Source organism: Enterobacter cloacae complex sp. ECC445, assembly GCF_021892025.1.
Classification (GTDB): Bacteria; Pseudomonadota; Gammaproteobacteria; order Enterobacterales; family Enterobacteriaceae; genus Enterobacter; species Enterobacter chengduensis.
In genome coordinates, this window is the sequence record NZ_JAKLRZ010000026.1 from 1 (window position 1) to 56,968 (window position 56,968).

Consider the following 56,968-nt stretch of genomic DNA (forward strand, 5'->3'; position numbering starts at 1 on the left):
ATCAGGTCAAACTCAGTGACAGTTTACCCGTCTGTTGACGGGTAACTGAAGTGACTTTAAACATACAAGGGCATCAGCGCGCACGCATTTTCCACCACAGCAACCCCATCACCACCACACCCGGCAGCCACACCCACATCAGTTCAGAGAGAATGACCTGATGTCCGTACGGCGTGGCGTAGCGTGAGAGCGCAAACGGCGCGACCTTTATCACCTGCCACGGCGCAAAGAAGCGTTCATCAGACCACGGCCACAGCCAGCCGACGCCTTTCCCGCCGGTCGTCACGGAATCCAGCAGGCTGTGCGAGAGCAGTGACACGGTTAAAAACAGCCAGCAGCGCGTCAGGCTGGCCCTGAACCATCGTCGTCCAGTCAGCACGCACAGTATCGGCACCACAAAGGCAAACAGCAGGGAGTGGGTAAACCCGCGATGGCCAAAAACGTTGCCGTACGCCACGCCGAACTTAAAGGCCAGCACGTCGGCGTCCGGCAGCATGGCGAGGACAATCCCGGCAAACAGCAGGCGGGGAGGAATGGCTTTGGTTCCCAGGCCTAAGCCCAGGCAAAGCGGAACGGCAGCGTGCGTAATTACGGTAGGCATTGTCATTATCCATGGCAAATCATGGAAATATAGCAGTAATCCCGCGCCAGCAGACGGGTGCTAAATTCTGATTTTACGCCGACTCGCGTGCGATAAGCTGCCCGGAAAGGGTAATGCGCTGGGTTTGCAGATCCGGCTCTTTCAGCTTGCGGATAATCAGCCCCGCCGCCTGGCGCCCGGTTTCATCGCTCGCTGAGGAGACGTAGGTAAACGACGGGGAGGTGAGGTTAACGTGGAGCATATCTTCAAAACCGACCAGCGCGACCTGCTGGGTCAGAAACACATCCTTTCCCACCGTACGCCCCACCTGGTGAATACCGGAGATCGAACCGATCATGGCATCCGGCGAGTGGCAGAGCAGGGCGGTGATGGTGTTGTTTTTCTCAAGCAGCTGCCGCGTTGCCATCGCCGCCGCCTGCGTATCGTCGGTGCAGGCGGGAGACGATTCGTCACGCCAGACCAGCCCGCTTTGCGTCATGGCGCTGCGAAAACCGAGCAGGCGTTGCTCGCGGATAAGACAGCCGTCACGCCCGCCAATATAGGCGATATTGCGGTGTCCGCGCTCAATAAGATAGCGCGCGGCCAGGTTAGCGGCCTGGCGGTTATCGCGCATCACCAGATTACATTTTTCATCCAGCAGCGACTGGGAAACCACCACCATCGGCAGCGGGCAGCGGCGAATGTGCTCCGGCAGCGTTGAGGTGCGGGTGTCTGACGCCAGATAGATGACCCCCGCCACGCCCTGCTGCTTAAACGAGAGCAGGGTGCGTTCGAGATGGTCACGGTCGTTCAGGGGCTGACCGAGAAACACCATATAACCCTGCTTCTCCAGCTCCTGAACAATGCTCGCCATCACTTTGATAGAGAAGCTGTCGCTGAAGTCCCGCAGGATCAGGCCGATTAAATTAGAGGTGTTGGCGCGAAGGTTGGCAGCGGCGACGTTATGAACATAGCCCAGCGTATTGATGGCAGCGTTGACCTTCCCGATCGTTGCCTCTGAGATTTTCCCTTTCTGGCGCAGCACCAGCGAGACGGTGGAAACCGACACGCCCGCGTGCTTTGCGACATCAATAATGCTGACTTTCTTCAAAACCGCTCCCTGAAATTTGCCGATTATCAGCCAGATAAAACACGTCTCCCAGCGTACAGGAGACGTGTCGTTCAGGCATCTTATTATTTGCCGATCATGGTGGACATGGTCTGGGCGATAAACTGTGCTCTGGCACCGAAAATCACCTGAATACCGTTGTCGCCGACGAAGACCACGCCGCGCGCGCCGAGCCCGTTCAGACCGTCTTTATCGACCGCCTCGCTTTTTGACACTTCCAGGCGAAGGCGGGTGATGCAGGCACCAACGGAGTCGATGTTATGCGCCCCGCCCAGCAGGGTGATGATCTCGGTCGCGAGTTCGGAGTCCGATTTCTCATCCGCGTTGGCGGTCACTTCCGTGCGGCCCGGCGTCTTCACGTCGAAGCGACGGATCACGAAGCGGAACGTAAAGTAGTAGATCAGCCCCATCGGGATGCCGATGATAATGGCGTTCAGGAAGTTGGTCTGGTAACCGTTAAAGGACGGCAGGATCCCGAACGACAGGTAGTCGATAAAGCCCGCCGAGAACGACTTGGCGATATGCGCATGCATCAGATACATGGTCATGTAGGCCAGACCCGCCATGATGGCGTTAAAGACGTACAGAATCGGCGCCACGAAGATAAAGGTGAACTCAACCGGTTCGGTGATCCCCGTCAGGAAGCAGGTGAGCGCCGCGGAGAAGAGGATGCCGGCCGCGATTTTCTTATTCTTCGTGTGGGCTTCGTGATACATCGCCAGGCACGCGGCGGGCAGCGCGAACAGCATCAGCGGGAATTCACCCTGCATGAACTTACCGGCGTTCTGGTAGGTATCGCTGCTGAAGGATTTCACCCCTTCTTCCAGCATCTTGAACCAGATGGTCTGGTCGCCGTGGATCACCTGGCCCGCCTGGGTGGTGTAATCCCCGAACGAATACCAGAACGACGGATACCAGATATGGTGCAGACCGAGCGGAATCAGCGCGCGCTCCACCAGGCCAAAGATAAAGGTCGACGCCGCCTGATTATCGCCGTTAACCACCACGGAGAGCGCGTCGATACCGGCCTGAATATGCTGCCAGACGTACGGCAGCAGCAGCCCCATCAGGAACGACAGAAACGCCGTTGCAATCGCCACGAAGCGCTTTCCGGAGAAGAAGCCGAGGAACTCCGGCAGCTGCATGGTGTGGAAGCGGTTATAGCACCAGGCCGCGAGGATACCGCAGATCAGGCCGCCGAAGACGCCCATCTGCAGCGTCGGGATGCCGACCACCATGGCGTATTTTCCGCCCTGAGAGGCCATTTCCGGCGTGATGCTCAGCACGGTGCTGATGGTGATATTGGTGACAAAGACCGAGACCGCTGCAGAGAGCGCAGCAATGCCGGACTCTGACGCCAGGCCTACGGCAGAGCCAATAGCAAACAGCATCGGCAGGTTATCAAAGATCACCCCGCCCGCGTTCATCATCAGCGGCAGATGAAACTTATCGCCGAAGGCCAGCAGCAGGCCCGCAGCGGGAAGCAGTGAAATTGGCAGCATTAAGGCGCGACCAATCATCGATAACTTAGACAGCGATTTAACAAACCCTGATATCAGACTCATGCTGATTTCCCCCGAGTAGCGCTTTTTTTGGCACTGTTATTGTAAGTAGAACGTTTTAGTAGAACGTTCTACTTATCGTGGGCAAAGAGTGAAAAACGCGCAACAGAATTTTCAGTTTTGAACAGACGAAATAATGATTATTTGAAGTGGATCGATAAATAACCGTGATAGATGTGAGGGGATAGTAAGAGAAATTGCCGGGTGGCGGCTTCGCCTTACCCGGCCTACAAACGGCGTTCGGACTGTTCCCTCTCCCCTTTGGGGAGAGGGTTAGGGTGAGGGGGCTCAGGCCGTAACCGTTACGCTCTGTCCTTCAAAGCTCACGGTCTGGCCCGCGACAATCTTGCAGCGCTTGCGGGTTTCTACCGCACCGTCCACTTTGACCAACCCGTCGGCAATGGCGATTTTCGCCTGCGCGCCGCTTTCGCTCCAGCCTTCCAGCTTGAGCAGATCGCACAGCTCAACGTGCGGGTGTTTTCCTAATGAAAAAGTCGCCATCTTACGCGTCCTCTACGTCGTGATATTCTTCGCACGCCTGCAGGGTATTCTGAATCAGCGTGGCTACGGTCATCGGGCCTACGCCGCCCGGTACAGGGGTAATGTAAGACGCGCGCGCGGCGGCATCGTCATACACCACGTCGCCAACCACTTTGCCGCTTTCCAGACGGTTAATGCCGACGTCAACGACAATCGCACCCTCTTTAATCCATTCACCTGGGATAAAGCCCGGCTTACCGACCGCCACGATCAGCAGATCGGCGTTCTCAACGTGATGGCGCAGGTTTTTGGTGAAGCGGTGGGTCACGGTGGTGGTGCAGCCGGCCAGCAGCAGCTCCATGCTCATCGGGCGACCCACGATGTTGGACGCGCCGATAACCACGGCGTTCAGGCCGTAGGTGTCGATGTTATAGCGCTCCAGCAGCGTCACGATACCGCGCGGCGTGCACGGACGCAGGCGCGGCGCGCGCTGGCACAGGCGGCCAACGTTGTACGGGTGGAACCCGTCCACGTCTTTATCCGGCGCGATACGCTCCAGCACCTTCACGTTGTCGATGCCTGCTGGCAGCGGCAGCTGAACCAGAATGCCGTCGATCGCTTTATCGGCATTCAGGGTGTCAATCAGTTCCAGCAGTTCTGCTTCGCTGGTGGTTTCCGGCAAATCGTAAGAGCGGGAGACGAAGCCGACCTCTTCACACGCTTTGCGCTTGCTGCCGACATAAATCTGCGATGCCGGGTTGCTGCCAACCAGCACAACGGCGAGCCCGGGGGCGCGAAATCCTGCCGCTTTACGCGCCTTCACTTTTTCCGCGACCTCAGAGCGCACCTGCTGCGCAATCGTTTTACCGTCAATAATCTTTGCTGCCATCAGAGAGAAGATTCCGTCTGTAACGTTTGAAAGGGGGGATGGCCTGTATTTTGTCAGAAGCGAGCGTCGCTGTCAGTCACCCTTTACGCGTTTTTATCAGCGAGGCGCAAAAACCCTTCTTAGGGGATGGTCAATTTCTTAGGCGGTATTAGGATGTGACCTGGCGAAATGGCAGCGTTTTGACATATTTAAAAGTTTATTCCTGAGCTACTTTGTCTCCTCCGAAATAAGCTTTCAATTTTTCAATTGAACGTATTTCTTATTCCCGATTATTGGCGGGAAGGGTTATTTACATTTTAAAGGAATAGACATGAAACTCAGCAACATTGCTTCTACTGTTATTGCAACTTTGGCCCTGGTCGCGGGTGCCGCTCATGCAGATGCGGTTTCCGTCAATGGCGGTACCGTACATTTTAAAGGGGAGCTGGTTAATGCTGCTTGTTCAGTAAATACTGATTCTTCCGAGCAGACCGTTAATCTGGGTCAATATCGTACCGCGAAATTTACCAAAGTGGGCGACACCACCTCGAATATTCCATTCAACATTGAACTGAATGACTGCGATCCGCAGGTTGCTCAAACGGCAGCGGTTGCGTTCACCGGTCAGATCGACCCAACGGACAAAACCCTGCTGGCCGTCACTTCCGGTAACAACGACAACACCGCGAAAGGCGTGGGCATTGAGATCCTCGACAGCAAATCCAGCGTGCTGACCCCAGACGGTGCAACCTTCTCTGCTGCGCAGACGCTGATCGAAGGGACAAACACCCTGAAGTTCACCGCGCGTTATAAATCAACGGCTGCCACTACCGAGCCAGGCCAGGCGAACGCTGACGCCACCTTCGTAATGAAATACGAATAATTCCTCCGCACAGGGATGTTCAGGCCTCAGGGACGAGGCCCGTCATACGCTATTGCCAGGAACGAAGGATGACAAGGACTGGAACACTACTGCTGTTAACCCTTGCGATGGCTTGCCCGGCATCGGCGCATACCGTGGTGATCGAGGGCGGCAAGGTTCATCTCAGAGGTGAACTGGTGAACGGCGGCTGCGCCGTGGCGCCCGACAGCCAGAATATGCGCATCGACATGGGGCAGTACCGAACCAACTCATTTTCCGGCGTGGGCAGCTTTTCCACGGTGAATGTGCCTTTTACCCTACGTCTGCTGGACTGCAGCGTTGATGTGTCGCGCACCGTGGGGATCCAGTTTCAGGGCGTCACGCCCGCAGAAGATCCGCAGGTTTTTCTGGCGACATCGCGCCCGGGTGAAGCACCCGTCAGCAGCGGCGTAGGGCTGGCGCTCTTTGACGAACAGCAACGTCAGATTATCCCAAACGCCACGGCCGTCAGCTGGCTGCCGATCGATACCCGCGAGCTCGCGTTCCATTTTAGCGCCCGCTATCGGGCTATTTCCGAACACCTCGAGCCAGGCAAAATTCAGTCGGATGTCTGGTTTACGTTGATTTATCCATAACACCTGCGAACACATTATTAAAGGTACGGTAGTGATGAATACCCTAATTAAACCAGGATTGTTTTTATCGTTTATTTTGATGATGGTTTCTGCCTGCGCCAATGCATCCGGCGGTATTGCGCTGGGGGCCACGCGCGTTATTTATCCCGCAGAGGCAAAGCAAACGTCGCTGGCGATCACCAACAGCAACAAGCAGGAACGCTATTTAATTAACGCGTGGATTGAAAATGCGAGCGGGCAAAAAGAAAAGACCTTTGCCGTCACCCCGCCCCTGTTTGTTAGCGAACCAAACAGTGAAAACACGCTGCGTATTATTTACGCCGGGCCCGCGCTGCCTGCCGATCGCGAATCGCTGTTTTACATGAACGTGAAGGCCATCCCGTCGGTGAACAAAGCGAAAACGGAAAACAATAACGTGCTGCAGCTGGCGATCCTGTCCCGCATCAAGCTGTTTGTGCGCCCAAACAACCTGGCGATGCAGCCAGAAGAGGCGCTTTCCCAGCTGCGGTTTGAACGCGCGGGTAACCATCTCAAAGTCAGCAACGCGTCGCCGTATTACATCACTCTCGTCAATCTGACGCTGGGCGGCCAGAAGCTGGAAAACCTGATGGTGGCGCCGAAAAGCTCTGCACAGCAGGTGTTGCCCGCCGGTGCCGGCGGTTCGCTTTCCTGGCAGAGCGTGAATGACTACGGCGCCATCACCCCGGCGCGTAGCGTCAACCTGTGAGCAGAGTCAGGGCGATGAAAAACCACCAGAGACGTTACTGCCCGGTTGCGCTGGCGCTGATGGCTGCGCTCTGGCCGCAGGCTGGCTGGAGCGAAAGCTATTTCAACCCGGCCTTCTTGTCCGACGACACCGCCAGCGTGGCGGATTTGTCGCGTTTTGAACAAGGACACCAGCAGGCGCCCGGCGTTTATCGCGTGGATATCTGGCGTAACGATGAGTTTATCGGTACCCAGGACGTGCGTTTTGAGCAGGCCGAAAACACGCCGCCGGTAGCGGGCGGGCTATCGCCGTGCGTTACGCGCGCGATGCTCGATCGCTTTGGCGTCAACGTGGCGGCGTTTCCCGAGCTGGCTAAGGTGCAGGGCGAGACCTGCGTGCCGTTGACCACGGCCATACCCGGCAGCGAAACGGTATTCAACTTTGCCTCACAGCGTCTGGACGTCAGCCTGCCGCAGGTGGCGTTGCAAAACAGCGCCCGGGGCTATATTCCGCCTGAACAGTGGGATGAAGGCATCCCCGCCGCGCTGGTGAACTACAGCTTCACCGGTAACCGGGGAAGCGAAGACGACAGCTATTACCTCAACCTGCAAAGCGGGCTAAACTATGGCGCCTGGCGCTTGCGTAACAACGGCGCATGGCGCTACACGCAGACGAACGGGCAGCGGCACAGCGAGTGGCAGAATATTGGCACCTGGGCGCAGCGCACCGTCATCCCGCTGAAAAGCGAGCTGGTGCTGGGCGACAGCAACACCGGGAATGACGTCTTCGACAGCATGGGGTTCCGCGGCGGGCGGCTCTTCTCGGCGGACAGCATGTACCCGGACAGCCTGCAGGGCTACGCGCCGACCGTGCGCGGGATCGCCCGGACGCCCGCCAAAGTGGTGGTGCGGCAGAATGGCTACGTTATCTATCAAAGCTACGTTCAGCCCGGCGCCTTTGCGATTACCGATCTCAACCCGACCTCATCAAGCGGTGACCTGGACGTCACGGTGGAAGAGAAAGACGGCAGCCAGCAGCGCTATACCGTGCCGTACTCCACCGTGCCGCTGCTGCAGCGTGAGGGGCGCTGGAAGTATGACCTCGTCGCGGGAGATTACCGCAGCGGCAACAGCGACCAGGATACGCCGTTCTTCACCCAGGGCACCCTGGTGACCGGGCTTGCCAACGGCTTTACCCTGTACGGCGGCACGCAGCTGGCGTCACGCTACACCGCGGTGGCCGTCGGGGCCGGGAAAAACCTGGGCGACTGGGGGGCGGTCTCGCTCGATATTACCCACGCCCGCAGCCAGCTCGCGGACGACAGCAGGCACGAAGGGCAGTCGCTGCGCTTCCTCTATGCGAAATCCCTTAACGGCTTCGGCACCAACTTCCAGCTGCTGGGCTACCGCTACTCGACAAAAGGGTTTTACACCCTCGACGACGTGGCCTGGCGCACAATGGAAGGCTATCAGTATGCCGATAGCCAGAACGATAACGATGTGCCGGACGTGCAGAGTTATCACAACCTGACGTGGAATAAAAAAGGCCGCTTCCAGCTCAACGTGTCGCAGTCGCTGGGGGATTACGGCTCGGTCTACATCTCCGGTAGCGAGCAGACCTACTGGGGAACCGACGAGACGAACCTCTGGTACCAGCTGGGCTACGCGGGTGGCGTGAAGGGAATTAACTACTCCGTATCGTGGTCGTGGAACAAATCCGTTGGGATCGACGGCACCGACCGGATCGCCTCGTTTAACGTCTCCGTGCCGTTCAGTATCTTTACCCGTCAGGGGTATCGCCGTGATAGCGCGATTGACCGCGCCTACGCCACGGCATCCGCCAGCCGAAACAGCGATGGCGACACCAGCTGGCAAACCGGCGTCAGCGGCACGCTGCTGGAGGATCGCAACCTCAACTACAGCGTGACCCAGGGACACGCCAGCACCAACGGCTCAAGCGGAAGCGCCAGCGCCAACTGGCAGGCGACCTACGGCACGCTGGGCGTGGGCTACAACTATAGCCGCGACCAGCACGACCTCAACTGGCAGCTCTCCGGCGGCGTGGTTGGCCACGCTGACGGCGTGACCTTCAGCCAGCCGCTGGGCGACACCAACGTGCTGATCAAAGCCCCGGGGGCATCGGGCGTCAGCATTGAAAACCAGACCGGCGTGAAGACCGACTGGCGCGGCTACGCGGTGATGCCGTATGCCACCGTCTATCGCTACAACCGCGTGGCGCTGGATACCAACACCATGAGCAACAACACCGATATCGAAAACAACGTGAGCAGCGTGGTGCCGACCAAAGGCGCGCTGGTGCGCGCCAGCTTTGATACCCGCATTGGCGTACGCGCTCTGCTGACGGTGACGCGCGGCAGCCAGCCCGTGCCGTTCGGCGCGGTAGTTCGGGAGATCAAAAGCGGCGTCACCAGCATGGTGGGGGATGACGGGCGAATTTACCTGAGCGGGCTGCCGCTGGAAGGCGAGCTGCTGATCCAGTGGGGCGACGGGGCGCAGTCCCAGTGCCGTGCGCCATACAGCTTGTCTGAACAGAGCCTGCAGCAGGCAATCACACTGAAGGGGATTCGCTGTGAATAAAATCCACATTCTTGCCTTGTCGCTTCTGGCACTACTGCCCGCGACAAACGCATTAGCGACCGTGTGCGTCAATGAAAAAGGCGTGCCGACCGAGGTGCATTACGACCTGACGGATAAATTTAATAGCTCGAACAACCAGGTCGGGCAGGTCGTGACGCTCAGCGAGAAGTCGCAGTGGGTAGGGGTGAATGCCGTCTGCCCGAAGGGCACAACCGGGAATACCACCAGGCGTAGCTATGTGACCGATTACCCGGTGACGGGAACGAGCGACGGCTATCAGTACCTGAAGCTCAACGACTATCTGGACGGGGCCATGAAAATCACGGACAGCTATGCTGGCGTGTTTTACCCGCCCAAAAACTATATCCAGATGGGGAACCATCCCAACGTTTCCAAAAACAAACCGTTTGGCGTGCAGGATTCCAGCCTCGTCTTCCGCCTGAAGGTAACCCGGCGCTTTATCAACATGGTGGTGATCCCGCGCGCCACGATGTTCCGCGTTTACGTGACCACCACCGCCTCTGACCCGTTAACCACGCCGGTCTACACCATCAGCTACAGCGGAACCATCCAGGTGCCGCAAAGCTGCGCCATTAACGCCGGTAACGTGGTGGAGTTTGATTTCGGGGACATTGGCGCCTCCCTGTTCAGCAAGGCGGGCGCGGGCAACAAGCCGGAAGGGGTCTCATCGCAGAGTAAAACCATCGCGATCAAATGCACCAACGTAGAGGCGAACGCCATGTTGACGATGCGCGTTGAGGCTGAAAAGGTCTCCAGTAATGCGCTGGTGTCGGATAACCCGGACGTAGGGTTCATCATTGCCAACGAGAGCGGTGCGCCGCTCACGCCCAACAACCTGACGAGCAAAATTCCGTTCCGCCTCGACGACAGCGCGCAGGCGCAGGTGGGGATCCGGGTCTGGCCGGTGAGCGTAACGGGCAATAAGCCCGCGGAAGGGCGCTTTACCTCGCGCGGGTATCTGCGCGTGGATTACGACTAAGGAGCCATTATGCGAAACGGGATCCGTTTTATCACCGTGGCGCTTTTTGCGCTTTGCACTCAGGCCCGGGCGGACACCGCGCTGGGCGAAATTAACATTCAGCTCTACGGCAACATAGTTGATTTTACCTGCGTTGCCGAGGGCAGCGACAGCGACAAGACCGTCACGCTGGGCACCTGGCCCACGAAACAGCTCGGCACCACCGGGAGCCGCACGCAGCCTATGCCGTTTACGCTAAAGCTGACCGGCTGTCCGCCGGGCGCGGCGTCCATTACGTTTTCGGGAAAAGCAGACGGGAGCAATAGCGGCTTGCTGGCGCTGAATGACGCCAGTACAGCAACGCATGTCGCCGTTGAGATCAGGGATGCGGATAAAACGCGTCTGGCTCTCCAGCAGGCCAGCCAGCCGGTTCCGGTGGATGCGCAGGGGAATGCGATACTGTCGTTTTATGCCAATTATATTGCCACTGCCGATAACCCTCAGCCCGGACGGGCCGATGCGGATGCCACCTTCATGATTAACTATAATTAGCACTGACCGCACTCCCTGCAGCTCAGATAAGCTGCAGGGAGTGAATTCAGGTTAAAGCAGTTCGTGCGCTTTGGCGTAATCAATTAATTCCACGATGCTTTGCACACCCAGCTTGGAATAAATATTGGATTTATGTGCGCTAATGGTTTTGTTGCTTAATAGCAGCTGTTCAGCAATTTCCTTATTGGATAATCCATTCGCCAGGTAACGTAATACCGTGACCTCGCGGTTCGATAATGGCATATCGACTGCCATCCCTTTTCCTGAACCCAAATGGTTTATAAAGTTCAGCGTTTCAGATGGGAAAAAGGAATAGCCCATCAGGATCATTTCTACGGCGTTGTAGATCTCACCCAAATCTTTTCGTTTACTGACGAAGCCATTTGCCCCGGCGCGAATGGCGCGACCCGCGTAAAACAACTCTGATTTAGACGAGAGGAACAGAACCTTAATCTCTTTGTTTAAGTTTCTGATTCTCTTGAGTAAAGAGAATGCATCCGTGCCCGTGAGTTCAATGTCAAGGATCACCAGATCGATAGGGTGATTGCGGATACAGTCAAGGACTTCATGGCTATCGCCAGACTTGAGCTTGACTGTGATATTCTTATTTTTCTGTAGCAGGACTTCTATCGACATTCTGACGATAGGATGTTCGTCCATAATGATAACGGATGCCGGTTTCATTTTTAATGCCTCAGATTGTTAAAAGCGTTATGCAGAGTTTGTAAAACTCTCGAAGTGCCGGAAGGATATAAAGTGCAGATCCCTATACCGTAGTATTTCCCTGGAAAGAGCGAAAGCATCCTTGTTTACGTAATGAAAAGAACTGTGCCTCAGCGCGGTCATCTCATTTGGCTGGTGTTGGCAAAAAGATTTTTCTTATTCAGATTTGGTACGCTTCTTATTATACAGGGTAAGTTTTTTCCGAAAACCCTGTAAATTAATATCCGCTTATGGGTTTGTATTATCTTCTGGATCTGAATCGCTATTTTTTTAAATTTAGCGGAAATATCCTGTTATCCCATTTACCGCATATTTTCATCTTTATGTAATAACAAAAAATAACAGATATCTCTGTATGTTGATCAATTGTTAACAAAAATACGCATCATTTAGCGGGATAAACCGGGGCTGATGAGGTTAACAATTGCCCTCGCAGGCCGTCAGACCTTCATCCGAAAGCGCATGAGCTGACCCGGAGGTTCGGGTCTCCTGTACAGGAGAAGATGCTATCCGCTTCGTTTTTTCCTCCCGGGTGATGTCGCTGAGCTGCTTGTTTTTACATCATTATCATCTTATTAACGCTCTCTGCATTCACTTAACGGATGGAGGAAAGTGCTGCCGTTCGTTCAATTTGCGGCATTTCACAAGGTTCGCGCCCATAAATTAGGAATAGTTATAATTTCGACGTTATTGTTAATAATTAACATTTTTGCAACACGAATGGTAAGTAAATTCCTAAAGCGCTTTAGGAAATAAGGGGTTAGGGCGTGAGTGAAAAGGTGCAGTCTGAGAGGTTGTTGAGAAGGTGGAGCAATTCCTGCCGATGGCTCAACCCGAGCTTCACCAGGATGCAGCTGAGACGATAGATAATGCGGCTATAGGGACGATTCTGCATAAGCGCAATCTGGCGTAACGTTTTGCCGCGGGAAAGTTCCTGCAGGATCGGCCATTCATTGCGCGAGAACCAGTCTTTATCGGATCCCTGTGGGGGCGGCGTATCCAGCAGGCTGTGCTGGAGCGCCGCGGCGTTCAGCTGGCGCTCGAGCACGTGAAAGGGACCTGCCGCTTTGCAGAAGAGGCGGGTGTCATAGTTATCGGCGCGGACTAACAGCCAGGGCGTAAGGAAAGGAGGAAACAGGCTATGCCTTCTCAACTGATCCAGTTTATCAAGAAGCCCCGTTGAGCGGCTTTCAATATCCACGACCAGACGGGCGGAGGGCCATTGCGCCTGCGCGATAAGGGCGTCGTCCAGCGTGGCGTAGTCGCAGCAGCTGCTCAGGGGAAACTGCCCGTTGAGAAAACCGGTGCGCAGGTAATGATCTTCCGTCACCAGAAGGATAAACGGGGCGTCTGTTTTGCGGGGCTGGCTGATGGACTGGCTCAAAAATTCGAGCCGGTCGAAAAAGGGGGGAGCAAAAGGTGAGCGCGTGAATCCCAGTGCATCACTTCCTGTACGCCGCCGCCGGTAACGGCGCACTGTCATTCGCATGGCCTCCCTCCTGGAAATGGCGTTTTAATCCTCCGGCCATGTCCAGGACGGCCAGTAATATCCCTGGCCGAGGTCTGCGCCTGCCTGCAGTGCCCAGGTACGATCGCGTTCAGTCTCAATACCTTCGATAAGCACTTTCCCGGCCAGCTGAAAGCAAAGGGAAACCAGTTGTCTCAGGGCAGGGGTATCGCGTAAACGCCAGAATGCTTCCTTATCTATCTTGATGCCGCTTAACGGGAGTCGGCAGGATAAAAACGACGTGATTAAGTCCTCATCTACGTCATCCAGCCAGACAGCGTGCCCCTGTCTGCTGAGCTGCTGCAGGTTTCGAACGACCCGCTCCTTCTGCGCGCAGGGCAGCGCCACAAAAGAGGCGAGGTCGACCAACTCAATATTGAGCGGCGCGCCTTTCATCCGGATAAGCCGCTGAAAAGACGCAGGCTCTGTCAGGACGGTTATCGGCAGATTAATAAAAAGGTTATGAGCGTGCGGCCTATTTTTTAACGCGGCCAGCTGTGCCTCAAGCAGCGTTAACGACCAGTCTGCTGACCGATCGCCAAAAAAGTCCTCGCTGCGCCGCGTATCTGACAGAACGCTCAGCACCTCCACGCCAGCCCGGCGCAAGGAGGTGAGGGCGACGATGGGCTCAAGCTTAATGCCGACGATGTCCTGAGAAATGTACTGTAACCGGGGGGGCGTATCGATCGGGTTTTGCGCTGTCACTCCATTGTCCTGTTGTCTGTCAGCCTCCAGGCGGCTGGGATACCTGACTCTAGTGTGACGAGCAGTCGTTCAGGAAAACAGCAGGCGTTACTTAAATGCAACTAAGCCTTTTCGCAGCGCTAAATTTTACGGTGAAACAGGAGGAAATGTTGAGAAAATAGCCGTATTTACAATCGGCTAGCGGTAATTGCCCCTGAAAACGGAAAAGGCATTGACTCACCTGCCATTGACCGTATAATTCTTCGCGTTTCACACCGCGAAGTTCACTCTTCTCAGTGCGCCCTTAGCTCAGTTGGATAGAGCAACGGCCTTCTAAGCCGTAGGTCGTAGGTTCGAATCCTACAGGGCGTGCCATTAAGAAACAGGCACTTACGCCAGTTTCAAACCAGCCTGATTTTCTCCCTGTGTCGTATTTGTGTCATGGTTGTCAAAAATGGCATCTATTTTCCGCGCGTGTTCGCTTAAATGGTTCGGCGCCAGGTGAGCGTAACGACGGACCATTTCGATCGACTCCCTGCCGCCCATTTCCTGCAGAACGGATATCTGGATGTGCCGATTACCCACCAGAGCAGCGCAGAAGGGAAAATGATGCTGCAAATGTTTTCGGCGTTCGGGAGTTTGAGCTCAACGCATTGCAGAACGCAACAAGGAAAGGCAGAACCGCACCAGAGCGCAGGGTAAGAAGATTGGACGCCAGGAAGCCACATAGCGCCGCGCCGCCGTTCATAGCTGCAAAGTCGAAGGGCTGAACCAGACCCAGACCGCAAAACGGCTGGGTTGTGCGATCCGTACTGTGGCAAATCACTGGAATGTATAGACAGACCGTTGTGGACTGATAAGCGGGAAAGGCATGATTGTCATCTTTCCCGTGTGGTTATGTTGAATTAGCTCTACTGCAATCATTCTGGCGGGATGTAATCCGTTACTTGCTCAGGTAAAAGATCTGGCATTGCAATAGTTCGCCCTTCATCATCTACAAATTCAACCATGTAGGCCAGATATGGTTTTTCATGTATGAATACTATGGCACCGACCATGCCTTTAGTTAACCCTTTATCCGGCAAATCTTCCGCTAATACAACGACTTCAAACTCTTCTCTTCTCATGTCCTGCGTCTCACTTAACAAAAATTGTCGTCATGCGAGGAACGACGGCATCAGGTTCATATATCCAACCGCTACGTACTATCACTGTCTCACCGTTGGCGCCTAATATCGGCATATCTACGGCCATTCGCTGCCCGTGCTGGTTTGCCTCCAAAACTTTAGCGGGGGCGGTTAATATACCCTCTTGGACTCGACTCCCTAGCACGTCTGAATTTGTCGGGTTATAACCCAGCGCAGACTCGAATACTCTGGCCTTATGCCCTCCGACTGGGTGGTTAACATCTAAAGAGTAAGTCGCTAGTTTTCTGTAATCCACAACGGCGTGTTCGGCATTTAGCAATGCTCCTGACTCCGAGGTAAACCCCTTTAGTGCAGGAGATTCAAAAGTTGGAATTTTGCTTAACGACGATAATTCTTCTAGTTCGCCAGCAACGTTTATTTTTCCTATCGTTAGCCCAGCGGCTACAGATGCAGCGGTAATCAGTAATCCTTTGTTATCCATGACTTGATCGTAGCCCGCTGGCGCATCGCCTCCCAACTGTTCGGCTGTCTGCCTGAATCCCTCAATGTTGCCGTTGTAAACACCGCCAGCCGCAAGCAGTCGCCCGGCAGCTTTGGTGTTGATGGTTTTCGCCACCTGTGCGTACTGCACTGGCTCTCCGGAAGGTTGAAACTTTTCAGTTGCAGCGGGTTTCCTGCCGTTCTGGTTGCTGATGGCGAGCCGGAATGCACGCTGAAAATCACTGACAATCCAGCAGAACGGATCTGCGTTATCAAAAATCAGTTCACCATCAGCGCTGATATGGAACGGGTTTACTGTTTCGTCCCAGTGTACATCGGTATCAAGGCCGATAATCCAACCCTCCATCAGGTTTATTTCCAGATCATCATAAATTGGATCGTAGTCCGTTCGCTGATAGGGTTTGTTGTTAAGTCCATCTAGCGGTCTGGGAGCTTCGTTTACTGGTGCTGACGTGTATTTCCTGTAGTCCAGGTCATAGCAGTATGCCGCCTTTTCCATTGCAGCTTCAGGAGTCAGGATATGTTGGAACTTATGGGGCGACACTTCCCGTTCAAGTTCCCACAGTGTGTAGAGTCTGAGCATCAAACGTCCTGTTAGTCCATGGTATTTGTATGGATTTTCCAGGCGGCAAGTCTATAAATCAATCATTTTGTTACCCAGTCAGTCATTGACATTACTTGCCTAAAGTATCCCCAGCTAAATGTTTTTATGGTGTTTTTCGTTGTAACTGATTGTTTTTTTGCTATTCGTTTGCGGTGATATGTGCCACATTAAAATAATTGTTAATCGGTGTTATCACTATTTCTTGATTGTTGGAAAGTCAGCCAACATTGAAAGGAGGCACTGTTTGGGGGGCAAATATTATATTATTGTAACCTGAAGGGCTGGCCCTGTGCGCATTTACAACTATTCTTAATATTCGTAAGTTATTTCATGCAATGGGTTGTTATAAAAAAATCTCCTTAACATGTGGAATTTCCTGAAATTCTCTACCTTGCTCAATACACCTCGTCATCGTTGGGAGGATTTTCGTCGTTGCTGATTAAAAGGTTATGAAAAAGACGACTGCTATTTTGTTGAGAGCCGCGTTTCTGTTTACAACCAATGCCTTTGCTGCTGAGCTGCTGACGAAAAATGAATTCGAGAAAATAGCATCGCAGTATGAAAAAACCGGTACTGTTAACACTTTCAATGAAGTGTCGATTGATGATGCAAGACAAGTACTGATTGAGAAAGCAGACAAACAGAGCGCTGATGTCCTGGTGCTGTGATCTTACCCAGTAATAGTGGACAAGCGACTAAGTGAGTAAACTCTCAGCCAGAGGTGACTCACATGACAAAACCAGCATCAACCACCAAAAAGCCACGCAAGCAGCACTCGCCTGAATTCCGTCAGGAAGCCCTTAAACTCGCTGAGCGCATTGGTGTTGCCGCTGCAGCCCGCGAGCCCGGCCTGTATGAATCGCTGCTCTATAACTGGCGCAGTAAACAGCAGCAACAGCTCTCATCCTCTGACCGCGAAAACGAACTCGCCGCTGAAAATGCCCGTCTCAAACGCCATCGGCCCGAACCAGAAGCGGGCAGGAGACATCAATTATCTTCGCACTGATGAAGGCTGGCAGTATCTGGCTGTCGTCATCGACCTGTGGTCGCGTGCCGTTATCGGCTGGTCAATGTCATCTCGGATGACGCCACAGCTGGCCTGCGACGCGTTACAGATGGCGTTGTGGCAACGTAAACGCCCGGACGATGTCATCGTCCACACAGATCGTGGCGGGCAGTACTGCTCAGCGGATTATCAGGCGCTACTGCAACGGCATAACCTGCGCGGCAGCGTGAGCGCAAAGGGTTGCTGTTACGATAATGCGTGTGTGGAGAGCTTCTTCCACTCGCTGAAAGTCGAATGTATCCACGGTGAACGCTTTATCAGCAGGGAAATAATGCGGACGACGGTATTTAATTATATCGAGTGCGATTACAATCGGTGGCGCCGTCACAGTGCCTGTGTCGGACTCAGCATGGAACAGCTTGAAAACCAGAACCTCGCTTAGGGCTGTGTTCACATTACGTGGGTAGGATCACTTCTCTCACTATTCCCTTTCGAACGGCCACGGGCACTCTTATTTTCTCATTCCAGATAAATAACCGCGTAATCAATAGACGCCTAATTAATATTCCTTAGCTCTGCTCTTAATGTTTTCTTAATCTTTATTTAATCCGTTTTTTAAATCTGGATTTTTATCATTTAAACCCCAGCCATAAAGAAATTTTACACTTTTACGCGTAAAGTGGATTGATACTAATTATCATTAGCGTTGTTGTATGCTTTAATCCTGTCCCACAAAGCTATGCGTCATTATTTCCGTTGCTCTATTAAGGATATGTTCATGAATTCTCGCCTGCTGTCCTGCTTCTCGCTTGCCTTGTTGTCTTCATCCCTTTTCCTTTCTACACAATCGGTTGCCGCCGACAACAGCGAAGGTATCGTTGTTTATAACGCGCAGCACGAAAACCTGGTGAAGTCGTGGGTGGACGGTTTTACCAAAGAGACCGGGATTAAAGTTACGCTGCGTAATGGTGATGACAGCGAGCTGGGTAACCAGCTGGTTCAGGAAGGCAGCGCATCGCCTGCAGACGTGTTCCTGACGGAAAACTCGCCGTCGATGGTGCTGGTGGATAACGCCAACCTGTTTGCCCCGCTGGATGCAGGCACCCTGAATCAGGTACCGGCAGAGTTCCGCCCGGCGCACGGCCGCTGGATCGGCATTGCCGCCCGCAGCACCGTATTCGTCTATAACCCGGCAAAACTGAGTGAACAGCAGTTGCCTAAGTCGCTGATGGATCTGGCCAAACCCGAGTGGAAAGGGCGCTGGGCGGCATCGCCGTCAGGCGCGGATTTCCAGGCCATCGTGAGCGCAATGCTGGAGCTGAAGGGCGAAAAGGCTACCCTGGAATGGCTCAAGGCGATGAAAGCCAACTTCGTTGCCTATAAAGGCAACAGCACCGTGATGAAAGCGGTCAATGCCGGTCAGATTGATGGCGGCGTGATCTATCACTACTACCGCTTTGTCGACCAGTCCAAAACCGGCGAAAACAGCAAAAACACCCAGCTCTACTACTTCAAACACCAGGATCCGGGCGCGTTTGTGAGCCTCTCTGGCGGCGGCGTGCTGGCGTCGAGCAAACACAAAGCGCAGGCGCAGGCCTTCATTAAATACATTACCGGCAAAGAAGGTCAGGAAAGCCTGCGCACCAACAATGCCTTTGAATATGCGGTGGGCGTGAACGCGGCCTCCAACCCGAAGCTGGTCCCGCTGAAAGATCTGGATGCGCCGAAAGTTGAACCTTCAACGCTCAACGGTAAAAAAGTTATCGAGCTGATGACACAAGCCGGTCTGCTGTGATCCTGAGAGTGAAGTGAAGGTCTTATGTCTGGTCTGAGTCTCGACATCGGAAAAAACAGCGTGCAGGCGCCTGCCCGCAGGCGCCCTGCGCTGCCGATGGTTGCGTTAGCCGTATTGTTTTCATTAATGGCGCTTCTGCCTTTGGGTTTTATCATTGCCATTGGCATTGAGACCGGCTGGGAAACCATTAAGACGCTGGTGTTCCGCCCCCGCGTGGCGGAGCTGCTCAGCAACACGCTGTGGCTGACGGCCTTAGCGGTTCCGCTGTGTATCGTGACGGGCGTGGCAATCGCCTGGCTCACCGAGCGCACGCAGCTTGCCGGGCGACGCCTCTGGTCCGCGCTGGCGGTTGCGCCGCTGGCGATCCCGGCGTTTGTGCAAAGCTACGCCTGGGTGAGCGTGGTGCCGTCCATGCATGGCCTTTCCGCGGGCGTGTTCCTCTCCGTTCTGGCCTACTATCCGTTTATCACTATGCCGGTTGCGGCGGTGCTGCGTCGCCTTGACCCGACGCTGGAAGATGTCGCCGCGTCGCTCGGCACGCCGCCGTGGCGGGTCTTTTTCCGCGTGGTGCTGCCCCAGCTCAAGCTGGCTATCTGCGGCGGCGCGCTGCTGGTGGCGCTGCACCTGCTGGCGGAGTACGGCCTGTACGTGATGATCCGCTTCGATACCTTCACCACGGCCATTTACGATCAGTTTCAGTCTACCTTCAGCGGCCCGGCGGCGAACATGCTGGCGGGCGTGCTGGCCTTGTGCTGTCTGGCGATCTTAGTGCTGGAAGGGGTGACGCGCGGGAAAGCACGCTACGCGCGCATTGGCGCCGGGGCCGCGCGCGAGCAGAAACGCTGGCCGCTGAAGCCAGCGGCTGCCGCGCTGGGCCAGCTGTTTTTCATTGTGCTGATCGTTCTGGCGCTGGGCGTGCCGTTAATCGTCCTGTGCCGCTGGATTTGGCTCGGCGGCGTGCAAAACTGGATGAGTGCCGATCTCTGGCACTCGCTGCGCCAGACGCTGATGCTCGGCGTGGGCGGCGCACTCCTGACGACGGCGTGCGTAATCCCCATCGCGTGGCTTGGGATCCGCTATCCCCGCCGTATCTTCCGGATGCTGGAGGGGTGCATCTATATCACCAGCTCGCTGCCGGGGATTGTCACCGCGCTGGCGCTGGTCACCGTCACCATTCACTACGCCCGTCCTGTTTATCAGACGGAAATCACCCTGTTCCTGGCCTATCTGCTGATGTTTATGCCCCGTGCGCTCATCAACCTGCGGGCGGGCATTGCGCAGGCGCCGGTTGAGCTTGAAAACGTGGCGCGCAGCCTGGGCAGCACGCCTGCAAAGGCGCTCTGGAGCGTCACGATGCGGCTGGCCGCGCCGGGTGCGGCTGCGGGTGCGGCGCTGGTTTTCCTCGGCGTCAGCAACGAGTTGACCGCCACGCTGCTGCTCTCGCCCCTGGGCACGCGCACGCTCTCCACCGGATTCTGGGCGCTGACCAGTGAAATTGACTATGTGGCCGCCGCGCCTTACGCGATGCTGATGATCCTGATTTCACTCCCGCTGACCGCCATTCTCTATATGCAGTCGAAAAAAATTGCAGGGCTATGACATGCTTGAATTAACCGCCATTTCTAAATCGTTTTCTGATGTGCAGGTGCTCGACAGCTTAAACCTGAGCGTTGCGCCGGGGAGCAGGACGGCGATTGTCGGGCCGTCCGGGTCGGGGAAAACCACGCTGCTGCGCATTCTTGCCGGGTTCGAAACGCCTGACACGGGGCGTATTGTGATGCAGGGGAGCACGCTGTTTGATGAAAACCGTTTTGTTCCCGCCCACCTGCGCCGGATTGGCTTTGTGCCTCAGGAGGGGGCGCTGTTTCCGCATCTCAACGTGGCAGACAACATTGCCTGGGGGCTGGACGGCACCCGTCACGAGAAGCGTCAGCGCGTTGAGGCGCTGATGGAGATGGTCTCTTTGGACCGGCAGCTCGCAACACACTGGCCCCATGAGATTTCCGGCGGACAGCAGCAGCGCGTGGCGCTTGCCCGTGCGCTGGCCCAGCGTCCTTCGCTGATGCTGCTTGATGAACCGTTCTCGGCGCTGGATACCGGCCTGCGCGCCATGACGCGTAAGGCAACGGCAGACCTGCTCGCCGAAGCGGGCGTAGCCTCGATTCTGGTCACCCACGATCAGAACGAAGCGCTGTCTTTTGCCACGCAGGTGGCCGTCATGCGCGCCGGACGCTTCACGCAGGTCGGTACGCCTTATGACGTGTACACGCGTCCCGTTGATGAAGAGACGGCGCTATTTCTTGGCGATGCCGTGATCCTGCCTGCCCAGCTGGGTGCCGGGTATGCCGTATGCGCGCTGGGTAACGTGCCAACGGATAGCGCCCATGCGTCTGGAGAGGGCAAGGTGATGATGCGCCCTGAGCAACTACGCGTGACGGCATGTGCATCGCACGAAAGCCCGATCTCGATTCTTGATGTGGATTTTACCGGCCAGCTGTCGACGCTCACCCTGGGGCTACCCGGGCAGCAGCAGCCCGTGATCCTGAAGACCGTCAGCCAGCCAGGGTGGAACCCGGGCACGGCGGTACGTATTGATATTACGGGCACCGCGCGCGTTTTATGATTTTACCCACCCCGAAACGGGGTGGTTGTTCCCCTGACTTTCTCTCCACGCCTCCCTCATGAGCGCGGTGACGCTTGCCAATGCATAGATAATGCGTATAGTTCTCATTTGCATTGCAGTCAACATACTCTAAGGCCCGATAACGGGTCGTTTTTTGCGCGCACTTTCAAATGAGTTAACGATGAACAACACCAACATACACAAAACGCTGCTGGCGCTCGCCGTTGGCGCGGTGACGCATTCCGCCTTCGCGGCGGAGGATCAAAAAGAGGACACCCTCGTTGTGCAATCTGCCCCTGCCGGCGATTTCAAACCCGGTGGTGACCAACTGGTACCGGCCTTCCTTGACGGACAGGTGGCGAACGGCGGGCGTATGGGGATGCTGGGCCAGCAGAACGCCATGGACGTGCCGTTTAACATCATCAGCTATACCTCGAAGCTGGTAGAAGATCAGCAGGCGAAAACCATAGCCGATGTCGTCGCTAACGACGCCGGGGTGCAGTTCGTTCAGGGGTACGGCAACAGCGCGGAAACCTACCGCATCCGTGGCCTGAAGTTTGACGGCGACGACATGACCTTTGGCGGCCTGTCCGGCGTGCTGCCGCGCCAGGTGGTGGATACCCAGATGGTCGACCGCATTGAGATCTTCAAAGGGGCTAACTCGCTGATGAACGGCGCGGCAAGCTCCGGCGTGGGCGGGATGATCAACCTTGAGCCAAAACATGCGGGGGAACTCCCGCAGGCTAAAGTCGGCGTGGACTACACTTCGGATTCCCAGATCGGCACGACGCTGGATGCGGGCCGTCGCTATGGCGACGACGACCAGTTTGGCGCGCGGGTGAACCTGGTCCATCGCGAAGGGGAAACCGGCATACCGAACGACCGCCGCCGCACCACGCTGCTTTCAACCGGTCTGGATTACAGCGGTGACCGCTTCCGCACCTCGCTGGATCTGGGCTATCAGAAGAAAACCTTCCACGGCAGCCCGACCAGCGTGAATATTTCGGCGGTCGATTTCGTGCCCGAACCGCCGAAAAACGATCGTAACTTCTCGCAGAAGTGGGCCTACAGCAACATCGAAAACGAATTTGGGATGTGGCGCAGCGAGTACGACATCACCGACGGCTGGACCGCCTACACCGGTCTTGGCGCACAGCACGCGCACGAAGAAGGGATCTACAGCGCGCCGAAGCTGGTTGATAAAAGCGGTAAGGCAACGGTCAGCCGTCTTGATACCAACCGCATCAGCGATGCCGTCAGCGGCATGGCGGGTATTCGCGGCAACTTCACTACCGGCTTCGTCTCGCACAAGGTTAACGTTGGCTATTCGGCGATGACCAAAAACGAAAAAATCGCGTGGAAAATGTCGGCGGCGAAGGATAACCCGACCACCAACATCTACCACAACACCGGCGTTGATATGCCGGACAGTACCAACTTCAACGGCTCAGGCGGCAAATACAGCGATCCGCTGACCAGCGGGCGCACCCGCACCCAGGGCTGGCTGCTGAGCGATACGCTGGGCGTACTGGACGACAAGCTGCTGTTCACCGCTGGCGCGCGCCATCAGAAAGTGGTTATCCGCGGATATAACAAAGTGACTGGTGCAGAAAACGCGGCGGACGGCTTCGACGGCAGCCGCTGGATGCCCACCTACGGCGTGGTCTATAAGCCGTGGGAGCCGATTTCCCTTTATGCCAACCACACCGAGGCGCTACAGCCGGGCAAAACCGCGCCCAACACCGCCACCAACTACGGCCAGAGCACCGGTATCGTCCACTCTAAGCAGAACGAAGTGGGCGTGAAGGCGGACTTTGGCCGCGTGGGCGGATCGCTTGCGCTGTTCGAAATCAAAATGCCGTCGGCGATCCTTGACGACAGCGGTCACTACGGCCTTGACGCCGAGCAGCGTAACCGTGGCGTGGAGCTAAACGTCTTCGGCGAGCCAGCGCTGGGGATGCGCCTGAACGCCAGCGCCACCTGGCTGCAGGCCGAGCTCACCAAAACCAAAAATGGCGTGAATCAGGGGAACGATGCGATCGGTGTCCCGAACTTTTACGCCGTGCTGGGTGCAGAGTACGACATCAAGCCGATTGACGGTCTAACCGCGACCGCGCGCATGAACCACTCCGGGGCACAGTACGCTGACCTGGCAAACACCAAAAAGCTGGACAGCTACACCACGCTGGATCTGGGGATGCGCTATCGCTTCGCGGTGAACCACAATGCAAACCAGATGACCGTGCGCGCGGGCATCGACAACGTGACCAATGAAAACTACTGGGCTAGCGTGGACGATTCCGGTACCTACATCACGCAGGGTGAACCGCGAACCTTTAAGGTCTCGGTTGGCTACGCGTTTTAAGCGTTCCACCTCGTTATCCGGGGCACGGATGCCCCAATCCCTTGCTACCTCCAGCATGAAGTGTTAAAACGTGCCCCTTCTAAAAAAGAGACAGGGGTAGGACGTGAAAGACGCGTCATCCGCTTCAGGCCAGGGTAGTGCCGAAGCCACGTCGGATCAGAATCCGACGCTGCAACGTGGTTTGCAAAATCGACATATTCAGTTAATTGCCCTCGGCGGCGCCATCGGTACCGGGCTGTTCCTCGGCATTGGCCCCGCGATTCAGATGGCTGGCCCGGCGGTTCTGCTGGGTTACGCTATCGCGGGTATTATCGCCTTCCTGATCATGCGCCAGCTTGGCGAGATGGTCGTTGAAGAGCCGGTTTCAGGCTCCTTCGCGCACTTTGCCTATAAATACTGGGGCCCGTTTGCCGGCTTCCTGTCCGGCTGGAACTACTGGGTCATGTTCGTGCTGGTGGGGATGGCGGAGCTGACCGCCGCAGGCATCTATATGCAGTACTGGCTGCCGGATGTCCCGACGTGGATCTGGGCGGCGGCTTTCTTCATCATTATTAACGCGGTTAACCTCGTCAACGTGCGCCTGTACGGCGAAACCGAGTTCTGGTTTGCGCTGATCAAGGTGCTGGCGATTATCGGGATGATCGGTTTTGGCCTCTGGCTGCTGTTCTCCGGCCACGGCGGCGAGCGCGCCACGATCGACAACCTGTGGCAGCACGGCGGCTTCCTCGCCACCGGCTGGAAAGGGCTGATCCTCTCCCTGGCCGTGATCATGTTCTCTTTCGGTGGATTAGAGCTGATTGGCATTACCGCCGCGGAAGCGCGCGACCCGCATAAAAGCATTCCAAAAGCGGTTAACCAGGTGGTGTACCGAATTCTGCTGTTCTACATCGGCTCGCTGGTGGTGCTGCTGGCGCTCTACCCGTGGGTGGAAGTGAAGTCCGACAGCAGCCCGTTCGTGATGATTTTCCACGATCTGAACAGCAACGTGGTCGCCTCAGCGCTCAACTTCGTCATTCTGGTGGCGTCGCTGTCGGTCTATAACAGCGGGGTTTACTCCAACAGCCGCATGCTGTTCGGCCTCTCCGTGCAGGGCAACGCGCCGAAGTTTCTCACCCGCGTCAGCCGCCGCGGCGTGCCGATCAATTCGCTGCTCCTTTCCGGGGCGATTACGTCTTTAGTCGTGCTGATCAACTACCTCTTGCCAAAAGCGGCGTTTGGCCTGCTGATGGCGCTGGTTGTCGCCACGCTGCTGCTGAACTGGATTATGATCTGCCTCGCGCACCTGCGCTTTCGCGCCGCGATGCGCCGTAAGGGACGCGAGACGCAGTTCAAAGCGCTGCTTTATCCTGCGGGGAACTACCTCTGTATCGCCTTCCTGGGGCTGATTCTGGTGCTGATGTGCACCATGGACGAGATGCGTCTTTCGGCGATGCTGCTGCCGGTGTGGGTGGTGTTCCTGTTTGTGGCGTTTAAGCTTTCCCGTAACAAGTAGCACGGTTTTCTCCCTCTCCCCGTGGGAGAGGGCGCCAGACCGCACCCGTCTTCACGCCCGGTGGCGCTTCGCTTACCGGGCCTAAAAACGGATTATCTGGCGATAACGCCCGCCAGGGATCGAATATCATTCCCGGTCGGGGACTGGTGAATACGCAGCCCAAACTCATCCACCACCGCGTAAATATGGTCGAAAATGTCGGCCTGAATTTCCTCATATTCCGCCCAGACCACCGTATTGGTGAAGGCATATATTTCAATCGGCAGACCGTTCGCGTCTGGTGCCAGCTGGCGCACCATCAGCGTCATATCTTTTCGAATGCGCGGGTGGTTGCGCAGATATTCGTTCAGGTAGGCGCGGAAGGTGCCAATATTGGTCATCTTACGCAGGTTTAATACCGACTCCCCTTCGCCGTTTTTCTGATTCCACAGGTTTATTTCCTCGTGTCGCGCGGCGAGATAGGGCTTCAGCAGTTTTGCCTGAATAAGTTTCTGCTGCTCCTGCTCGTCGAGAAAATGAATGCTGGTGGTATCAATATTCAGGCTGCGCTTAATGCGTCGCCCGCCGGAGGCCGACATCCCGCTCCAGTTGATAAAGGCGTCGGAGACCAGCGCCCACGTCGGAATGGTCGTAATGGTATTATCGAAATTGCGCACCTTAACGGTGGTCAGCCCAATGTCCGTCACCGTGCCGTTGGCGCCGTATTTCGGCATCTCCAGCCAGTCGCCGAGCTTGAGCATGTCGTTGGCGGAAAGCTGAATGCCTGCGACAAGCCCCAGTATCGGGTCTTTAAATACCAGCATTAACACCGCCGCCATGGCGCCCAGGCCGCTGATCAGAATCGCCGGGGACTGGCCGATCAGCAGGGAGATAATCAATATCCCCACCAGGATCGCGCTCACCAGCTTGATGCCCTGGAAAATCCCTTTCAGCGGCAGCTGTGACGCGGTGGCCATTTTCTGCGACAGATTAAAAATCACGTCCAGCAGCGAGAAGAAGGAGAGCAGGGCATACACCATGACCCACAGCTTCGCGCAGGTGGTGAGGATCTCCGCCGCTTCGCTGCCTTTTTGCAGCCACAGTACGGCCTGTACGTTGACGATTATCCCCTGAAGGGTAAACGCCAGACGGTGAAATAATTTATTCTGGGTAATGATCTGCAGCCACAAATGGCTGCTGGCCTGCGCGCGCTTTTCGAAAGCGCGAAGCACCACTTTGTGCAGAATAAAATGAAGGATGATGGCGGTAAGAAAAATAATACCAAAGATAATCACTAAAGAGGTGGTGTGATTAATTTCAATGCCTAACTCTTCAACCTGAGCAATTAATTCCTGCATAACGTCTCCTGTATTGTTGCAGCCCCATAATGGCGGCTGCGGATCTATTATGCAAATTCGCGAACCTATTTGGCGGTCTGACAGACTTTCGCGACGGGCAGGCACAGGCGATGGCGCATACGCAGCGTCGCCAGGGCCAGCACGACCATCATGGCCGTTTCCACCGTCAGGAAGACGTTCACCGCCTGGGTGTAATCCCCGTGATGGTTCTGCAGCGCGTGCAGCAAAATGGCGCCAAAAATGGCCGGTCCAAGCCCCAGCGCGGCCTGCTGCAGCGTGCTGAGAATGGCGCTCGCGGCGCCCGCGTCGTCAGGCTTGATATCGCGCATCCCGATGCGGTAGAAGCTGTTCACGATCAGCGCCTGCCCATAGCCAACCAGCCCGGTCGCAGGTGCCAGCGTCAGGGCCGTATTTTGCACGCCCCAGTAGCGGAACGTGGCGATCAGCGCCAGCAGGCCAGTAATCTGGATCGCCAGCCCCGTCAGCAAAATGGTGCCGGTGCTGTAGCGAGCAATCAGCCGCGGCGCGAACCATGCGGAAATAAAATAGGTCACCCCAAGGGCGATAAAACTGTTCCCGGACTGCCAGGGCGCCATCCCCAGACCGGTTTGCATGGTCAGCGCCATACAGAACATAAACCCGGACCAGACGCTGAAAAAAAGCACCGCAATCAGTGTGCCAAAGCGGACGCTGCGAAGCGCAAGCAGGCGCGGCGGGATCAGCGGGTGGGCATTCTCGCGCTCTTTTTTACGCGCATTGAGCGCCATCAGCCAGGCCAGCGGGACGAGTGCGAGCAGCATCGCCTTCAGCGGCCAGGACCAGTGCCACTGCGGGCCGAGCGCCATCGGGAACAGCAGGCAACAAAGCATAATCGCCAGCAGCACGGTACCCGTCCAGTCGATGCGTGACGGCGTCTCGCGACGGGTTTCAGGCACGTAGCGGCGGCTCAGCGCCAGCACCGCCAGGCAGATCGGCACGTTGATAAAGAAGGCGTTACGCCAGCCCAGCCCGGCGATATCCGCCGACACCAGCCAGCCGCCGCCCATCTGGCCCACGATAAACGCGATCCCACCGATGCCGCCAAACAGGCTGATGGCCTTCGCGTGCGCCGTACCTTTCAGCGTCACGTGCAGCGTGGCAAGAATTTGCGGCACGATCAGGGCGGCTCCCGCACCCTGTAAGATGCGCGCGGCCAGCAGCTGCTCAATGTTCCCCGCCAAACCGCACAGCAGCGAGGCCAGGCCAAAGCTCGCCACGCCCCACATAAACAGGCGACGGCGGCCCAGGTTATCCCCCAGCTTGCTGCCGAGCGCGAGGCAGACGGCAAAGGCCACGCCGTAGAGGGCGACAATCAGCTCCAGCTCGGTGGCGGTGGCCTGCAGTGAATGGGTGATGGCGTCCAGCGCCACGTTGGTGATTGAGGTATCAATCATCGGCAGCATCTGGCCGGTTAAGAGCAATATCAGGCCAGCGCGGCCCGGTGAAACAACTGACGTATTCATGGTAACTCCATTGCGTCACTCATCAGATGGTCGTAGCATCAACCATCTGATAAACGGGTACCAGTTCTTGCTTATACTGGTACTGGTACTACCATGCAGGGGGATTTATGGCCTTGATGTCTGAACCTGTTACCTCACTTCAGGATGACACGCGAAAGCAGCTGGGCGCATTTTTACGCGCGCGGCGTGAAAGCCTCGACCCGCAGCGACTCGGGCTGCCGCGCAGCGGTCGCCGCCGCACGCCGGGTCTGCGGCGGGAAGAGGTGGCGATGCTCGCTGACGTGGGCGTGACCTGGTACACCTGGCTTGAGCAGGGCAGGGACGTCAATCCGTCCAGCGCGGTGATGGCCGCGGTGGCGAAAGCGCTGCAATGCACCCCGACCGAGGCCCGGCACCTGTTCGTGCTAGCCGGGCTGCCGCCGGGTGAAGCGCCGCAGGCGGTCTGCTGCGAGGGGATCAGCGAAGGCACGCGCCGCCTGCTGGATACGCTGATGCCGAAACCCGCCAGCATCCAGAAACCGAATTTCGACATCGTGGCGTGGAACGACAGCTTCGGGCACCTGATGGGTGTGGATTTCAATGCCATCCCGCCGGAAGATCGCAACTGTATTTACCTGTTCCTCACCCATCCTGCGTGGCGCGCGCGCCTCGGCAGGCGCGACGACGTGCTGCCCATCTTTGTCTCCTATTTCCGCGCGGCGATGGCCGAGCACCGGGGCGACCCGCTGTGGGAGGCCAAGCTAGCGCGCTTCTTTGCGGTGTCCGAAGAGTTTAAAACCCTGTGGCACCAGCGCAACGACGTGCGCGGCGTGGAGAACCAGCTCAAGCTGTTTACCCATCCCGAGCTGGGGGATTTTACGCTGCAGCAGATGTACTGGTACTCCGCGCCGCGAAACGGGTCCCGGCTGCTGGTGTACCTCCCGGTGGATGAAGCGGGGGAGAGGGCAATGGCATGGCTGGCGGAACAGGCTAAATAATTTTTTGCGAGACGTTTTCAGGGAATCAGCACGGATCCAGTAATGCCTGTTAAAAGCAGGTAAGGTGAGTCACGAAAGGCAACATTAGCCTTTAATGCAAATTGCCTTATATGCTAATATTATCAGGGATGAAATACCGTGTTCAGACTTATCGTTCATCAGGCGGTCAGGGAGGAAATCCTCTCACTGCCTGCGGGGGTACAGGCGAAGCTGATTCGCCAGCTTGATAAATTACGCACTCACCCAACAGCGTTGAGAGAACCTGACAGCAAACCCTTACCCTATGGTTTGTTTGAAATCAGAACCGTCGGGCTGATCCACACTCGCGGGATCTACGTCTATCAGCGGGAGAAGACAATTTTTCTGCTGCGGGTGTTTATCAAGAAGACGCAAAAAACGCCTCTGCTGAATTCCGTCTGGCATTGAAGCGACAACAGGAGATGTTGGATGAGCAAGAAAATTATTGACTGGGATGAACTCCGAGCGGAGCTGTTAAGCGATTCAGAGGTACAGGCTTCTTTTGATGCAGAAGAGCGCAAGGAGCGCCTGCGGGAGATGCTTGCTCAATGGCGCGACCATGCTGGTCTGACGCGCGCGCAGGTGGCAGAGCGGATGGGGGTCAGTGCACCCACGGTATCAAGAATGGAAGCGAATATTACCCGGGCGAGCCTTGATACGTTAACGCGTTATGCCCTGGTATGTGGGATTAAGCATCCGCAGATTACGCTCTATTGACGCTTCTTCAACTTACTGAATTCGCGCAATTTATATTGGAAGTTAAGTCGACTATACTTATGCCATGAGCAACCACCATGTCGCCACTGATGATTGATTCCGCAGATTTTAGCCAGAAATTAGGCCTTATCTCCCGAAACGTCGAACATACCGAAGCGTTTCTTGCGCGAGGCACGGTGGATTTTCACCTGCCCGGATTTATCCTGCCAGCAGGATATCGCCTGTTAAAATCGCGCTACGGCGATGAATACCGTCTCGTGACCACCGACGAGGGAAAACCCTATACGGCGTATGCCGTGAAGCTGACGTTTCATAGAGAAATTACCTTTCCTCACGGTGCCGCCACGCAAGTGATGGTCTGGCGTACGCCCCGCGCGGTCCATCAATCCGTTATCAGCGGGTTGCCACAACTTTTCTTTCAGTGGGTGCTCAGCGAATACGACATCGTGGTCTCAGACAGCGAGCAGACCGGCGACGGACAGCGGTTTTGGTTGCGGATGATCGACTGGGCGTTCAGCATGAATTACCAGATAAGCGTGGCGGACGGTACGGTAGGTGAAGAGTGGCGCTTAACCCCGGTGAGTTCTTACGCCGAACTGGAGGAGCGCTGGATTGCGTTTGCCTGGGGATACGATCGTGATGTGCATCCACATCGCAGGCTAGTCATCAGTAAAGCGTAACGGGCCGCGCGCGGCGGCCCATCGGGATTAGCACTCGGTCACAATCGTGCTCAGCGGCAGGCGAGACTTCGGCAGCGTGGCGTTGAAATCTTCCACGCTGTGATGGCCAACCGGTACCACCACCAGGCTGGTAAAGCCTTTCTCTTTCAGGCCAAACTCTTCGTCGAGAATTGCGGCGTCGAAACCTTCAATCGGTACCGCGTCCAGACCCATTGCGCCCACGCCCAGCAGGAAGTTGCCGACGTTCAGATAAACCTGCTTCGCCATCCACTGGTCGTCATCTTTCAGATCCACGCGGTGCATGTCGGCGAAATAGGTGCGGCCCTTATGGTTCGCGGCTTTGGCTTCTGGCGTATTGAAACGGCCATCGGCCTCTTCCTGATCCACAACGCGCTCCAGCCAGGCATCGTCCATCGCGGTTTTCGCGCAGAACACCACCACGTGAGACGCATCCAGCATTTTGCGTTCGTTGAACACATAGGTTCCCGCGGCGGATTTCGCCACGCGCGCTTTTCCTTCCTCGGTGCTGGCAACAATGAAGTGCCACGGCTGGGAGTTGGTGCTGGACGGGCTGTACTGCAGCAGGGTTTTGATTTTTTCCGCTTCTTCTGCGGTCAGTTTTTTGCTTGCGTCGAACGCCTTGGTTGAGTGGCGTTTCAGGGCGACAGAAATGATATCCATAACAACTCCTGGTGATGAAATTCGCCCGCTCGCGGGCGCGAAAGGAGAGCAGATTACAGCGGGACGCGAAAAAAGATAAGTGCAATTCGAGCGTTTAATCTGTTCGTCTCAGACGAACAATCAGGCCGGGCGTATCCACTTCTGGTCTTTTTTCGGCAGCTTATCGACGACCAGATTCCAGGAATCATTAATGAGGTCGGCAACCAGTTCTGGCGTCACGTCCTCGGTGCCGTACAGCGAAATCCAGTGCTTTTTATTCAGATGGTAACCCGGCTCAACGCCCCGGTAGATCTGCTGATTTAACAGTGATTTTTCCGGATCGGATTTCAGGCTAACGTGCGGCCGTCCGCGTACGGTTGCCATCAGCATGAAAATTTTCCCGCCGACTTTGAAGACGTCGTACTCCGGGCCGAACGGCCAGCAGTGTTCGGTAAAAGGCATCTCCAGCGCGACGCGCTTCGCGTGCTCCTGCAGGGACTTACTGTCCATCGCTCTCCTCCTGAGCCAGCCCGCGCCACATGGCCTCAAAACCCAGCGATTTAAAATCAACGGCACGGGAAGGATCGCGGGTGGCAAACTCCATGGTGGTTTCCGCCAGCGATAAGAACAGCGCATCGCCAAAGGTCTTAAATTCATCCGACATAAACACCGGGCGCACCGAACGACGGCACAGTTCATGGAGCTCCGGGAACATCTCTTTCACCGCCAGTTCCGTCTCGGCGCTCAGCTTTTCACTGACGCCAATCTGGCGAATCGCCGCATGCGCAACCGGGTTACGAATGCCCCAGTCCACATAGCTGTTCCAGATATTACGGGTATGTTCTTTAGGCAGCGTGATGGTGCGATCGAGGTTCGCCAGCATGGTCTGGCAGAGATCCTGCTTCAGGTGCAGATAGAGGGCATTCAGCAGATCGTCTTTCGTAGCAAAGTAGCGGAACAGGGTGCCTTCGGCGACGCCCGCCCTGCGGGCAATAAGCGCCGTTGAGGCGGCAATGCCTGACTGTGCAAACGCCGCCGTTGCGGCCTCCAGTAAGGCCTGTTTTTTATCTTCACTCTTCGGACGTGCCACTAAATTTTTCCTCCTGTCAATTATAAAAACCCAGATTGAAACACGTGCTTTGACACGCTGCAACGCGGAATGTCAAAGATCGAAAACGTCTTGACGACTTTATCATCACATCTATAATGAGTGCTTACTCACTCATAATCAAGTTTACCCTGCGCACACCGTCGGATGGGGCGCGTTTTCGGGTCAGGATATGAAAAAACCTCTCTTCATCTGCGTGGTGTTAATCATGATTATTGCTTCAGCCGCGAGTTTGCCGTTTGTTCTGAATGCCGGATTCGGCCAGCCGCCTCAGGGTGAACGGCTCACTGAAGTGGAGGCCTCCCCACAGTATCGCGAGGGGAAATTCCACAATACGCTGCCGACGCCTGGCTTTACCGGGCAACAAAATATGCTGGTGGCGTGGTGGCAATTTCTGACCCGTAAAACCGAAAACGCCCGCCCGGCTCAGCCGCTGCCGCTGGTGAAAACCGATCTGGCGAGCCTGCCGCTGGAGCAGGACACGCTGGTGTGGCTCGGCCACTCCTCGTGGTACCTGCAGCTCGCGGGCAAACGCATCCTGATCGATCCGGTGCTCGGCAACTATGCCGCGCCGTTCTCGTTTCTCAATAAAGCGTTTGACGGAGAGTATCCATGGCGCGCTGAAGGCATGCCGGAGATCGACCTGCTGATTATCTCGCACGATCACTACGATCACCTGGATTACGCCACCATCCGGGCGCTACTGCCGAAGGTGAAGCGCGTGGTGACGCCGCTTGGGGTAGGGTCACACCTGCGCTACTGGGGAATGAAGCCTGAAATTATTGACGAGCGCGACTGGAACCAGTCGGTACGCATCAGCGATGAATTGACGGTGCACGTGCTGCCGGCGCGCCACTTCTCCGGGCGCGGCATCAAGCGTGACCAGACCCTGTGGGGCAGCTTTATGTTCGTCACGCCAGCCCGGAAGGTTTACTACAGCGGGGATTCCGGTTACGGCCCGCACTTTAAGGCCATCGGCGAGCAGTTTGGCGGCGTGGATTTAGCCATCATGGAAAACGGCCAGTACGACCAGGACTGGAAGTACATCCACATGCTGCCGGAGGAAACGGCGCAGGCCTCGGCGGATCTGAACGCGAAAGCCGTGGTGCCCGGGCATAACGGGCGCTTCGTGCTGGCGAAACACGCGTGGAACGATCCGCTGATCCAGCTGGCAAAAGCCAGCCAGGATAAAAATTATCGGTTGCTCACGCCGCAACTGGGCGAGCCCGTCCGGGTGAATGACGCCACGCAGACCTTCCGCGCGTGGTGGGAATAATGTTTAAGCGAGAAGCAGAGGGGGACAGCAGTATGACCATTTCCGCTCAAGTCATTGACACTATCGTCGAATGGATCGACGACAACCTGCACCAGCCATTACGTATCGAAGAGATTGCCCGCCACGCGGGTTACTCGAAGTGGCACCTGCAGCGGCTGTTTATGCAGTACAAAGGGGAGAGCCTGGGGCGCTACATCCGTGAACGCAAGCTGCTGCTGGCGGCACGCGATCTCCGTGAATCCGACGCGCGGGTGTACGATATCTGCCTGCGGTACGGGTTTGACTCGCAGCAGACGTTTACCCGCATCTTCACCCGGACGTTCAACCAGCCGCCTGGGGCGTACCGCAAAGAGAACCATAGCCAGACGCATTAACATGCCGCATCCAGGCCGGGTAAGGCGTAGCCGCCACCCGGCTTTTTTGTGGGCTCACGACGCCAGTGAAAACCAGCGGCGCCAGACGAAACGCAGTACGAAGAATTCGACGGCGCCCAGCAGTAAAAACCACACGCAGAACAGAATGGTGTAAAGCTGGTTAAGATCGACCATGTGAAAGGTCTGAACCAGCTTCTGTGCCAGCACCAGGCCCAGCGACGGCGCGGGTAACAGCAGGCAGGAGAGCAGGGCCAGCAATAAAATGCCGCCTGCCGTAAGGAGCGATTCTAACGGGTGTTTCATCGTAATGTTAATCGTCAGTTAAAAATGTCATTGTCCGGCATCCTGTAACGTAAAGCAATATCAGCCACTCTGGCGTCATTGAATAATATGAAGAGATTATTTTGCGAATAAATAACAAAACGCAGCCCGATATTTATATTAATATCGCGTTGTGTAAATAAATGTCTTTATCAGGAAAATAATTTTACAAATGTATAGGTGCTATAACCAATTAACGTGGCAATAACAATGGCTGCGATGATATATAACACCAGTCGGCGTCCGCGATAAATACCCCACATGGTTCCCCCTCGTTTAGTATTGGTTTAGAAATATTTTGTAAAAATCAGGTCGTCGAATTAGTTTTAATCAGTTTTGAATAACCGAGAAGTCATTATATTGCGGTAGATCAAATTTACCCGCAAGACTTTAAAGCGAATTTATTTAGCCAGAAAGGAATTCAGGCTTCTGTTCACCGGATATTGAAGGAAAAATACGATGACCGAAAAAAAACGCTCCCCAAACATGCCGCCTTCCGGCGGGCTGGCATACCAGCAGACCGTAGAGCAGGTGCTCGCTCACGCGCAGAGCCAGGCCAGCGGTCTGGATCGTGCAGAGGCGCAGGCGCGTCTGCAAAAAACAGGGCCCAACGCGCTGCCGGAGAAAAAAGGCAAGCCTGCCTGGCTGCGTTTTTTAGCCCATTTTAATGATGTATTGATTTATGTCCTGCTGGCCGCCGCCGTATTAACGGCAGTAATGGGCCACTGGGTTGATACGCTGGTTATTCTGGGCGTGGCGGTAATCAATGCCTTAATTGGCCATATTCAGGAAAGTAACGCGGAAAAATCGCTGAAGAGTATTCGTAATATGCTCTCCAGCGAGGCGCGCGTTATTCGCAATGGCAACCATGAAACCATACCGACGACTGATATAGTCCCGGGCGATATTATTGTATTACGCGCCGGGGATCGTATTCCGGCGGATATGCGTTTAATTGAGGCGCATAATTTACGCGTGGAAGAGGCGATTCTGACCGGCGAATCCACCGTGGTGGATAAACACGTTAATCCGCTGAGCGGCGAATTACCGCTGGGCGATCGCACCAACATGGTCTTCTCCGGGACGACCGTGAGCGCGGGCGGCGGCGTTGGCGTGGTCACCGCGACCGGTCAGGAGACGGAACTCGGCCATATCAACCAGATGATGGCGGGCATTGAAAAACACCGCACGCCGCTGCTGGTGCAGATGGACAAGCTGGGTAAGGCGATCTTCGCGATTATTCTGGCGATGATGGCCGCGCTGTTTGTCTTCAGCCTGGCGTTCCGCGAGATCCCGATGGGCGAGCTGCTGCTCTCCCTGATTAGCCTGGCGGTGGCCTCCGTGCCGGAAGGTCTGCCTGCGATTATCTCTATTATTCTCTCCCTGGGCGTGCAGGCGATGGCGCGCAAGCGGGCAATTATCCGCAAGCTGCCGACGGTTGAAACGCTCGGCGCGATGACCGTGGTCTGCTCGGATAAAACCGGCACCCTGACGATGAACGAGATGACGGTTAAAGCCATCATCACCGCCGACGCCTGCTACCGCGTGGACGGCAACAGCTACGAGCCGGTAGGCAACATCTACCTGGAAGGCAGCGACGAGCCGGTCCACATCCAGCCGGGCACCGTGCTGGAGCAGTACCTGCGCACCATCGACCTGTGTAACGACAGCCAGTTGATTCAGGACGAGCGCGGCCTGTGGGGCATCACCGGCGGCCCGACCGAGGGCGCGCTGAAGGTGCTGGCGGCGAAGGCCAGCCTTGAGCCGGTCATGACCACGCTGGTCAATAAGATCCCGTTCGACTCGCAGTACAAGTACATGAGCACCCACTACCAGATTGGCGGTGAGGAGCAGATCCTGATCACCGGCGCGCCGGACGTCATTTTCGCCCTGTGCGCGCAGCAGCAGACCCGCCACGGTGCGGACGCCTTCAACCGCGCGTACTGGGAAAGCGAGATGGAGCGCTATGCGCGTCAGGGGCTGCGCATGGTTGCGGCGGCGTTTAAGCCTGCAAACGGCGAACAGGAACTGACGCACGACGACCTGAGCCACGGCCTGATCTTCCTCGGCATCGCCGGGATGATGGATCCCCCGCGCCCGGAAGCGATTGACGCCATTAACGCCTGCCAGCAGGCGGGGATCCGCGTGAAGATGATCACCGGGGATCACCCGCAGACGGCGATGAGCATCGGCCAGATGCTGGGGATCAGCAACAGCGAGCAGGCGGTCACCGGCTATGAGCTGGAGAAGATGGACGACGCTACGCTGGCGGACGCGGCGGTGAAGTACGACATCTTTGCCCGTACCAGCCCCGAGCATAAGCTGCGCCTGGTGAAAGCGCTGCAGGACAAAGGTGAAATCGTCGGCATGACCGGTGACGGCGTGAACGATGCCCCGGCGCTGCGTCAGGCTGACGTCGGCATCGCCATGGGCATCAAGGGCACGGAAGTGACCAAAGAGGCGGCGGATATGGTCCTGACGGACGATAACTTCGCCACCATCGCCAGCGCGGTGAAGGAGGGGCGTCGCGTTTACGACAACCTGAAGAAGACGATTCTGTTCATCATGCCGACCAACCTGGCGCAGGGGCTGCTGATTGTGATTGCGCTGCTCGCGGGGAACATCATTCCGCTGACGCCGGTGCTGATTCTGTGGATGAACATGGCGACCTCCGCCACGCTCTCCTTCGGCCTGGCCTTCGAGGCCGCCGAGCGCAACATCATGCGTCGTCCGCCGCGTCAGACCGGGCAGCACGTGATGGATGCCTATGCCGTCTGGCGCGTGGCCTTCGTCGGCACCATGATTGCCATCGCCGCCTTCGCGCTGGAAGCCTGGCTGGCCCCGCGCGGCCACAGCGCGGAGTTCATCCGCACCGTGCTGCTGCAGATGCTGGTCTGCGCCCAGTGGGTGTACATGATTAACTGCCGCAACACCGAAGGGTTCTCCCTCAACCGCGGCCTGCTGGCGAATAAAGGGATCTGGCTGGTGACGGGCGTGCTGTTCCTGCTCCAGGCGGCGATTATCTACTTGCCGTTTATGCAGATGCTGTTCGGCACCGAAGCGCTGCCGCTGCGCTACTGGTTTGTGACCCTGGCGGTTGCAGCGGCGATGTTCTTCGTCGTCGAAATCGAGAAGCGACTGACCCGCAGGTTCCGTAAGGCTGCATAACGAAAACCTTACCCCTCACCCTAACCCTCTCCCTTGGGCTCGGTTTTCTCCCTCTCCCCTTTGGGGAGAGGGCCGGGGTGAGGGGAAACAACGCTGAGGTACCTCCATGAAACTCCCGCTCCTGTTCGCGCTCCTCGCCTGCACCCTGCAGCCCGCATTTGCTGCCGCCATTCCCGTGCGCGTTGCCACCGTCGAGCAGACCGCCCACGCCGCCGAGCGCCAGATCCCGGGCCGCATCGAGGCCATCCACACCGTTGAGCTGCGCGCGCGTACGGAAGGCGTCATTACCAAAATTCACTTCCGCGACGGGCAGTACGTGAAAAAAGGCGACGTGCTGTTCGAGCTGGACGACGCCGAGCCGCGCGCCGCCCTGCGCCTGGCGCAGGCCGAAGTGAAAAGCGCCGAAGCCACGCTGCGCCAGGCTCAGCAGCAGCTGTCCCGCTTTGAAAGCCTGGGCAGCAGCAACGCCATCAGCCGTCACGACGTGGACAACGCCCGCATGCAGCGGGACGTGGCAAGCGCCGCGCTGGAGCAGGCGAAAGCCCGGCTCGACACCCGCAACGTGACCCTGAACTACACCCGCATCGCCTCGCCGATTGACGGTCGCGTGGGGCACAGCCAGTTCCACGTCGGCAGCCTGGTGAATCCCGCAAGCGGCGTGCTGGTGGAGGTAGTACAGCTTGACCCGATCCGCATCGCCTTTGCGCTGGAAGAGGGCGCGTTTGCCACCAAAGCCGGAGAGCATGCGGATATCCGCGCCATGAAGCAGGCCTGGCAGGCGCTGATCGACAGCAACGGCCAGCGCGTCAGCGGCGAGCTGACGTCGGTGGATAACCGCATCGACCCGCGCACCGCCAGCGTGATGCTGCGCGCCGAGTTTGCCAATCCGCGCCATCAGCTGCTGCCCGGCGGCAATGTGAACGTGTATTTGCGCCCGGCAAGCGAGCAGCCGGTACTGATCCTGCCCGCCGCCGCCGTACAGCAGAACGGCGACGGTTTCTTTGCCTGGGTGGTGAATGCCGACGGTAAAGCCGAAATGCGCCCGCTGAAGGTTGCCGGACAGATCGGCCAGCAGTTTCAGATTGCCTCCGGCGTAAAGTCCGGTGAGCGAGCAATTACTGACGGCGCGCAGCGCGTGCAGCCCGGCGCGGCCGTTCAAATACTGAATTAAGGAGCCATCATGCTGACGTTTTTCATCAAACGCCCGCGCTTCGCGATGGTCATTGCGCTGGTCATCACCCTGCTGGGGGCCATCGCGCTGAGGATTATCCCGGTAGAGCAGTACCCGCAGATCACGCCGCCGGTGGTGAACGTCTCGGCCAGCTGGCCGGGCGCCAGCTCCGCCGACGTGGCGGAGGCCATCGCCACGCCGCTGGAGACCCAGCTGAACGGCGTGGACCACATGCTCTATATGGAGTCCACCAGCTCGGACGACGGCTCCTATAGCCTGAACATCACCTTTGCGGCGGGCACCGATCCGGACCTTGCCGCCATCGACGTGCAAAACCGCGTGGCGCAGGCCGTGGCGCAGCTGCCCACCGAGGCGCAGCAAAACGGCGTGCAGGTGCGCAAGCGCGCCACCAACCTGATGATGGGGGTAAGTCTTTACTCACCGAATAACACCCACACGCCGCTGTTCGTCAGCAACTACGCCAGCACCCAAGTGCGCGAGGCGCTGTCGCGCCTGCCGGGCGTCGGTCAGGTGCAGATGTTTGGCGCGCGCGACTACAGCATGCGCATCTGGCTGCGTCCGGACCGCATGAACGCCCTCAACGTCACCACCGATGACGTGGCGCAGGCGCTGAGCGAGCAGAACGTGCAGGGCGCGGCAGGCCAGGTCGGCACGCCGCCGGTGTTTAACGGCCAGCAGCAGACTTTGACCATCAACGGGCTGGGGCGCTTAAGCCAGGCCGAAGACTTTGCCGACATCATCATCCGCGCGGGCGAGATGGGCCAGCTGGTGCGCCTGAAGGACGTGGCGACAATCGAACTCGGCTCGCGCAGCTACAGCTCCGGCGCGCAGCTGAACGGGCACGACTCCGCCTACCTCGGCATCTACCCGACGCCGTCCGCCAACGCCCTGCGCGTGGCCGACGCGGTGCGCGCGGAGCTGGAGCGCCTCTCGACGCGCTTCCCGGACGATCTGGTCTACGAGGTGAAATTCGACACCACCGCCTTTGTGGCCGCCACCATTAAAGAGATCGGCGTCTCGCTGGCGCTGACGATGCTGGCGGTGGTGGTCGTGGTGTCCCTGTTCCTGCAGAGCTGGCGCGCGACGCTGATAGTCGCGCTCGCCATTCCTGTGTCGCTGGTGGGCACCTTTGCGGTGCTCTATACGCTCGGCTACTCCGCCAACACGCTGAGCCTGTTCGCCATTATTCTGGCGCTCACCATGGTGGTGGATGACGCCATCGTGGTGGTGGAGAGCGTCGAAACGCTGATGGCGGAAGGGCAGAGCCGCACGGCGGCGACCGCGCTGGCGCTGCGCCAGATTGCCGGTCCGGTCATCGCGACGACGCTGGTGCTGCTGGCGGTGTTTGTGCCGGTGGCGCTGCTGCCGGGGATCGTCGGCGAGCTGTACCGCCAGTTCGCGGTGACGCTTTCCACGGCGGTCACGCTTTCAAGCCTGGTGGCGCTAACCCTGACGCCCGCCCTGTGCGCGATGCTGCTGCGTCCGCGCCCGGAGAAGCCTGCGGCGGTTTATCGCGCCTTTAACCGTGGGCTGGACGCCACGCGCAATCGCTATAGCCGGATCGTGAGCGTATTCACCCTGCGCCCGTGGCTGGCGCTGCTGGCTACCGCAGGCGCGGCGGCCGTGGTGGCGTTCAGCTTTACGTCAATGCCAAAAGGCTTCCTGCCGCAGGAGGACCAGGGCTACTTCTTCGCCAGCGTTCAGCTGCCGGAAGCGGCCTCGCTGGAGCGTACCGAAGCGGTAATGACCACCGCGCGCGCGCTGATTGCCAAAAATCCGGCGGTGGAGGACGTGATTCAGGTTTCCGGATTTAACATCCTCAACGGCACCAGCGCGTCCAACGGCGGGTTTATCTCCATCATGCTCAAAGACTGGAGCGAGCGCCCGCCGCTGGACGAGGTGATGGGCACCCTGCAGCGACAGCTGCTGGCCCTGCCGGAAGCCACCATCATGACCTTCGCGCCGCCGACGCTGCCGGGGCTCGGCAACGCCTCCGGCTTCGACCTGCGCATCCAGGCGCAGGCGGGGCAGAGCCCGGCGGAGCTGGAGCGCGTCACGCGCGGGGTGCTGATGAAGGCCAACCAGCACCCGCAGCTGAGCCGCGTGTTCACCACCTGGAGCAGCAGCGTGCCGCAGCTGACCCTGACCGTTGACCGCGAGCGCGCTGCCCGCCTCGACGTGCCGGTGTCGCGCATCTTCAGCAGCCTGCAAACCGCCTTCGGCGGCACGCGCGCCGGGGATTTCAGCATCAACAACCGCGTCTACCACGTGGTGATGCAAAACGAGATGCAGTGGCGCGAGCGCGCCGAGCAAATCAGCGAGCTGTTCGTGCGCAGCAACAGCGGCGAGCGGGTTCGCCTGAGCAACCTCGTCACCATCACGCCGAGCGTTGGCGCGCCGTTCCTGCAGCAGTACAACCAGTTTCCGTCCGTGTCGGTGAGCGGCTCGGCGGCGGAGGGGGTGAGCAGCAGCACCGCGATGGCGGTGATGAGCGAGATTCTGGCGGAGAGCCTGCCTGCGGGGTACGACTACGCCTGGAGCGGCATGTCGTATCAGGAGCAGCAGACCGGCAACCAGGCGATATGGATCGTGCTGGCGGCGGTGGTGATGGCATGGCTGTTTCTCGTCGCCCAGTACGAGAGCTGGACGCTCCCGGCGAGCGTGATGCTCTCGGTGCTGTTTGCCATCGGCGGGGCGCTGGTCTGGCTGTGGCTGGCGGGCTACGCCAACGACGTCTACGTGCAGATTGGCCTGGTTTTGCTGATCGCACTCGCGGCGAAAAACGCGATACTCATTGTGGAGTTCGCCCGTGCGCGGCGCATGGACGGCATGGCGATTGCCGATGCCGCAAGGGAAGGGGCGTCGCGCCGCTTCCGCGCGGTGATGATGACCGCCGTGTCGTTTATTATCGGCGTCCTGCCGATGATGCTGGCGACCGGGGCGGGTGCCCAGAGCCGCCGCATCATCGGCACCACGGTCTTCAGCGGCATGCTGGTGGCGACCGTGGTGGGGATTGTGTTCATCCCCGCGCTGTTCGTGCTGTTCCAGCGCCTGCGCGAGTGGGGCCACGGCCTTACGGACTCGTCGCCCACAGCTCGCAGTGCTTCTGAACCAGAGAAATAAGCGAGCCGCCGTCGGCGATAAAGTCCCGCATGCGCTGCGCCTCGCTCTTGCCCTGCCTTAACAGCAGGGCAATTTCATTGATAGCGCTCGTCGCGCCGAGTTTCTCGGCCGACGGCGCAACCTGCTCCAGCAGCCAGGCGATATCTTCCGCCACGGTTTTGTGCTCGCCGGTATGCACGTCCGTCAGGATCCCCTCCAGCCCGTAGCGGCACGCCTGAAAACGGTTAAAACGGTACAGCAGAAAATCCCGTTCCTGATGCTTAAAGGGCCGCGCGGTCAGCAGCCAGTGCGACGTGGCCTGGATCAGCCCGGCGACGTTAATCGCGTGGCCGAGCGTCAGCGGCGTATCCATCACCCGCACCTCCACGGTACCGAAGTGCGGGCTGGGGCGGATGTCCCAGTGAAGATCCTTAATGCTGTCGATCATGCTGGTGCTGCTCAGGCGGCGGAACAGCCCCTCGAATTCCTGCCAGCTGTTGACCCACGGCATCAGGCCGTTATCCGGGAACCCCGAAAAAATATTCAGACGCGATGAGGCGAACTTCGTGTCCGTGCCCTGCATATAGGGCGACGCGGCGGCGAGGGCGATAAAGTGCGGCACAAAGTGCGACAGGCCGTGCACCAGGTAAATGGCGTCGTCACCGGTCCGGCAGCCGACGTGCACGTGCTGGCCGAAGACCGTTGCCTGCAAAATCAGGTAGCCAAAGCGCTCCAGCGTGACGTTATAGCGCTCGTCGTCGCACACCTCCTGCCGCTGCCACTTCTGGAACGGATGCGTCCCGCCGCCGCAGATCTGGATATGCTGCTCCGCCGCCGCGCGCAGAATGCTTTGCTGCATCACCGAGAACTGCGCCGCCGCCTGGTCGATGGTCTGACACACGCCGGTGGCGATTTCGAGCATGCTTTCGGTGATGTCGTGTTTGACTTCACCGCCTTTGACGTCGTCCTTGACGGCGGCGATCAGCGCGGAGGAGTCCTGGCTCAGATCGTAGCCCGGCGGGTTAACCACCTGCAGTTCGAGCTCGATGCCGAGGGTGAACGGTTCAGAGGACTTGAAATCGGGTAAGGGCATGGCGCACTCCGTTGTCGGTTGTGTGTTGAGTATAGCCAACGGGTGTGGCGCGCTCGTCTCTGGGTGGTATAACTGATAGCAGGCTTAGCAAAAGGGGAGTGATTCATGTCTGACTATCCAACCATTGCGCTGATCGGACCGGGTGCGATTGGGACCACCATTGCCGCGGTGCTGCATGACGCGGGCCGCACGCCGCGGCTCTGCGGGCGCACCGCGCATCCTGAACTGCGTTTGCGTCACGAGGAGGGCGAAACGGTGGTGCCCGGTCCGGTATTAACCGATCCGACCGTCATCAGGCAGCCCGTGGATCTTGTTTTTATCGCGGTGAAAACCACCCAGAACGCCGACAGCGCCGGATGGCTGCGCGCCCTGTGCGATGAAAACACCGTGGTCTGCGCCCTGCAAAACGGCGTGGAGCAAAAAGCCCAGCTTGAACCTTTAGTCAACGGTGCGACGGTGCTGCCGTCGGTGGTCTGGTTCCCGGCCCAGCGCGAGCCGGATGCCTCCGTCTGGCTGCGGGCGAAGCCGCGCCTGACGCTGCCGGACGTGCCGCAGGCGCAGCGGGTGGTTGAGGCGCTTCGCGGTACGCGCTGTGACGTGGAGCTCTCGACCGATTTCGCCACCGTCGCCTGGCGCAAGCTGCTGCAAAACGCGGTCGCCGGGCTGATGGTGCTGGCCAACCGCCGCGCCGGGATGTTCAGGCGCGAGGACATCAGCGAGCTTGCGCTGGCCTATCTGCGCGAGGGGCTTACCGTCGCCCGCGCCGAGGGGGCGAAGCTTGACGATGCGGTGGCCGGGGAGATTCTGGCGAACTTCCAGCGCGCGCCAGTGGATTTAGGCACGTCGATCCTGGCCGACCGTCAGGCGGATCGTCCGATGGAGTGGGATATCCGCAACGGCGCGATCCAGCGCTACGGGCGCAGGCACGGTATTGCGGTGCCCATCAGCGACGTGGTGGTACCGCTGCTGGCGGCGGGGAGCGAGGGGCCGGGCTAACGGCCGCTGTTTTTCCGTTCGGCGAGGGCTGGCGTGAGGCAATAATCTGGGGATAGTCAGCCTTAAACACATATGCGAAACTTACCGCTTCTGAAAAATGTGGTGGGACCCGCTCAATGTCAGAATCAACTTCGCAGTGCCTTTTCAGTGAAGGACTGATCGCTTTTCCTGAAGGTTATCAGGATCGTACCGTCAACGTCTTCGCGCCGCCCGCAGCGGACGCGCCGGCGTTTAACCTCTCCCGCGATGCCCTCAACCCCGGCGAAGCGCTTTCCGCGTATATCGATCGCCAGCTCGCCCTGATGGAAAAACACATCAAGGGCTGGAAGCAGGGTGAGCGCAGCGCAGCGACCCTGGGCGACGGCCTTTTGCAGGGTGAAACCGTCCATGCGAGCTACCTGCGCGACGGAAAACGCATCTGGCAGCAGCAGGCCGTATTTAACGTCGAGAACGATAAAATTCTGGTGTTCACCATGACCTGCACCCGCGCGCTGGGCGATGCCGACCGCGCGCTGTTTGGCGATCTTCTCAGGAGCTTTCGCTTCCACCATTAACATCAGGGACCGTTGTTATGTTTGAAGCTGCACGCGTAGGTGATGATATCGGCCACTCCGGTGCGCTGGCCGGGATGATTGCCGGAACGATTGTCGGCGGCCTGATTGCCGCCGCCGGGGGCATTCTGGCGGGGGCAATGTTTATTGCCGGACTCGGCGCATCCTGCCTTGGCGTGGGCGTCCTGCTCGTCGGCGCGAGCCTGGCCGTGGGCTACTACACCGGGGAGCTGGCGACCGCCGCCCGCGACAGCATCGCGGACGCCGGGGCATCCAGCATGACGAAGAAAGGCGTCATCACCTCCGGCTCGCCCAACGTGTTTATCAACGGTAAACCCGCCTCCATGGCCACGGACAGCGCGGTGAAGTGCTCTGACGACGGCTCGCAGCAGATGGCCGAAGGCTCCTCGCGTGTTTCCATTAATGGCCTGCCTGCGGCCCGCATCGGGGATCGCACTACCTGCGACGCGAAGGTGATGACCGGCTCGGACAACGTCATTATCGGCGGCGACCCGCAGCAAACCCTGCCCATTCAGTCTGAAGTCCCCGAGTGGCTCTACAAAGTCTCCGATCTTACCCTGCTGTTCGCCGGGCTTATCGGCGGGTGGGGCGGTGCCGCCGGCAAAGTCGGGGCGTTGTCTAAGCTGCTGGGGAAAATCCCCGGGATCAACAAGCTGGCCCGTATCGCCTGCCGCGCCGGCTCGCTGATGACCGGCGTGGCCGCCGCGGGGATCATCGCCCGCCCGGTGGATATCGTCAGCGGACAGAAGTTTCTCAGCGGGGATGATGAGCTGGATTTCGTTCTGCCTTCCCGTCTTCCTGTGCGCTGGCAGCGCTACTGGCGCAGCGGCAACCCCGGCGACAGCCTGCTGGGCCGCGGCTGGAGCCTGTTCTGGGAAAGCCGCCTGGAGCCGTATCAGGACGGCCTGGCGTGGCGCGCGCCGTCCGGCGATTACGTCGCCTTCCCGAAGGTCCCGAAAGGGATGCGCACCTACTGTGAAAGCGAAAAAAACTGGCTTGAACATCACTCTGACGACAGCTGGTCGGTGTATGACGTCAGCGGCGAGCGCTGGCACTATGCGCCGCTTAAGGATGATGCCCCGTCGCTGCTCCAGCGCATCTCTGAACCCTGCGGCAACGAGATCCTCTTCGAGTGGAATGCGGATAATACCCTGCATGCCCTGACCGACAGCGCGGGCCAGCGCGTGGTCTGCCGCTACGACCGCGACAGGCTCGTCGGCGCCTGGCTGGATGACGAGATCTGCCTGGTCAGTTACGCTTATGATGAACAGCGCCAGCTGGTCAGTGTGACCGGCCGGGGCGGTAGCGTGCGCCGACGCTTCCGCTGGCAGGACGGGCTGATGAGCGCCCACGAGGACGCCAACGGCCTGCTGAGCGAATACCGCTGGCGGGAGATTGATGGCCTGCCGCGCGTGGTCGGCTTCCGCCACAGCGGCGGCGAACAGCTGACGTTCGAATACGATTTTGACAACGGCACCCGCCGTGCGACCCGCGAAGACGGCGCGCAGGTGCACTGGCTGGTGGATGACGACGACAACGTCGCGCGCTTCACGGATTACGACGGTCGCCAGACGACCTTTGTCTACCGCGACGGCGAGCTCTGCGACGTCATCCTGCCGGGCGGGGCGATGCGCCGCAGCGCGTGGGACAAATATGGCCGCATGACCAGCGAGACGGACCCGGCGGGCCGCCGCACGGAGTATCACTGGTATCGTCTGACCGACCGCATCACCCGCACGGTCTACCCGGACGGCACCTCATCGCAGGCCGTGTACGACCTTCACGGTCGCCTGCTGTCGGAGACGGATCCGGCCGGTAATGCCACCGCGTATCGCTATCCCGACGATCTTGAAAACCTGCCGGAAAGCATCACCGACGCCATCGGCGGCGTGGTGCGCCTGGTCTGGAACCACCAGGGGCTGCTGACGCAGCGCACCGACTGTTCCGGCAGCGTGACCCGCTTCACCTACGACCGCTTCGGGCAGCTGATTGCCAGCGAGGATGCGGAAGGGAACATCACGCGCCGGGAGTGGAACAACGCCGGGCTGCTGAGCGCCGTGATCCACCCGGACGGCAGCCGCGAGTCGCTGGTGTGGAACGAACGCGGCCAGCTCACGGGCTGGCGCGACCCGCTGGAAAGCGAGGTGAGCTGGGCCTATAACGCGCTCGGCCTCCCGGTCAGCCTTACCGACCGTATTGGCCGCGTGCGCCAGTGGCGCTACGACCCGCGCGGTAACCTGCTGCGGCTCGATAACGGCAACGGGGCGGAATACCGCTTCACCTACGACGCCGTGGGCCGCCCGCTCAGCGAAACGCGCCCGGACGAGACCGTGCGCCATATGGAATGGGACGCGCGAGGGTTCCTCTGCGCGCTCGAAGAAAACGGCAGGCCTGCCGCCGACGGCGGCATCGCCCGTCGCGTTCAGCAGTTCAGCTATGACGACAGCGGGCTGCTGATCGGGCGCACTCAGCGCCACGCGGAGTACCGCTACTTCCGCGACCTGAGCGGCCAGATTACCCGCATCCGCCGCACGCCGACGGCCGAAGGCGTTGCCCTGGGTATCGAAAGCGATGAGATCGCTTACCGCCACGACGCAGCCGGGCGCGTGCTGAGCGAGTCCGGCATTAACGGCGAGGTGTGCTACGAATGGGATGCCCTGAGCAACCTGACCGGCCTGACGCTGCCCGGCGAGCAAAAGCTGGCCTGGCTGTACTACGGCTCCGGCCACGTCAGCGCCATCCGCTTCGGGCAGCAGCTGGTGACCGAGTTCACCCGCGACCGCCTGCACCGCGAGGTGCGCCGCACCCAGGGCGCGCGCGAGCAGTTCCGTCAGTATGACAGCCTGGGCAGACGCACCCTGCAGCGCAGCGAGCTGAACACGGACGTGGCCCTGCCGGAGCAGGCGATACTGGAACGCCTGTATCGCTACACCGCACGCGGCGAGCTTTCCGGCGTCAGCGACAGCCTGCGCGGAGAGGTTGACTACGGCTACGACGCCGAAGGGCGTCTGCTGAAGCACTACGAGGCCCGCCAGGGGCACAGCCGCGCGCAGTTCAGCTATGACGCCGCGGATAACCTCGCCGCCAGTGACGATGCGGCACCGGTCACGGATAACCGCCTGCAGCACTGGCAGGCGCTATTCATGAAGTACGACCACTGGGGCAACCTGGTCAGCCGCCGCAACGGGCTGTATGAACAGCATTATGCGTATGACGCCGAGAACCGTCTGGTGTCCGCCCGGGGAACCGGGCCGGAAGGGCGGTTTGAGGCGAGTTATCACTACGACGCGCTGGGCCGCCGCACGCGCAAAACCGTCACCACGACGCACGGCACCACCGAGACCCGCTTCCTGTGGCAAGGCTATCGCCTGCTGCAGGAGCAGCAGGAGAGCGGGCTGTGCAACACCTATATCTACGACCCGAATGAAGCCTGGAGCCCGCTGGCGCGGGTGGACCATCTTCGTGACCAGAGCAGCGGTGAGATTTACTGGTTCAACACCGACCTGAACGGCGCGCCGCTGGAGGTGACCGACGAGCGCGGCGCGGTGCGCTGGAGCGGCCAGTACGGCAGCTTTGGCGAGGTACGCCACCAGAGCGAAGGGTTCTCACGGGTTGTGAATCGCTCGGCGATGGCGCGCCAGCCGCTTCGCTATGCCGGGCAGTACGCTGACGGTGAAACGGGGCTGCACTATAACCTGTTCCGCTACTACGACCCGCAGGTCGGGCGGTTTATTGTGCAGGATCCGATTGGGCTGAATGGCGGGTGGAACCTTTATCAGTATGCGCCGAATCCGTTGGGGTGGATTGATCCGCTTGGGTTGTCATTTGGCACTGGCAAAGGCACTCATACCGCCCATGCAACGCTTTTTGACAGTGAGGGTAATGTCAAAGCTCAAGGTATTTGGCAGAGCGGTAACATGACTCCAGAGGAAAAAGCTTTAGGCTTCCCACAGAGTTCCCTGGCAACACACACGGAAGCAAGAATCACCAGAGAACTTGACCAAATAGCGTCGCCTGGGGATAAACTGGTAATCGATGGACAGTATCCACCGTGTACATCATGTCGTGGTAAGATGAACACCTTTAAATTGAATACTGGCGCAGATGTCGTCTACAACTGGCCTTCCGACACTGGTCAGATTAATGAATGGCAGGCTTCTGGTAAAAAATCAGCTAGGCGAAAAAACTGCTCAGGATGAGGATAGCGAATGCGTAATGTTAGAAAATTTGCTGCAACATGCATCAATTGCACTGAAGAAGATGATGTTCTTACCATTGGGGTAGGAGATGACGACTATGATCCTAAAAACTTTATCATTATCGGACGATTCGATGAGGATGAGTTACCAGTTAATGAATGTATTGGATTCCAGAGTGAGTCAACGGAATATGAGTTAACAGACTCTATTCGTTCCGTTCAACTCACAGATCACAAACTTGTGATCGTGCTTAATGATGATGCCGCAAAAAAAATTGGCATCAGCGAATATCACGTGGACATTCCTGAAGCAAAAGACTCTAACTCGCTTGCAAGGTATTTAAGGGAAATGTTTGATGGCAGTGATGTGCCGTTACAATTGCCGTAAGGTTTTAGCCACTACATGGCTATCTTAGCACCCGTTCTTTAAAATTATGCAGGCGAGCCATTTCGAGTAGAGTGCATATGTGTTGAGCCAACGTTTAACGGTGAATAGGATTGCTAGGCCACTTTTTTCTTAATAAATAAAAACATGCCATCCTAATCAATTCCCCACAAATGCACTCATCGGCACGCCAAAACGCTTCGCCAGCGCGCGCATGTGCTCCAGCGTTAATGGCGGGGTCGTGCTCGACAGTGGGCATTACCTCGACGGAATTCTTTTTAAGAAGCGCCGATTAAATAGCGCGCTTCATCATCACGTAATCGCCAAAGATAACATCTGGCTCCCAGCCATCGTTTTTATAAAACTCCAGGGCAGGCAAGTTTTTTTGATAAACACCCAGCTTCAGCGTTTTAATATTTAACGCATTGGCTGCCTGATAAAGTTTCGCCATTATACGTTTAGCCAGGTGTTGTCGCCGATATGACGGAGCGATAGCAATCGTTAACTCAGGACCCGAAATCCCAGGTTTGTCCCCTTCGGGGAAATTCCTGAGCCAGGCAGCCCCTGCTGGAGTTCCATCTGTGGATTCCGCAATAATACCCACCTCGCCCGCCTCAGGGAAATTTTCTATATATGCATATGAATGGGGAGAGTTTTCAATGTTATCTATGTCAAATGTTTGTTCAGAGGCTATCGTTGCCTCATAAAGCATCTGCACCATAAAAGGGCGATCTTCTGCTGTAATTAATCTAAATCTAAAATCCATTATCAGTATCTTCCATAACGTATTGTACACAATTGGCTTAAGGCGCAAACGATACATGCCATCTATGATGATCTCAACGTATAAGATGGTTATTTACAATCAGCTGGCGGTTTGAGTCCAAATGGCATTAGCGTTGCTGATAAACGCTGTAACGTTTTCGTTAGCATCTCACTCCAGCCCTTCAATATTCGACTTAACTGCCTTCAGCGTTCTTTTACGGATCCAGCCGCTGCCTGCCCGAATGACCAGCCAGTAAGCTGTCATTTTTAGCTGAGTGCTTCTGTCCGGGCAATAAACAAAGGTTTCCGTGGAGAGCTCATGTTGGCCTGGTGCGCGTTCCGTTACCTGATAGCGCAGCAGCAGCTTTGCTTTACCCGCAGCGATTGGCGTCTGAAAAGTGCTGGCATCTGGCACGTTTTCAAGGTTGAAATCTGTACGCCAGAATTGTCCTCTTAACCCGTAACAGATCTCTGACGCTGATTGGGTCAAAAGGGTAAAATTGTGTAACCCAAAGTTGCTCATCGACCCGGCCTGTTTATTTCGTAATAATTTTTTCGGTATTTGCCGCAAAGACATTAACCGCCGAATCACGGCATCCTGACGGATGTCAAAGTTTGCAATCAACGGCAGAATATTTTCAGGGTGGGAAGTGTGGATGACCGTTTGGTGTTTTTCATAAAACTGGAACTGGGGGAGAAAAGCGGGAACATCCTGCCAGTTAGCAAGCACTTTGCGGGTAACGAATCCTGGGTTCAGCATCGCTTATCCTTGTCACTCCTTGAGTTCAGCCAGAGTAACAGATGGTGTGCCGCAGACAATTACCAGGAAAAGGGAGTGGGGAAGCGTTACGATGTCATCATTAATTCCCTGTCGCCTTAACCTGCTTTCGCTCAATTCCCCACAAACGCACTCACTGGCAATCCAAAACGCTTCGCCAGCGCGCGCATATGATCCAGCGTTAACGTGCGCTGTCCGTTGAGGATCCGACTTACCAGAGACTTCTTGCCAATCTCATTCTCAAAGTCGCTCTGAGTGAGTTGGTACTGATCCATCAGCGTTCTCAGCAGTGCAACTCCAGATGAAATGCTGGCAAAGCGCGCGTTAAATTCTGCAAACTCCGCAGACTCGTTTTCGTATTTATCGATTTTGGCGGTGAGCAATTCTACCAGCGGGCTATCGGGGTCATGCTCAATCAGATACTCAACCAACCCCAGAGCATCCTCGTAATCTTGTCGCGACGGGCTTGATCCCAAAAAAGGGAGCGCGTTTGTCAGATCATTTGCCGCTTTGATGGCTGCTGCATAATTCATTCTTTCGTTCTCCGCTAGAGGTCCGTAAGCTTGTCATACTCTGCGCGTGTGCTGATGTGTTTGATGAAGATCTTTCCACGCTCAAAATCAGCAAGAAACATCACTCTTAAATGCCCGCCGCCCGCATCAATGACCCATCATTTCTTCCGGTATTTCATCCTGTCCAGGCTGGGGAAGCGTTTTCACATGTCGTCTGGTGATGGGGAGTGTTCCTTTTTTAGTACCCGGTAAAGATCGTCCAGGGCGAGTGATTGATTGGGATAATGTCTGGCCGCTGTGTCGAAAGGCGCTCTTGAGACTAAGTGTATCCTTGCCCCTTGTTTCCAGACTGGAAACATTATAGCTGACAGTTGATGGGTTGACAATATGGAAACTTATTTAGGGGAAGAAGGACTTTTGGAGCAGGTTCAGAAAAACTAAAGGGAGCATGTGTTGCAGTTTGTTATATTTTTTATTTGTGTGTCTGTGCCTGAATTGGTAGCTAAGGTAAAAAGCGATCAAGATCATATTACTACTCGTAATGAGTCAAAAATATGCCTGCTTTTTATTAGGAGAGAACAATCGGTTCTCACATCATATAGTCAAGTCTCTGGTTACAGTGTTGCTAGCTGGTTTTACATACAGTTTTTTCATCAGAAGGGGGCGAAAGCAAGATATTCTACTAACATTATGCATATGAAAATTGATATTTTTATTTACATGATATAAATTTGAGCTTTACAGTAGTGATATACCAAACTTGACGCGTAAATTTTGAAGAGTATTGCATTTCTATGCGCTGTCAGCTTTATCAAAGCCATTGTTCGAAATAATGAAATACTTTGCATGCAACATAGTTCAGGGGGACTTGATGCAACATAAGAACACAATCAATCAAATCATTGATGAAAAGAAGGAACTGATCGAACTAGTTTTAGTTGCTGTAGTTTTAGCCATATCCCTAGGGTTTCTTACGAATCTAATTGCAGTAAAACTACCATTGTGGACTGTTTGGATATTCTTGCTTGTATCTCTGGCATGCCTAGTGACTTTTTCTAGTAGGCTCGTAAAAAAGCTCTCATTTGATGAAAATATCCCGGCAGTTGTCTTTTTTCGATCCACCACAAACTCACTGGTCCCAGTAAAGGGTTATGACTTTGCAGAAGATATGGCTCGTACTATTAGAGCTATAGAGGCTGAGAATAAATCTATTTTCGCAGGTTGGGCAAATGATCCACTTTCGAAACCTCGTGAGCCCAATACAATCAATGAAAGTGAGCATGAGAAGCAATACATTGCAATCTCTCGCATGAATATAGATGACTCCGAAATTCCTCAGAAACCTCGATCAGTAGAACTCCTAGAAGAAATAGCACAATTTTGTCTTTTAGAGTCGCTGTCAACCCATTTGAGGGATTATTTTGATCACACAGATAGCGGGGCGATTGAAGAATTACAAAGAAAAGATATCCCAGAGTTATTACATGCAAATCGTGTCCTAAATCTGTTGACAACACCGATTGAGCAACGTGATATTTTTATTGAGGCATTCCCAAATCCCGATAAACGGCCAGAAGGAGAAATTCATAGTCTGTGGTCTTCTGACGGTGCTATTTACAACCGCTTCGATTTGGTTCTACCGAAAAACAGCGCGGTCACCATACCTGAGACCAAGATAGTGAGGTTAGAAACTAAAAGGCTGGTTGTTGAAATTAAAGTTAGTTATCCCGGCACAACTGCAAATACGCCCACCTTTTTCGAAAAGGCCTATCTCAAAATTCCTAACTATGAAATAGAAACAAGAAATTTGGATGTTGAGATAAAGGGACGTATAAAACCTTTTGCTCTACTCTCTTCAAAAGGATGGGCCGATTATCAATGGATTGATTCTTTTAGGGAACGTATCCGCTCTGAATGGGACTTCGAAGAGTTTCTTCATAGAATTAATTGGACTAGCATTGAAGCTATGCTCTATTGTCAAAGAAAACCTAAGTGATATTATGCTTTATAATATATTTAAGCCGATACTATTACGTAGTTTAGCTTAATTGTTGTTTGATTCCTTAGCGTAAGTAAAAGAGCTGAATTGCTCCGAAGAGATACACGGATGCAAATAAAATATGGACTGCTCTTATTTTGGAGCAGTCCAGAGCATCCGAAAATAATATCACATTATAAATATGCCTTTGAAATTAAGTTTGATGTCATTTTTAGAGTCCAATAATATTTAAAAGAACCAAAAACCAGCAAAGTAATACATCATTAATTTGGTGTCTAGGCCAAGAGGTGTTGTGGTACCCCTATCTTTTACTTCTCATCGCTCTTACCAGACAACAACATTGAATTTTGCGTAAGGCCGAAATCCTGCTTCTAACCCGCAACATTCCGGCCTCCCATCACTCGCCTCAATGCGCCGTAATATACGGCTCCTTCACAAACTCCGCCAACAGCCAGACCATATCATGCAGCAGCCCGATGAGTTCTTTCGCCACGCTTGCAGGCAGTGTCCCGCCCATCACCGCCAGCGTTAACGCCACGGCATAATCCACCTGCAGCGTCGTCTCCTGCCAGCAGTCCGGCACGCAGGAGGTAATCTTTTCTCCTGCGATCAAAAGTTCAACCAGATACGACGGAAGCTCCGAGTCACAGCACTCGCGCAGCCGCTTCAACGCAGCCAGCAATCGCTTACAGAGCGTTTTAACCGTCACCGCGTCGTCAGTTTCCACCAGCACGCTGACATACGCGGTACAGGCATCTACCAATTCAAAAAGATCCGCAGAATCGGAAATTGAAGTATTGATGAGGTGATGAACTGCGCTTTCTTCACAGAACGCGTAAGAAACTTCAGGGGTAGTAGCCATTTAGCATCCTCTTTGTCCAAAATAAGTCATGTTATGCTAACGGGTTCCTACGCCCGGTGACGGATGTGCCGCAACGCAGGCACTTTACGACCGTGAAGAAGGGATGAAAAGGGATGCCCCTGAATTACATAAGGTTGCTTGCAGGTTTGCGAGGCGGCTTCCAGAAGAGCATTGCCGGGTGGCGGCTACGCCTTACCCGGCCTACAAAACCGCCAACCAACCTACCCGCGACACGAACCGTAGGCCCGCGCAAGCGCAGCGCCGCCGGGCACAGTTTGTACCGCGGTTACACCTTCACCCAGACTTTTTCATTTTGAGCACCCCTTCCAATAACGTCTGCGTCATTCGTGAATATTTCCCCGCAGCCGAACAAACCAGCCCAAACTTCCGGCACAGGGAAGGCGTCACGGGCACGACGTACAAGCCGCGTAATTCATCCGGGACGGTCACCCGCACGTCAGACAGTTGCAAACCAGCCTGTTCCATCAGGCTTTTTCCATTGACGACACAACCGCCTGTGGCGAGTACGAAGGGCTGGTCTGCCAGTTCCTCAAGGGGGCTGGCGCCGCGTGCAGACAGCTGGGAGCGAGTGCGGCTTCAGGAATGGCTAAACTTTATCACCAGCGAAATACACGCCGGATCGGCACCTCTTTTCAACCGCGTGTTGCCCGAAGAGGTCAAATCCATTTTTCGTGAGAAGCTGTTCAGGCGGTTCGATTTTCTTCAGGAGACGCTTTCCGTAAACGCATATCTGACAGGCCCTGCATTTAGCGTGGCGGATGCCTATCTTTTCACCGTGCTGGGATGGTGCAAGTTCTTCTCCATTGAGCTGAGCCCCTGGCCTGCGTTGCTGACGTACAGGGAAAAAATCAGTGCCCGTCCAGCGGTGCAGGCCGCATTAGGTGCGGAGGCGAAAGTCTAGCTCTGCGTATTCCGGCGCATGTATTAATGCCTGAAGAAGGAGGCGAGTGAGGATGTAGAACCAGGATGCGTTAGCATACTGTCACTCTGCATCTGATTGCCTGGTGCTTTTCACTGCATCCTGCTTCCCCGGATTGCATTGCTGTTTTGTTCCGGGAAGATAAAATTTTCCCGACGCGTCCGGATCTGTTCCGCCCGGACAACCTGCGCGGCCCGGCGCTGAGACGGTGCCATCCGAACCGTTTCCTCCATCCGAACCATTGCTTTGCGGGTAACGAATCCGGGGTTCAGCATTTCACGTCCTTGTCATCCTTTGCACTCTGTCAGAGTAACAGATGGCATGCGGCAAACAATTACCAGGAAAACGTAGTTCCGGAGCGTATATCAATAAAACAGCAAAGTCCTGGATCCGATCCCGCGTTGCCTGCAACGACTTTCCAAACTGCACCCGATGCGTTTATGGTGTTGTTTCACCCTCACAGGGCATCAGGTGTCATATATGTCGAATGCAAAAGCTAACAAAGACTGGGTCAGACTGGCGCAACAACCCGGGAAAATAGAGCGCATAGAGGCGTATTTCAGCGGGCATGGCTATGAGCCGCATCGTCACGATACTTATGCCATAGGCCGGACCTTATCCGGGGTGCAGAGTTTTCACTATCGGGGAAGTAAACAACATAGCCTGCCGGGCGGGACAATGGTCCTGCACCCTGACGAAATACATGACGGAGAGGCGGGAACGAACGACGGATTCCAGTATCGGATGCTGTATATCGATCCGGCGTTAATTCAAAAAATCCTGGGCGGAAAGCCTTTGCCGTTTATTCCCGGAGGAATTTCATCCGATCCCCGGCTTTTTGCAGCGACCGAACCGCTGTTAAAAGCGCCGGAAGAATCTTTCGATACGCTGGAAGAAGACGATGCGCTCTACGATCTCGCCCACACGCTGGCCGTCGTGGGAGGACAACGTTTTCGCCGCAATCGGGTGGATTATCAATCCGCAGAACGCGCGCGCGAATATATACACACTGAATTCATTCACACTATTACGCTGGATACTTTATCCGCCGTCAGTGGCAGAGATCGCTGGAGCCTGAGCCGGGATTTTCGTGCGCTTTATGGAACGAGTCCTTATCGCTATGTGACCATGCGTCGACTTGAATACTGTCGACGCCTGATTCAGGCGGGCCTGTCGCTTGCTGAGGCTGCCGCTGCAGCGGGGTTTTCAGATCAAAGTCACATGACTCGTCAGTTCATCAAAACGATGGGAATGTCGCCGGGGCGCTGGCAAAAATTCATTAAAGGTCATCCTGCCTGATTTGCACGATCGTTCAAGACCGGCACGCCGGCCTTATTCTATCCTGGACGCTTCTCAACCATAGGAAGTGTCGCAATGTATAGTCCTGTCAATTTAGACAATAAATTCTCTCTCTTCGACGCGCACTGGCAGCCTAAAGTCATCGCCCAGATGAATGACTATCAGATTAAAATCGTCAAAATATCGGGTGATTTTATATGGCACGCGCACCCTGAAACCGATGAGGCATTCATCGTGGTCGAGGGCGTGTTACGTATTGATTTTCGTGACGGACATGTGCTCGTCAATCCAGGGGAAATGTACGTTGTGCCAAAAGGCGTTGAACATAAAACGTCTGCTGAAACGACGGTAAAAATGATGATGATAGAACCTTGTGGGGTCCTGAATACCGGACACGAAGGCGGGGAGCGCACCGCAGAGAACGACGTCTGGATTTGACGACGGAGGCTATGTTGCCGGGTGGCGGCTGCGCTTTACCCGGCCTACAAAGGCCACCAACCAAACCGGCCGCTACCCCTCGCTCATCATCGTCAAAAACCGCTTCACCGTCCGCGAGCGCTCAAACCGCCGCCAGCAGAGTGCGATATCGGTATAAAGCGCCGGTGAGCTCAGCGCATGATAGGTGACATTCGGCGGAGAGATGGCCGCCATCGATTTCGGCACCAGCGCGAAGCCGCCGCCCGCGGAAACCATGCTCAGCGACGATGAAAGCTGCGACGACTGCAGCGCGTGCTGCACG

The 56,968-nt window shown here is 56.6% G+C and carries 50 protein-coding genes, 1 tRNA gene and 6 pseudogenes (1 of these 57 cut by a window edge); 31 read left to right on the top strand and 26 right to left on the bottom strand.

Annotated features, from left to right (window positions below; translation table 11 throughout):
- Positions 1 to 73: 73 nt before the first annotated feature.
- From L6R44_RS18665 to folD, 5 genes are all read right to left on the bottom strand, one after another.
- On the bottom strand, positions 74 to 601 hold the full coding sequence (locus L6R44_RS18665) for a metal-dependent hydrolase (protein ID WP_237425054.1): 528 nt from the start codon (positions 599 to 601) through the stop codon (positions 74 to 76).
- 73 nt (positions 602 to 674) lie between these two features.
- A complete protein-coding gene (gene malI, locus L6R44_RS18670) occupies positions 675 to 1,691 on the bottom strand; it encodes a Mal regulon transcriptional regulator MalI (protein ID WP_237425055.1) in 1,017 nt (338 codons plus the stop codon).
- 83 nt (positions 1,692 to 1,774) lie between these two features.
- Complete coding sequence (locus tag L6R44_RS18675; RefSeq protein ID WP_032638611.1) at positions 1,775 to 3,274, bottom strand: PTS transporter subunit EIIC; 1,500 nt, start codon at positions 3,272 to 3,274, stop codon at positions 1,775 to 1,777.
- A 285-nt stretch (positions 3,275 to 3,559) separates the two neighbouring features.
- Positions 3,560 to 3,772, bottom strand: coding sequence for a ribosome-associated protein YbcJ (ybcJ, locus tag L6R44_RS18680; protein ID WP_004143016.1), 213 nt, complete (start codon positions 3,770 to 3,772; stop codon positions 3,560 to 3,562).
- Between the two features lies 1 nt (position 3,773).
- Positions 3,774 to 4,640 (bottom strand): bifunctional methylenetetrahydrofolate dehydrogenase/methenyltetrahydrofolate cyclohydrolase FolD, encoded by an 867-nt coding sequence (gene folD, locus L6R44_RS18685; protein ID WP_032638613.1) that lies wholly within the window; start codon positions 4,638 to 4,640, stop codon positions 3,774 to 3,776.
- A 310-nt stretch (positions 4,641 to 4,950) separates the two neighbouring features.
- On the opposite strand from folD, the gene fimA reads away from it, so the two are divergent.
- The 6 genes from fimA to sfmF all read left to right on the top strand — a co-directional run bounded on the left by fimA (position 4,951) and on the right by sfmF (position 10,950).
- Positions 4,951 to 5,502 (top strand): type 1 fimbrial major subunit FimA, encoded by a 552-nt coding sequence (gene fimA, locus L6R44_RS18690; RefSeq protein WP_032638615.1) that lies wholly within the window; start codon positions 4,951 to 4,953, stop codon positions 5,500 to 5,502.
- 68 nt (positions 5,503 to 5,570) lie between these two features.
- Positions 5,571 to 6,116, top strand: coding sequence for a type 1 fimbrial protein subunit FimI (gene fimI, locus L6R44_RS18695; RefSeq protein ID WP_272930139.1), 546 nt, complete (start codon positions 5,571 to 5,573; stop codon positions 6,114 to 6,116).
- Between the two features lie 34 nt (positions 6,117 to 6,150).
- The gene (gene fimC, locus L6R44_RS18700) at positions 6,151 to 6,843 is read left to right on the top strand and encodes a type 1 fimbria chaperone FimC (RefSeq protein WP_237425056.1); all 693 of its coding nucleotides are present in this window, start codon (positions 6,151 to 6,153) and stop codon (positions 6,841 to 6,843) included.
- 14 nt (positions 6,844 to 6,857) lie between these two features.
- A complete protein-coding gene (locus L6R44_RS18705; protein ID WP_237425057.1) occupies positions 6,858 to 9,419 on the top strand; it encodes a fimbrial biogenesis usher protein in 2,562 nt (853 codons plus the stop codon).
- Entirely contained in the window at positions 9,412 to 10,419 is a 1,008-nt protein-coding gene (gene fimH, locus L6R44_RS18710; RefSeq protein WP_032638620.1) for a type 1 fimbria D-mannose specific adhesin FimH, read from the top strand. Before L6R44_RS18705 ends, fimH begins: the two co-directional genes overlap by 8 nt.
- 9 nt (positions 10,420 to 10,428) lie before the next feature.
- The gene (sfmF, locus tag L6R44_RS18715) at positions 10,429 to 10,950 is read left to right on the top strand and encodes a fimbria assembly protein (RefSeq protein WP_032638622.1); all 522 of its coding nucleotides are present in this window, start codon (positions 10,429 to 10,431) and stop codon (positions 10,948 to 10,950) included.
- 51 nt (positions 10,951 to 11,001) lie between these two features.
- On the opposite strand, the gene fimZ is transcribed toward sfmF, so the two are convergent.
- The 3 genes from fimZ to L6R44_RS18730 form a co-directional block, all read right to left on the bottom strand.
- Positions 11,002 to 11,634: a fimbria biosynthesis transcriptional regulator FimZ gene (fimZ, locus tag L6R44_RS18720; protein WP_032638624.1), complete on the bottom strand. Its 633-nt coding sequence runs from the start codon at positions 11,632 to 11,634 to the stop codon at positions 11,002 to 11,004.
- A gap of 799 nt (positions 11,635 to 12,433) precedes the next feature.
- Positions 12,434 to 13,162, bottom strand: a complete 729-nt coding sequence (locus L6R44_RS18725; protein ID WP_032638626.1) for a helix-turn-helix transcriptional regulator — start codon at positions 13,160 to 13,162, stop codon at positions 12,434 to 12,436.
- Between the two features lie 24 nt (positions 13,163 to 13,186).
- Positions 13,187 to 13,885: an EAL domain-containing protein gene (locus L6R44_RS18730; protein ID WP_237425058.1), complete on the bottom strand. Its 699-nt coding sequence runs from the start codon at positions 13,883 to 13,885 to the stop codon at positions 13,187 to 13,189.
- A 277-nt stretch (positions 13,886 to 14,162) separates the two neighbouring features.
- On the opposite strand from L6R44_RS18730, the gene L6R44_RS18735 reads away from it, so the two are divergent.
- Positions 14,163 to 14,239: transfer RNA gene (locus L6R44_RS18735), tRNA-Arg, on the top strand.
- A gap of 15 nt (positions 14,240 to 14,254) precedes the next feature.
- Here L6R44_RS18735 and L6R44_RS18740 read toward each other — a convergent pair.
- The 3 genes and pseudogenes from L6R44_RS18740 to L6R44_RS18750 form a co-directional block, all read right to left on the bottom strand.
- Positions 14,255 to 14,434, bottom strand: a pseudogene (locus tag L6R44_RS18740) (integrase); the annotation flags it as partial.
- Positions 14,435 to 14,784: 350 nt separating this feature from the next.
- Entirely contained in the window at positions 14,785 to 14,991 is a 207-nt protein-coding gene (locus tag L6R44_RS18745) for a DUF4926 domain-containing protein (RefSeq protein ID WP_032638630.1), read from the bottom strand.
- A 10-nt stretch (positions 14,992 to 15,001) separates the two neighbouring features.
- The gene (locus tag L6R44_RS18750; RefSeq protein WP_237425059.1) at positions 15,002 to 16,096 is read right to left on the bottom strand and encodes a DUF6883 domain-containing protein; all 1,095 of its coding nucleotides are present in this window, start codon (positions 16,094 to 16,096) and stop codon (positions 15,002 to 15,004) included.
- 470 nt (positions 16,097 to 16,566) lie between these two features.
- On the opposite strand from L6R44_RS18750, the gene yahO reads away from it, so the two are divergent.
- From yahO to pheP, 7 genes and pseudogenes are all read left to right on the top strand, one after another.
- Complete coding sequence (yahO, locus tag L6R44_RS18755; RefSeq protein WP_032642487.1) at positions 16,567 to 16,785, top strand: DUF1471 family periplasmic protein YahO; 219 nt, start codon at positions 16,567 to 16,569, stop codon at positions 16,783 to 16,785.
- A 62-nt stretch (positions 16,786 to 16,847) separates the two neighbouring features.
- A pseudogene (locus L6R44_RS18760) lies at positions 16,848 to 17,565 on the top strand (IS3 family transposase).
- 336 nt (positions 17,566 to 17,901) lie between these two features.
- Positions 17,902 to 18,918: an iron ABC transporter substrate-binding protein gene (locus tag L6R44_RS18765; RefSeq protein ID WP_237425060.1), complete on the top strand. Its 1,017-nt coding sequence runs from the start codon at positions 17,902 to 17,904 to the stop codon at positions 18,916 to 18,918.
- A 24-nt stretch (positions 18,919 to 18,942) separates the two neighbouring features.
- Positions 18,943 to 20,517 carry an ABC transporter permease gene (locus L6R44_RS18770; protein WP_032638638.1) on the top strand — a complete coding sequence of 525 codons (1,575 nt, stop codon included), beginning with the start codon at positions 18,943 to 18,945 and terminating at the stop codon, positions 20,515 to 20,517.
- A gap of 1 nt (position 20,518) precedes the next feature.
- Complete coding sequence (locus L6R44_RS18775) at positions 20,519 to 21,541, top strand: ABC transporter ATP-binding protein (RefSeq protein ID WP_237425061.1); 1,023 nt, start codon at positions 20,519 to 20,521, stop codon at positions 21,539 to 21,541.
- Positions 21,542 to 21,722: 181 nt separating this feature from the next.
- Entirely contained in the window at positions 21,723 to 23,906 is a 2,184-nt protein-coding gene (locus tag L6R44_RS18780) for a TonB-dependent receptor (RefSeq protein WP_237425062.1), read from the top strand.
- Between the two features lie 103 nt (positions 23,907 to 24,009).
- Positions 24,010 to 25,398 (top strand): phenylalanine transporter, encoded by a 1,389-nt coding sequence (gene pheP, locus L6R44_RS18785; protein WP_032638645.1) that lies wholly within the window; start codon positions 24,010 to 24,012, stop codon positions 25,396 to 25,398.
- 92 nt (positions 25,399 to 25,490) lie between these two features.
- On the opposite strand, the gene L6R44_RS18790 is transcribed toward pheP, so the two are convergent.
- Positions 25,491 to 26,735 (bottom strand): mechanosensitive ion channel family protein, encoded by a 1,245-nt coding sequence (locus L6R44_RS18790; RefSeq protein ID WP_237425063.1) that lies wholly within the window; start codon positions 26,733 to 26,735, stop codon positions 25,491 to 25,493.
- A gap of 65 nt (positions 26,736 to 26,800) precedes the next feature.
- On the bottom strand, positions 26,801 to 28,237 hold the full coding sequence (locus tag L6R44_RS18795) for an MFS transporter (RefSeq protein WP_237425064.1): 1,437 nt from the start codon (positions 28,235 to 28,237) through the stop codon (positions 26,801 to 26,803).
- 107 nt (positions 28,238 to 28,344) lie between these two features.
- Between L6R44_RS18795 and L6R44_RS18800 the strand changes: the two genes are divergently transcribed.
- From L6R44_RS18800 to L6R44_RS18815, 4 genes and pseudogenes are all read left to right on the top strand, one after another.
- Complete coding sequence (locus L6R44_RS18800) at positions 28,345 to 29,214, top strand: helix-turn-helix transcriptional regulator (RefSeq protein ID WP_237425065.1); 870 nt, start codon at positions 28,345 to 28,347, stop codon at positions 29,212 to 29,214.
- Positions 29,215 to 29,352: 138 nt separating this feature from the next.
- Positions 29,353 to 29,681 (top strand): annotated as a pseudogene (locus L6R44_RS18805) (type II toxin-antitoxin system RelE/ParE family toxin).
- Complete coding sequence (locus tag L6R44_RS18810) at positions 29,662 to 29,949, top strand: helix-turn-helix domain-containing protein (protein ID WP_237425066.1); 288 nt, start codon at positions 29,662 to 29,664, stop codon at positions 29,947 to 29,949. The pseudogene L6R44_RS18805 and the gene L6R44_RS18810 overlap by 20 nt, the downstream one beginning before the upstream one ends.
- 77 nt (positions 29,950 to 30,026) lie before the next feature.
- Positions 30,027 to 30,629, top strand: coding sequence for a hypothetical protein (locus tag L6R44_RS18815; protein WP_237425067.1), 603 nt, complete (start codon positions 30,027 to 30,029; stop codon positions 30,627 to 30,629).
- A gap of 27 nt (positions 30,630 to 30,656) precedes the next feature.
- Here L6R44_RS18815 and nfsB read toward each other — a convergent pair whose 3' ends face one another.
- From nfsB to L6R44_RS18830, 3 genes are all read right to left on the bottom strand, one after another.
- Positions 30,657 to 31,310, bottom strand: coding sequence for an oxygen-insensitive NAD(P)H nitroreductase (nfsB, locus tag L6R44_RS18820; protein ID WP_024906901.1), 654 nt, complete (start codon positions 31,308 to 31,310; stop codon positions 30,657 to 30,659).
- A gap of 120 nt (positions 31,311 to 31,430) precedes the next feature.
- Positions 31,431 to 31,799, bottom strand: coding sequence for an MmcQ/YjbR family DNA-binding protein (locus L6R44_RS18825; RefSeq protein ID WP_032638657.1), 369 nt, complete (start codon positions 31,797 to 31,799; stop codon positions 31,431 to 31,433).
- Complete coding sequence (locus L6R44_RS18830) at positions 31,789 to 32,379, bottom strand: TetR/AcrR family transcriptional regulator (protein WP_032638659.1); 591 nt, start codon at positions 32,377 to 32,379, stop codon at positions 31,789 to 31,791. Before L6R44_RS18830 ends, L6R44_RS18825 begins: the two co-directional genes overlap by 11 nt.
- A gap of 190 nt (positions 32,380 to 32,569) precedes the next feature.
- Between L6R44_RS18830 and L6R44_RS18835 the strand changes: the two genes are divergently transcribed.
- On the top strand, positions 32,570 to 33,673 hold the full coding sequence (locus L6R44_RS18835; protein ID WP_237425068.1) for an MBL fold metallo-hydrolase: 1,104 nt from the start codon (positions 32,570 to 32,572) through the stop codon (positions 33,671 to 33,673).
- A 32-nt stretch (positions 33,674 to 33,705) separates the two neighbouring features.
- Entirely contained in the window at positions 33,706 to 34,047 is a 342-nt protein-coding gene (locus L6R44_RS18840; protein WP_010428317.1) for a RamA family antibiotic efflux transcriptional regulator, read from the top strand.
- 54 nt (positions 34,048 to 34,101) lie between these two features.
- Here L6R44_RS18840 and L6R44_RS18845 read toward each other — a convergent pair whose 3' ends face one another.
- On the bottom strand, positions 34,102 to 34,350 hold the full coding sequence (locus tag L6R44_RS18845; RefSeq protein WP_237425069.1) for a DUF1158 domain-containing protein: 249 nt from the start codon (positions 34,348 to 34,350) through the stop codon (positions 34,102 to 34,104).
- Between the two features lie 477 nt (positions 34,351 to 34,827).
- Between L6R44_RS18845 and L6R44_RS18850 the strand changes: the two genes are divergently transcribed.
- The 3 genes from L6R44_RS18850 to L6R44_RS18860 all read left to right on the top strand — a co-directional run bounded on the left by L6R44_RS18850 (position 34,828) and on the right by L6R44_RS18860 (position 41,851).
- On the top strand, positions 34,828 to 37,536 hold the full coding sequence (locus L6R44_RS18850) for a cation-transporting P-type ATPase (RefSeq protein WP_237425070.1): 2,709 nt from the start codon (positions 34,828 to 34,830) through the stop codon (positions 37,534 to 37,536).
- A 106-nt stretch (positions 37,537 to 37,642) separates the two neighbouring features.
- A complete protein-coding gene (locus L6R44_RS18855) occupies positions 37,643 to 38,707 on the top strand; it encodes an efflux RND transporter periplasmic adaptor subunit (RefSeq protein WP_237425071.1) in 1,065 nt (354 codons plus the stop codon).
- Between the two features lie 9 nt (positions 38,708 to 38,716).
- Positions 38,717 to 41,851, top strand: coding sequence for an efflux RND transporter permease subunit (locus L6R44_RS18860; RefSeq protein ID WP_237425072.1), 3,135 nt, complete (start codon positions 38,717 to 38,719; stop codon positions 41,849 to 41,851).
- On the opposite strand, the gene L6R44_RS18865 is transcribed toward L6R44_RS18860, so the two are convergent.
- A complete protein-coding gene (locus L6R44_RS18865; RefSeq protein WP_237425073.1) occupies positions 41,802 to 42,923 on the bottom strand; it encodes a YbdK family carboxylate-amine ligase in 1,122 nt (373 codons plus the stop codon). The genes L6R44_RS18860 and L6R44_RS18865 overlap by 50 nt on opposite strands.
- 105 nt (positions 42,924 to 43,028) lie before the next feature.
- Here L6R44_RS18865 and L6R44_RS18870 point away from each other — a divergent pair, with 105 nt between their 5' ends.
- The 4 genes from L6R44_RS18870 (at position 43,029) to L6R44_RS18885 (ending at position 49,077) form a co-directional block, all read left to right on the top strand.
- Entirely contained in the window at positions 43,029 to 43,919 is an 891-nt protein-coding gene (locus L6R44_RS18870) for an oxidoreductase (RefSeq protein WP_237425074.1), read from the top strand.
- Positions 43,920 to 44,035: 116 nt separating this feature from the next.
- On the top strand, positions 44,036 to 44,473 hold the full coding sequence (locus L6R44_RS18875) for a DcrB-related protein (RefSeq protein WP_237425075.1): 438 nt from the start codon (positions 44,036 to 44,038) through the stop codon (positions 44,471 to 44,473).
- Positions 44,474 to 44,490: 17 nt separating this feature from the next.
- Entirely contained in the window at positions 44,491 to 48,690 is a 4,200-nt protein-coding gene (locus L6R44_RS18880; protein ID WP_237425076.1) for an RHS repeat-associated core domain-containing protein, read from the top strand.
- 9 nt (positions 48,691 to 48,699) lie between these two features.
- Positions 48,700 to 49,077, top strand: a complete 378-nt coding sequence (locus L6R44_RS18885; RefSeq protein ID WP_237425077.1) for an Imm10 family immunity protein — start codon at positions 48,700 to 48,702, stop codon at positions 49,075 to 49,077.
- Between the two features lie 289 nt (positions 49,078 to 49,366).
- Here L6R44_RS18885 and L6R44_RS18890 read toward each other — a convergent pair whose 3' ends face one another.
- The 4 genes and pseudogenes from L6R44_RS18890 to L6R44_RS18905 all read right to left on the bottom strand — a co-directional run bounded on the left by L6R44_RS18890 (position 49,367) and on the right by L6R44_RS18905 (position 51,458).
- Positions 49,367 to 49,840: a GNAT family N-acetyltransferase gene (locus L6R44_RS18890; protein WP_237425078.1), complete on the bottom strand. Its 474-nt coding sequence runs from the start codon at positions 49,838 to 49,840 to the stop codon at positions 49,367 to 49,369.
- Between the two features lie 168 nt (positions 49,841 to 50,008).
- A complete protein-coding gene (locus L6R44_RS18895) occupies positions 50,009 to 50,599 on the bottom strand; it encodes a hypothetical protein (RefSeq protein WP_237425079.1) in 591 nt (196 codons plus the stop codon).
- 131 nt (positions 50,600 to 50,730) lie between these two features.
- Complete coding sequence (locus L6R44_RS18900; protein WP_237425080.1) at positions 50,731 to 51,150, bottom strand: helix-turn-helix domain-containing protein; 420 nt, start codon at positions 51,148 to 51,150, stop codon at positions 50,731 to 50,733.
- A 14-nt stretch (positions 51,151 to 51,164) separates the two neighbouring features.
- Positions 51,165 to 51,458 (bottom strand): annotated as a pseudogene (locus L6R44_RS18905) (type II toxin-antitoxin system HigB family toxin).
- A 542-nt stretch (positions 51,459 to 52,000) separates the two neighbouring features.
- Between L6R44_RS18905 and L6R44_RS18910 the strand changes: the two are divergent.
- On the top strand, positions 52,001 to 53,125 hold the full coding sequence (locus tag L6R44_RS18910; RefSeq protein ID WP_237425081.1) for a hypothetical protein: 1,125 nt from the start codon (positions 52,001 to 52,003) through the stop codon (positions 53,123 to 53,125).
- Between the two features lie 409 nt (positions 53,126 to 53,534).
- On the opposite strand, the gene L6R44_RS18915 is transcribed toward L6R44_RS18910, so the two are convergent.
- Positions 53,535 to 53,990: a hypothetical protein gene (locus tag L6R44_RS18915; RefSeq protein ID WP_237425082.1), complete on the bottom strand. Its 456-nt coding sequence runs from the start codon at positions 53,988 to 53,990 to the stop codon at positions 53,535 to 53,537.
- Between the two features lie 294 nt (positions 53,991 to 54,284).
- Positions 54,285 to 54,545: pseudogene (locus L6R44_RS18920) on the bottom strand (LysR family transcriptional regulator); the annotation flags it as partial.
- 1 nt (position 54,546) lies between these two features.
- Here L6R44_RS18920 and L6R44_RS18925 point away from each other — a divergent pair.
- Positions 54,547 to 54,912: pseudogene (locus tag L6R44_RS18925) on the top strand (glutathione binding-like protein); the annotation flags it as partial.
- Between the two features lie 110 nt (positions 54,913 to 55,022).
- On the opposite strand, the gene L6R44_RS18930 reads toward L6R44_RS18925, so the two are convergent.
- Positions 55,023 to 55,205, bottom strand: coding sequence for a hypothetical protein (locus tag L6R44_RS18930; protein ID WP_237425083.1), 183 nt, complete (start codon positions 55,203 to 55,205; stop codon positions 55,023 to 55,025).
- A 205-nt stretch (positions 55,206 to 55,410) separates the two neighbouring features.
- Here L6R44_RS18930 and L6R44_RS18935 point away from each other — a divergent pair, with 205 nt between their 5' ends.
- Both L6R44_RS18935 and L6R44_RS18940 read left to right on the top strand, forming a co-directional pair.
- Positions 55,411 to 56,229: an AraC family transcriptional regulator gene (locus L6R44_RS18935; RefSeq protein WP_237425084.1), complete on the top strand. Its 819-nt coding sequence runs from the start codon at positions 55,411 to 55,413 to the stop codon at positions 56,227 to 56,229.
- 75 nt (positions 56,230 to 56,304) lie between these two features.
- Positions 56,305 to 56,667, top strand: coding sequence for a cupin domain-containing protein (locus L6R44_RS18940; RefSeq protein WP_237425085.1), 363 nt, complete (start codon positions 56,305 to 56,307; stop codon positions 56,665 to 56,667).
- A gap of 72 nt (positions 56,668 to 56,739) precedes the next feature.
- Here the strand turns inward: L6R44_RS18940 and L6R44_RS18945 are convergent, their stop codons facing one another.
- Positions 56,740 to 56,968 carry the end of a LysR family transcriptional regulator gene (locus L6R44_RS18945; protein ID WP_237425086.1) on the bottom strand. Its footprint extends 653 nt past the window's final position, so the window shows 229 of its 882 coding nt (coding positions 654-882); its start codon lies off the right edge, out of view; its stop codon occupies positions 56,740 to 56,742.

What these genes read in the sequence shown, in the direction of transcription:
- L6R44_RS18665 (WP_237425054.1), bottom strand. Translation starts at nt 601, where the DNA reads ATGCCTACCGTAATTACGCACGCTGCCGTTCCGCTTTGCCTGGGCTTA.
- L6R44_RS18675 (WP_032638611.1), bottom strand. Translation starts at nt 3,274, where the DNA reads ATGAGTCTGATATCAGGGTTTGTTAAATCGCTGTCTAAGTTATCGATG.
- ybcJ (WP_004143016.1), bottom strand. Translation starts at nt 3,772, where the DNA reads ATGGCGACTTTTTCATTAGGAAAACACCCGCACGTTGAGCTGTGCGAT.
- folD (WP_032638613.1), bottom strand. Translation starts at nt 4,640, where the DNA reads ATGGCAGCAAAGATTATTGACGGTAAAACGATTGCGCAGCAGGTGCGC.
- fimA (WP_032638615.1), top strand. Translation starts at nt 4,951, where the DNA reads ATGAAACTCAGCAACATTGCTTCTACTGTTATTGCAACTTTGGCCCTG.
- fimI (WP_272930139.1), top strand. Translation starts at nt 5,571, where the DNA reads ATGACAAGGACTGGAACACTACTGCTGTTAACCCTTGCGATGGCTTGC.
- fimC (WP_237425056.1), top strand. Translation starts at nt 6,151, where the DNA reads ATGAATACCCTAATTAAACCAGGATTGTTTTTATCGTTTATTTTGATG.
- L6R44_RS18705 (WP_237425057.1), top strand. Translation starts at nt 6,858, where the DNA reads ATGAAAAACCACCAGAGACGTTACTGCCCGGTTGCGCTGGCGCTGATG.
- sfmF (WP_032638622.1), top strand. Translation starts at nt 10,429, where the DNA reads ATGCGAAACGGGATCCGTTTTATCACCGTGGCGCTTTTTGCGCTTTGC.
- fimZ (WP_032638624.1), bottom strand. Translation starts at nt 11,634, where the DNA reads ATGAAACCGGCATCCGTTATCATTATGGACGAACATCCTATCGTCAGA.
- L6R44_RS18725 (WP_032638626.1), bottom strand. Translation starts at nt 13,162, where the DNA reads ATGCGAATGACAGTGCGCCGTTACCGGCGGCGGCGTACAGGAAGTGAT.
- L6R44_RS18745 (WP_032638630.1), bottom strand. Translation starts at nt 14,991, where the DNA reads ATGAGAAGAGAAGAGTTTGAAGTCGTTGTATTAGCGGAAGATTTGCCG.
- L6R44_RS18750 (WP_237425059.1), bottom strand. Translation starts at nt 16,096, where the DNA reads ATGCTCAGACTCTACACACTGTGGGAACTTGAACGGGAAGTGTCGCCC.
- yahO (WP_032642487.1), top strand. Translation starts at nt 16,567, where the DNA reads ATGAAAAAGACGACTGCTATTTTGTTGAGAGCCGCGTTTCTGTTTACA.
- L6R44_RS18765 (WP_237425060.1), top strand. Translation starts at nt 17,902, where the DNA reads ATGAATTCTCGCCTGCTGTCCTGCTTCTCGCTTGCCTTGTTGTCTTCA.
- L6R44_RS18770 (WP_032638638.1), top strand. Translation starts at nt 18,943, where the DNA reads ATGTCTGGTCTGAGTCTCGACATCGGAAAAAACAGCGTGCAGGCGCCT.
- L6R44_RS18775 (WP_237425061.1), top strand. Translation starts at nt 20,519, where the DNA reads ATGCTTGAATTAACCGCCATTTCTAAATCGTTTTCTGATGTGCAGGTG.
- L6R44_RS18780 (WP_237425062.1), top strand. Translation starts at nt 21,723, where the DNA reads ATGAACAACACCAACATACACAAAACGCTGCTGGCGCTCGCCGTTGGC.
- L6R44_RS18790 (WP_237425063.1), bottom strand. Translation starts at nt 26,735, where the DNA reads ATGCAGGAATTAATTGCTCAGGTTGAAGAGTTAGGCATTGAAATTAAT.
- L6R44_RS18795 (WP_237425064.1), bottom strand. Translation starts at nt 28,237, where the DNA reads ATGAATACGTCAGTTGTTTCACCGGGCCGCGCTGGCCTGATATTGCTC.
- L6R44_RS18800 (WP_237425065.1), top strand. Translation starts at nt 28,345, where the DNA reads ATGGCCTTGATGTCTGAACCTGTTACCTCACTTCAGGATGACACGCGA.
- L6R44_RS18810 (WP_237425066.1), top strand. Translation starts at nt 29,662, where the DNA reads ATGAGCAAGAAAATTATTGACTGGGATGAACTCCGAGCGGAGCTGTTA.
- L6R44_RS18815 (WP_237425067.1), top strand. Translation starts at nt 30,027, where the DNA reads ATGTCGCCACTGATGATTGATTCCGCAGATTTTAGCCAGAAATTAGGC.
- nfsB (WP_024906901.1), bottom strand. Translation starts at nt 31,310, where the DNA reads ATGGATATCATTTCTGTCGCCCTGAAACGCCACTCAACCAAGGCGTTC.
- L6R44_RS18825 (WP_032638657.1), bottom strand. Translation starts at nt 31,799, where the DNA reads ATGGACAGTAAGTCCCTGCAGGAGCACGCGAAGCGCGTCGCGCTGGAG.
- L6R44_RS18835 (WP_237425068.1), top strand. Translation starts at nt 32,570, where the DNA reads ATGAAAAAACCTCTCTTCATCTGCGTGGTGTTAATCATGATTATTGCT.
- L6R44_RS18840 (WP_010428317.1), top strand. Translation starts at nt 33,706, where the DNA reads ATGACCATTTCCGCTCAAGTCATTGACACTATCGTCGAATGGATCGAC.
- L6R44_RS18845 (WP_237425069.1), bottom strand. Translation starts at nt 34,350, where the DNA reads ATGAAACACCCGTTAGAATCGCTCCTTACGGCAGGCGGCATTTTATTG.
- L6R44_RS18850 (WP_237425070.1), top strand. Translation starts at nt 34,828, where the DNA reads ATGACCGAAAAAAAACGCTCCCCAAACATGCCGCCTTCCGGCGGGCTG.
- L6R44_RS18855 (WP_237425071.1), top strand. Translation starts at nt 37,643, where the DNA reads ATGAAACTCCCGCTCCTGTTCGCGCTCCTCGCCTGCACCCTGCAGCCC.
- L6R44_RS18860 (WP_237425072.1), top strand. Translation starts at nt 38,717, where the DNA reads ATGCTGACGTTTTTCATCAAACGCCCGCGCTTCGCGATGGTCATTGCG.
- L6R44_RS18865 (WP_237425073.1), bottom strand. Translation starts at nt 42,923, where the DNA reads ATGCCCTTACCCGATTTCAAGTCCTCTGAACCGTTCACCCTCGGCATC.
- L6R44_RS18870 (WP_237425074.1), top strand. Translation starts at nt 43,029, where the DNA reads ATGTCTGACTATCCAACCATTGCGCTGATCGGACCGGGTGCGATTGGG.
- L6R44_RS18875 (WP_237425075.1), top strand. Translation starts at nt 44,036, where the DNA reads ATGTCAGAATCAACTTCGCAGTGCCTTTTCAGTGAAGGACTGATCGCT.
- L6R44_RS18880 (WP_237425076.1), top strand. Translation starts at nt 44,491, where the DNA reads ATGTTTGAAGCTGCACGCGTAGGTGATGATATCGGCCACTCCGGTGCG.
- L6R44_RS18885 (WP_237425077.1), top strand. Translation starts at nt 48,700, where the DNA reads ATGCGTAATGTTAGAAAATTTGCTGCAACATGCATCAATTGCACTGAA.
- L6R44_RS18890 (WP_237425078.1), bottom strand. Translation starts at nt 49,840, where the DNA reads ATGGATTTTAGATTTAGATTAATTACAGCAGAAGATCGCCCTTTTATG.
- L6R44_RS18895 (WP_237425079.1), bottom strand. Translation starts at nt 50,599, where the DNA reads ATGCTGAACCCAGGATTCGTTACCCGCAAAGTGCTTGCTAACTGGCAG.
- L6R44_RS18900 (WP_237425080.1), bottom strand. Translation starts at nt 51,150, where the DNA reads ATGAATTATGCAGCAGCCATCAAAGCGGCAAATGATCTGACAAACGCG.
- L6R44_RS18910 (WP_237425081.1), top strand. Translation starts at nt 52,001, where the DNA reads ATGCAACATAAGAACACAATCAATCAAATCATTGATGAAAAGAAGGAA.
- L6R44_RS18915 (WP_237425082.1), bottom strand. Translation starts at nt 53,990, where the DNA reads ATGGCTACTACCCCTGAAGTTTCTTACGCGTTCTGTGAAGAAAGCGCA.
- L6R44_RS18930 (WP_237425083.1), bottom strand. Translation starts at nt 55,205, where the DNA reads ATGCTGAACCCCGGATTCGTTACCCGCAAAGCAATGGTTCGGATGGAG.
- L6R44_RS18935 (WP_237425084.1), top strand. Translation starts at nt 55,411, where the DNA reads ATGTCGAATGCAAAAGCTAACAAAGACTGGGTCAGACTGGCGCAACAA.
- L6R44_RS18940 (WP_237425085.1), top strand. Translation starts at nt 56,305, where the DNA reads ATGTATAGTCCTGTCAATTTAGACAATAAATTCTCTCTCTTCGACGCG.